At 62.8% G+C, this 54,469-nt stretch carries 56 protein-coding genes (2 of these 56 running past the window's edge); 31 read left to right on the top strand and 25 right to left on the bottom strand.

Features of this window, described 5'->3' with window-relative positions:
- The 3 genes from zwf to ACMUVN_RS29380 form a co-directional block, all read right to left on the bottom strand.
- Positions 1-815: the 5' portion of a glucose-6-phosphate dehydrogenase gene (zwf, locus tag ACMUVN_RS29390; protein ID WP_097630651.1), read on the bottom strand. Its footprint begins 703 nt before the window's first position; the window shows 815 of its 1,518 coding nt (coding positions 1-815); the start codon lies at positions 813-815; its stop codon lies beyond the left edge, outside the window.
- Positions 816-927: 112 nt separating this feature from the next.
- Positions 928-1,698: a trans-aconitate 2-methyltransferase gene (gene tam, locus ACMUVN_RS29385; RefSeq protein WP_097630653.1), complete on the bottom strand. Its 771-nt coding sequence runs from the start codon at positions 1,696-1,698 to the stop codon at positions 928-930.
- Positions 1,699-1,741: 43 nt separating this feature from the next.
- Positions 1,742-3,016 carry a hemolysin family protein gene (locus ACMUVN_RS29380; protein ID WP_025554804.1) on the bottom strand — a complete coding sequence of 425 codons (1,275 nt, stop codon included), beginning with the start codon at positions 3,014-3,016 and terminating at the stop codon, positions 1,742-1,744.
- A 709-nt stretch (positions 3,017-3,725) separates the two neighbouring features.
- On the opposite strand from ACMUVN_RS29380, the gene ACMUVN_RS29375 reads away from it, so the two are divergent.
- Positions 3,726-4,550, top strand: coding sequence for an oxidoreductase (locus tag ACMUVN_RS29375; RefSeq protein ID WP_097542913.1), 825 nt, complete (start codon positions 3,726-3,728; stop codon positions 4,548-4,550).
- An 11-nt stretch (positions 4,551-4,561) separates the two neighbouring features.
- A complete protein-coding gene (locus ACMUVN_RS29370) occupies positions 4,562-5,608 on the top strand; it encodes an AraC family transcriptional regulator (RefSeq protein WP_414815829.1) in 1,047 nt (348 codons plus the stop codon).
- Positions 5,609-5,613: 5 nt separating this feature from the next.
- Here ACMUVN_RS29370 and ACMUVN_RS29365 read toward each other — a convergent pair whose 3' ends face one another.
- Positions 5,614-6,081 carry a cupin domain-containing protein gene (locus tag ACMUVN_RS29365; RefSeq protein ID WP_025554954.1) on the bottom strand — a complete coding sequence of 156 codons (468 nt, stop codon included), beginning with the start codon at positions 6,079-6,081 and terminating at the stop codon, positions 5,614-5,616.
- Between the two features lie 503 nt (positions 6,082-6,584).
- Here ACMUVN_RS29365 and ACMUVN_RS29360 point away from each other — a divergent pair.
- Positions 6,585-7,403, top strand: coding sequence for a sugar phosphate isomerase/epimerase family protein (locus ACMUVN_RS29360; RefSeq protein ID WP_097630656.1), 819 nt, complete (start codon positions 6,585-6,587; stop codon positions 7,401-7,403).
- A 68-nt stretch (positions 7,404-7,471) separates the two neighbouring features.
- Here the strand turns inward: ACMUVN_RS29360 and ACMUVN_RS29355 are convergent, their stop codons facing one another.
- A complete protein-coding gene (locus ACMUVN_RS29355; protein WP_025554528.1) occupies positions 7,472-8,515 on the bottom strand; it encodes a zinc-dependent alcohol dehydrogenase family protein in 1,044 nt (347 codons plus the stop codon).
- Positions 8,516-8,764: 249 nt separating this feature from the next.
- Between ACMUVN_RS29355 and ACMUVN_RS29350 the strand changes: the two genes are divergently transcribed.
- Positions 8,765-9,652 carry a branched-chain amino acid aminotransferase gene (locus tag ACMUVN_RS29350; protein WP_047614241.1) on the top strand — a complete coding sequence of 296 codons (888 nt, stop codon included), beginning with the start codon at positions 8,765-8,767 and terminating at the stop codon, positions 9,650-9,652.
- A 145-nt stretch (positions 9,653-9,797) separates the two neighbouring features.
- Here the strand turns inward: ACMUVN_RS29350 and ACMUVN_RS29345 are convergent, their stop codons facing one another.
- Positions 9,798-10,700, bottom strand: coding sequence for a LysR family transcriptional regulator (locus ACMUVN_RS29345; protein ID WP_097630658.1), 903 nt, complete (start codon positions 10,698-10,700; stop codon positions 9,798-9,800).
- 138 nt (positions 10,701-10,838) lie between these two features.
- Between ACMUVN_RS29345 and ACMUVN_RS29340 the strand changes: the two genes are divergently transcribed.
- The 4 genes from ACMUVN_RS29340 to nadE all read left to right on the top strand — a co-directional run bounded on the left by ACMUVN_RS29340 (position 10,839) and on the right by nadE (position 16,034).
- Positions 10,839-12,125 (top strand): HlyD family secretion protein, encoded by a 1,287-nt coding sequence (locus ACMUVN_RS29340; protein ID WP_097630660.1) that lies wholly within the window; start codon positions 10,839-10,841, stop codon positions 12,123-12,125.
- Positions 12,126-12,203: 78 nt separating this feature from the next.
- Positions 12,204-13,823 carry an MDR family MFS transporter gene (locus tag ACMUVN_RS29335; RefSeq protein WP_097630662.1) on the top strand — a complete coding sequence of 540 codons (1,620 nt, stop codon included), beginning with the start codon at positions 12,204-12,206 and terminating at the stop codon, positions 13,821-13,823.
- Positions 13,824-13,854: 31 nt separating this feature from the next.
- Positions 13,855-15,060: an adenylate/guanylate cyclase domain-containing protein gene (locus tag ACMUVN_RS29330; protein ID WP_097595742.1), complete on the top strand. Its 1,206-nt coding sequence runs from the start codon at positions 13,855-13,857 to the stop codon at positions 15,058-15,060.
- A gap of 140 nt (positions 15,061-15,200) precedes the next feature.
- A complete protein-coding gene (gene nadE, locus ACMUVN_RS29325) occupies positions 15,201-16,034 on the top strand; it encodes an ammonia-dependent NAD(+) synthetase (RefSeq protein ID WP_047614250.1) in 834 nt (277 codons plus the stop codon).
- Between the two features lie 35 nt (positions 16,035-16,069).
- Here the strand turns inward: nadE and gstA are convergent, their stop codons facing one another.
- A complete protein-coding gene (gene gstA / locus ACMUVN_RS29320) occupies positions 16,070-16,753 on the bottom strand; it encodes a glutathione transferase GstA (RefSeq protein ID WP_097542722.1) in 684 nt (227 codons plus the stop codon).
- Between the two features lie 116 nt (positions 16,754-16,869).
- Here gstA and ACMUVN_RS29315 point away from each other — a divergent pair, with 116 nt between their 5' ends.
- A complete protein-coding gene (locus ACMUVN_RS29315; protein WP_047614252.1) occupies positions 16,870-17,484 on the top strand; it encodes a TetR/AcrR family transcriptional regulator in 615 nt (204 codons plus the stop codon).
- Here the strand turns inward: ACMUVN_RS29315 and ACMUVN_RS29310 are convergent.
- Positions 17,481-18,716, bottom strand: a complete 1,236-nt coding sequence (locus tag ACMUVN_RS29310; protein WP_047614506.1) for a multidrug efflux MFS transporter — start codon at positions 18,714-18,716, stop codon at positions 17,481-17,483. The two genes, ACMUVN_RS29315 and ACMUVN_RS29310, sit on opposite strands and share 4 nt — an antisense overlap.
- Before the next feature lie 331 nt (positions 18,717-19,047).
- Here ACMUVN_RS29310 and ACMUVN_RS29305 point away from each other — a divergent pair, with 331 nt between their 5' ends.
- A complete protein-coding gene (locus ACMUVN_RS29305) occupies positions 19,048-19,392 on the top strand; it encodes a nuclear transport factor 2 family protein (RefSeq protein ID WP_025570125.1) in 345 nt (114 codons plus the stop codon).
- Positions 19,393-19,398: 6 nt separating this feature from the next.
- Here the strand turns inward: ACMUVN_RS29305 and ACMUVN_RS29300 are convergent, their stop codons facing one another.
- The 3 genes from ACMUVN_RS29300 to ACMUVN_RS29290 form a co-directional block, all read right to left on the bottom strand.
- Entirely contained in the window at positions 19,399-20,130 is a 732-nt protein-coding gene (locus ACMUVN_RS29300; protein ID WP_025570126.1) for a sulfite exporter TauE/SafE family protein, read from the bottom strand.
- Between the two features lie 78 nt (positions 20,131-20,208).
- Positions 20,209-20,862: a class I SAM-dependent methyltransferase gene (locus ACMUVN_RS29295; RefSeq protein WP_183909301.1), complete on the bottom strand. Its 654-nt coding sequence runs from the start codon at positions 20,860-20,862 to the stop codon at positions 20,209-20,211.
- 208 nt (positions 20,863-21,070) lie between these two features.
- Entirely contained in the window at positions 21,071-21,397 is a 327-nt protein-coding gene (locus tag ACMUVN_RS29290) for a hypothetical protein (protein ID WP_414815828.1), read from the bottom strand.
- Between the two features lie 212 nt (positions 21,398-21,609).
- Here ACMUVN_RS29290 and ACMUVN_RS29285 point away from each other — a divergent pair, with 212 nt between their 5' ends.
- Positions 21,610-22,212 (top strand): superoxide dismutase, encoded by a 603-nt coding sequence (locus tag ACMUVN_RS29285; RefSeq protein ID WP_008528928.1) that lies wholly within the window; start codon positions 21,610-21,612, stop codon positions 22,210-22,212.
- A 138-nt stretch (positions 22,213-22,350) separates the two neighbouring features.
- The gene (locus ACMUVN_RS29280; RefSeq protein ID WP_097630666.1) at positions 22,351-23,196 is read left to right on the top strand and encodes a metallophosphoesterase; all 846 of its coding nucleotides are present in this window, start codon (positions 22,351-22,353) and stop codon (positions 23,194-23,196) included.
- 321 nt (positions 23,197-23,517) lie between these two features.
- On the opposite strand, the gene ACMUVN_RS29275 is transcribed toward ACMUVN_RS29280, so the two are convergent.
- A complete protein-coding gene (locus ACMUVN_RS29275; protein ID WP_097630668.1) occupies positions 23,518-24,210 on the bottom strand; it encodes a helix-turn-helix transcriptional regulator in 693 nt (230 codons plus the stop codon).
- Positions 24,211-24,340: 130 nt separating this feature from the next.
- On the opposite strand from ACMUVN_RS29275, the gene ACMUVN_RS29270 reads away from it, so the two are divergent.
- The 4 genes from ACMUVN_RS29270 to ACMUVN_RS29255 all read left to right on the top strand — a co-directional run bounded on the left by ACMUVN_RS29270 (position 24,341) and on the right by ACMUVN_RS29255 (position 26,972).
- Positions 24,341-24,976, top strand: coding sequence for a LysE family translocator (locus ACMUVN_RS29270; protein ID WP_047614260.1), 636 nt, complete (start codon positions 24,341-24,343; stop codon positions 24,974-24,976).
- A 131-nt stretch (positions 24,977-25,107) separates the two neighbouring features.
- Complete coding sequence (locus ACMUVN_RS29265) at positions 25,108-25,548, top strand: c-type cytochrome (RefSeq protein ID WP_025570139.1); 441 nt, start codon at positions 25,108-25,110, stop codon at positions 25,546-25,548.
- Positions 25,549-25,683: 135 nt separating this feature from the next.
- On the top strand, positions 25,684-26,598 hold the full coding sequence (locus tag ACMUVN_RS29260; protein ID WP_097630670.1) for a cytochrome c: 915 nt from the start codon (positions 25,684-25,686) through the stop codon (positions 26,596-26,598).
- A 134-nt stretch (positions 26,599-26,732) separates the two neighbouring features.
- Positions 26,733-26,972, top strand: coding sequence for a hypothetical protein (locus ACMUVN_RS29255; RefSeq protein WP_047614263.1), 240 nt, complete (start codon positions 26,733-26,735; stop codon positions 26,970-26,972).
- Positions 26,973-27,045: 73 nt separating this feature from the next.
- Here the strand turns inward: ACMUVN_RS29255 and ACMUVN_RS29250 are convergent, their stop codons facing one another.
- Together ACMUVN_RS29250 and ACMUVN_RS29245 are read right to left on the bottom strand one after the other, a co-directional pair.
- Positions 27,046-27,675 carry a glutathione S-transferase family protein gene (locus ACMUVN_RS29250; RefSeq protein WP_414815827.1) on the bottom strand — a complete coding sequence of 210 codons (630 nt, stop codon included), beginning with the start codon at positions 27,673-27,675 and terminating at the stop codon, positions 27,046-27,048.
- Positions 27,676-27,863: 188 nt separating this feature from the next.
- Positions 27,864-28,358, bottom strand: coding sequence for a GNAT family N-acetyltransferase (locus tag ACMUVN_RS29245; RefSeq protein ID WP_025570147.1), 495 nt, complete (start codon positions 28,356-28,358; stop codon positions 27,864-27,866).
- Between the two features lie 356 nt (positions 28,359-28,714).
- Between ACMUVN_RS29245 and dmeR the strand changes: the two genes are divergently transcribed.
- From dmeR to bla, 3 genes are all read left to right on the top strand, one after another.
- Positions 28,715-28,987 carry a Ni(II)/Co(II)-sensing transcriptional repressor DmeR gene (gene dmeR / locus ACMUVN_RS29240; RefSeq protein ID WP_025570150.1) on the top strand — a complete coding sequence of 91 codons (273 nt, stop codon included), beginning with the start codon at positions 28,715-28,717 and terminating at the stop codon, positions 28,985-28,987.
- Between the two features lie 23 nt (positions 28,988-29,010).
- Positions 29,011-30,042 (top strand): CDF family Co(II)/Ni(II) efflux transporter DmeF, encoded by a 1,032-nt coding sequence (gene dmeF, locus ACMUVN_RS29235; RefSeq protein WP_414815826.1) that lies wholly within the window; start codon positions 29,011-29,013, stop codon positions 30,040-30,042.
- A gap of 107 nt (positions 30,043-30,149) precedes the next feature.
- The gene (bla, locus tag ACMUVN_RS29230; protein WP_097623232.1) at positions 30,150-31,070 is read left to right on the top strand and encodes a class A beta-lactamase; all 921 of its coding nucleotides are present in this window, start codon (positions 30,150-30,152) and stop codon (positions 31,068-31,070) included.
- Positions 31,071-31,352: 282 nt separating this feature from the next.
- Here bla and ACMUVN_RS29225 read toward each other — a convergent pair whose 3' ends face one another.
- Positions 31,353-33,692, bottom strand: a complete 2,340-nt coding sequence (locus tag ACMUVN_RS29225) for a glucose/quinate/shikimate family membrane-bound PQQ-dependent dehydrogenase (RefSeq protein WP_414815825.1) — start codon at positions 33,690-33,692, stop codon at positions 31,353-31,355.
- A gap of 178 nt (positions 33,693-33,870) precedes the next feature.
- A complete protein-coding gene (locus tag ACMUVN_RS29220) occupies positions 33,871-35,373 on the bottom strand; it encodes a protein adenylyltransferase SelO (RefSeq protein ID WP_097623229.1) in 1,503 nt (500 codons plus the stop codon).
- Positions 35,374-35,621: 248 nt separating this feature from the next.
- Here ACMUVN_RS29220 and ACMUVN_RS29215 point away from each other — a divergent pair, with 248 nt between their 5' ends.
- The gene (locus ACMUVN_RS29215) at positions 35,622-37,073 is read left to right on the top strand and encodes an MFS transporter (RefSeq protein WP_025570158.1); all 1,452 of its coding nucleotides are present in this window, start codon (positions 35,622-35,624) and stop codon (positions 37,071-37,073) included.
- 17 nt (positions 37,074-37,090) lie between these two features.
- Here the strand turns inward: ACMUVN_RS29215 and ACMUVN_RS29210 are convergent, their stop codons facing one another.
- A complete protein-coding gene (locus tag ACMUVN_RS29210) occupies positions 37,091-37,333 on the bottom strand; it encodes a hypothetical protein (RefSeq protein ID WP_028756890.1) in 243 nt (80 codons plus the stop codon).
- 21 nt (positions 37,334-37,354) lie between these two features.
- Entirely contained in the window at positions 37,355-38,302 is a 948-nt protein-coding gene (locus ACMUVN_RS29205; RefSeq protein ID WP_168333971.1) for a homocysteine S-methyltransferase family protein, read from the bottom strand.
- 229 nt (positions 38,303-38,531) lie between these two features.
- Between ACMUVN_RS29205 and ACMUVN_RS29200 the strand changes: the two genes are divergently transcribed.
- Positions 38,532-39,200, top strand: a complete 669-nt coding sequence (locus ACMUVN_RS29200) for a TetR/AcrR family transcriptional regulator (RefSeq protein WP_047614276.1) — start codon at positions 38,532-38,534, stop codon at positions 39,198-39,200.
- On the opposite strand, the gene ACMUVN_RS29195 is transcribed toward ACMUVN_RS29200, so the two are convergent.
- Together ACMUVN_RS29195 and ACMUVN_RS29190 are read right to left on the bottom strand one after the other, a co-directional pair.
- Positions 39,168-39,740: a DUF1697 domain-containing protein gene (locus ACMUVN_RS29195; RefSeq protein WP_414815824.1), complete on the bottom strand. Its 573-nt coding sequence runs from the start codon at positions 39,738-39,740 to the stop codon at positions 39,168-39,170. The two genes, ACMUVN_RS29200 and ACMUVN_RS29195, sit on opposite strands and share 33 nt — an antisense overlap.
- A gap of 38 nt (positions 39,741-39,778) precedes the next feature.
- Entirely contained in the window at positions 39,779-41,887 is a 2,109-nt protein-coding gene (locus ACMUVN_RS29190) for a S9 family peptidase (protein ID WP_414815823.1), read from the bottom strand.
- A gap of 253 nt (positions 41,888-42,140) precedes the next feature.
- Here ACMUVN_RS29190 and ACMUVN_RS29185 point away from each other — a divergent pair, with 253 nt between their 5' ends.
- Both ACMUVN_RS29185 and ACMUVN_RS29180 read left to right on the top strand, forming a co-directional pair.
- Positions 42,141-42,530 carry a DUF930 domain-containing protein gene (locus ACMUVN_RS29185; RefSeq protein ID WP_025570167.1) on the top strand — a complete coding sequence of 130 codons (390 nt, stop codon included), beginning with the start codon at positions 42,141-42,143 and terminating at the stop codon, positions 42,528-42,530.
- A gap of 102 nt (positions 42,531-42,632) precedes the next feature.
- Positions 42,633-43,445 (top strand): polysaccharide deacetylase family protein, encoded by an 813-nt coding sequence (locus ACMUVN_RS29180; protein ID WP_063476645.1) that lies wholly within the window; start codon positions 42,633-42,635, stop codon positions 43,443-43,445.
- Between the two features lie 58 nt (positions 43,446-43,503).
- Here the strand turns inward: ACMUVN_RS29180 and ACMUVN_RS29175 are convergent, their stop codons facing one another.
- From ACMUVN_RS29175 to ACMUVN_RS29165, 3 genes are all read right to left on the bottom strand, one after another.
- A complete protein-coding gene (locus ACMUVN_RS29175) occupies positions 43,504-44,796 on the bottom strand; it encodes an NAD(P)/FAD-dependent oxidoreductase (protein ID WP_063476646.1) in 1,293 nt (430 codons plus the stop codon).
- Positions 44,797-44,814: 18 nt separating this feature from the next.
- The gene (locus ACMUVN_RS29170; RefSeq protein WP_025570172.1) at positions 44,815-45,984 is read right to left on the bottom strand and encodes an AI-2E family transporter; all 1,170 of its coding nucleotides are present in this window, start codon (positions 45,982-45,984) and stop codon (positions 44,815-44,817) included.
- A 176-nt stretch (positions 45,985-46,160) separates the two neighbouring features.
- Entirely contained in the window at positions 46,161-47,021 is an 861-nt protein-coding gene (locus tag ACMUVN_RS29165) for a VOC family protein (RefSeq protein ID WP_047614286.1), read from the bottom strand.
- Between the two features lie 290 nt (positions 47,022-47,311).
- On the opposite strand from ACMUVN_RS29165, the gene ACMUVN_RS29160 reads away from it, so the two are divergent.
- The 4 genes from ACMUVN_RS29160 (at position 47,312) to ACMUVN_RS29145 (ending at position 49,989) form a co-directional block, all read left to right on the top strand.
- Entirely contained in the window at positions 47,312-47,731 is a 420-nt protein-coding gene (locus ACMUVN_RS29160; protein ID WP_028756897.1) for a universal stress protein, read from the top strand.
- 186 nt (positions 47,732-47,917) lie between these two features.
- On the top strand, positions 47,918-48,586 hold the full coding sequence (gene trhA, locus ACMUVN_RS29155) for a PAQR family membrane homeostasis protein TrhA (RefSeq protein ID WP_028756898.1): 669 nt from the start codon (positions 47,918-47,920) through the stop codon (positions 48,584-48,586).
- 69 nt (positions 48,587-48,655) lie between these two features.
- Positions 48,656-49,183 carry a GNAT family N-acetyltransferase gene (locus tag ACMUVN_RS29150; protein WP_025570645.1) on the top strand — a complete coding sequence of 176 codons (528 nt, stop codon included), beginning with the start codon at positions 48,656-48,658 and terminating at the stop codon, positions 49,181-49,183.
- Positions 49,184-49,287: 104 nt separating this feature from the next.
- On the top strand, positions 49,288-49,989 hold the full coding sequence (locus ACMUVN_RS29145) for a pentapeptide repeat-containing protein (protein WP_025570647.1): 702 nt from the start codon (positions 49,288-49,290) through the stop codon (positions 49,987-49,989).
- A gap of 15 nt (positions 49,990-50,004) precedes the next feature.
- Here ACMUVN_RS29145 and ACMUVN_RS29140 read toward each other — a convergent pair whose 3' ends face one another.
- Both ACMUVN_RS29140 and msrB read right to left on the bottom strand, forming a co-directional pair.
- Positions 50,005-50,532, bottom strand: a complete 528-nt coding sequence (locus tag ACMUVN_RS29140) for a GNAT family N-acetyltransferase (protein WP_097623223.1) — start codon at positions 50,530-50,532, stop codon at positions 50,005-50,007.
- Positions 50,533-50,636: 104 nt separating this feature from the next.
- A complete protein-coding gene (msrB, locus tag ACMUVN_RS29135) occupies positions 50,637-51,050 on the bottom strand; it encodes a peptide-methionine (R)-S-oxide reductase MsrB (protein ID WP_025570650.1) in 414 nt (137 codons plus the stop codon).
- Positions 51,051-51,238: 188 nt separating this feature from the next.
- On the opposite strand from msrB, the gene ACMUVN_RS29130 reads away from it, so the two are divergent.
- The 4 genes from ACMUVN_RS29130 to ACMUVN_RS29115 all read left to right on the top strand — a co-directional run.
- Positions 51,239-51,454 carry a hypothetical protein gene (locus tag ACMUVN_RS29130; protein ID WP_168333872.1) on the top strand — a complete coding sequence of 72 codons (216 nt, stop codon included), beginning with the start codon at positions 51,239-51,241 and terminating at the stop codon, positions 51,452-51,454.
- Between the two features lie 154 nt (positions 51,455-51,608).
- Positions 51,609-53,966, top strand: coding sequence for a putative monovalent cation/H+ antiporter subunit A (locus tag ACMUVN_RS29125; protein ID WP_168333873.1), 2,358 nt, complete (start codon positions 51,609-51,611; stop codon positions 53,964-53,966).
- Between the two features lie 4 nt (positions 53,967-53,970).
- Positions 53,971-54,390: a Na(+)/H(+) antiporter subunit B gene (locus ACMUVN_RS29120; RefSeq protein ID WP_028757652.1), complete on the top strand. Its 420-nt coding sequence runs from the start codon at positions 53,971-53,973 to the stop codon at positions 54,388-54,390.
- Positions 54,390-54,469: the 5' end (the start) of a Na+/H+ antiporter subunit C gene (locus tag ACMUVN_RS29115; RefSeq protein WP_063476651.1), read on the top strand. The gene runs 298 nt beyond the window's last position; 80 of the gene's 378 nt are visible here — the first part of the coding sequence; the start codon lies at positions 54,390-54,392; the stop codon falls past the right edge of the window. The genes ACMUVN_RS29120 and ACMUVN_RS29115 overlap by 1 nt, the downstream gene beginning before the upstream one ends.

The raw sequence follows: 54,469 nt of genomic DNA, 5'->3' as shown, positions 1-54,469 counted from the left end.
AGCACCTTGCTCTTCTCGTTGCGGATCGCTTCGGCATCGAAACTGTTCGGCGGCTCCATGGCGATCATCGCCAGCAGCTGGAAGAGATGGTTCGGCACCATGTCGCGCAGCGCGCCGGTTGCGTCGTAGAATTTGCCGCGGCTGCCGACATCGACGATCTCGGCGGCGGTTATCTGCACATGATCGATATAGCGGCTGTTCCACAAAGACTCGATCATCATATTGGCGAAGCGCGCCGTCATCAGGTTCTGCACCGTCTCCTTGCCGAGGAAATGGTCGAGCCGGTAGACTTGGCTTTCTTCAATCTGGGCGAGGATCTGCGCATTCAGCGCCTGCGCCGAGGCGAGATCGGTCCCGAACGGCTTCTCGATGGCGACGCGGCGGAAAATGCCGTTGCTTTCATCGGTCAGCCCGTGAGCGGCGAGCTTCTCGACGATCGTGCCGAAAAAGGATGGCGGTACCGCGAGATAGAAGGCGGCATTGGCATTCGGCCCCAGCCGCTTGCCGATCTCGACGAAAATATCGTCCTTGGTGAAATCTCCGGACGTGTAGGAAATGCGCCGGCGCAGGCTTTCCCATGCTTCGTCCTTGACCGTCGGCTCTTCGCCGCTGAGATGGTTGAGGAACTGGTCGAGCCGCCCGCGCAGGAATTCGTCGTCACCCGGCTCGATGCCGATGCCGAGAATGTGGAGATCGTCGCCGACGAGGCGGCTGCGCGTCAGATTGATGATCGCCGGCACCAGCAGGCGGCGCGTCAGGTCGCCCGTGGCGCCGAAGATGACCAGGGTGACCGGCGGGGTGGGGGCAGCGTCCATGTGTCATCTCCTTGCAATTTGCGGCCGACTATAATGCGTGCCGGTTTCGCCGCAACATAGGCGGCGAGGGGTAACAGGCATTTGACATCCTCTGGCGTGCGCCCGAGGTCGGTTACGCTTTGACCGCCACCATGAAAATCCTCGGAAACCTGAGCAGCACCCGGCCATCCGAAAGCTTGGGATAGGCCTGTTCCACCCGCTTGAGGTAATCGGCCAGGAAGGCCTCGCGATGCTGCTCGCCGGCATGGGCGAGATAGGGCATCAACCCGGTTCCCTTCACCCATTCGACGATCGCGGCCGCATCGGCCATCGGGTGATTGTAGATGGTGTGCCAGATATCGACGCGCGAGGCTTTGCCGATCAGCCTGTCGTAATAGGCGGAGGGCGGCGGCAGCGCCTTTCGGCGGACGCTCTTCGCCTCGAAGGCGGCCTTCCATGGGCCGGCATGCGCCGTTTCCTCCATCGCCAGATGCGAGGGTTCGCCGAGATTGTCGGGCATCTGCACCGCGAGCACGCCGCCTGCGGAAAGCCCGTCCATCAGCCGGTCGAAAATGTCGATATGATCGGGCAGCCATTGGAAGACGGCATTGGCAAACAGCAGGTCGGCCGGTTCCGTCGGCTGCCAGCTGCCGAGATCGGCCTCGACGAAATCAGTGCCTGGAAGCCGCTTGCGGGCCGCCTCCAGCATGTTCATGTCGCTGTCGAGGCCGGAGACGCCGGACGCTCCGTAACGCTCGATGATCAGTTCGGTGGAATTGCCGGGTCCGCAGCCGAGATCGACGGCGTGGCGAAGGCTTTGCAGCGGCACCTGCGCCAGAAGGTCACGCGCCGGTCGCGTGCGCTCGTCCTCGAATTTCACATATTGATGGGCGGACCATGCCATGGCGTTCACTCCTGCTGTATCTGTGTAAGGCGCCTGCCGACCTTCATTCAGCCGACACAAGTATCTTGTCCACGCGCCTTCCGTCGAGATCGACGACTTCGAAGCGCCACCCATCTCTCGTGAAGCTCTCGCCCAGTTCCGGCAGATGTTTCAGCTCTTCCAGCACCAGGCCGGCCACAGTCTGATATTCCAGATCGTCATCGAGCTTGAGGTTTAGGAATTCAGCGAACTCGTCAATCGGCGTCCAGCCCGACACGAGATAGGAACCGTCGTCTCGACGAGCGATGGCCTGTTCATCGACAGGTCCCTCCTGGAGAGCCCCCATGATCGCTTCCAAAATGTCGCCTGACGAAACAACTCCCTCGAAATGGCCGTACTCGTCGAAAACCAGCACCATGTGAACGGGCGATTTCCGGATTGCCTCAATAACGTTGATGGCCGTTGAAAGGTCTGAAACCACCGGGACATCGTGTGTCAGAGCCTTGATATCGGCGCTGCCGTGTTCGGACATCGAGTCGTAGAAGTCCTTGACCGGAAGAATGCCAATCACCTCGTCCGAACTGCCTTTTCGAACGGGCAACCGCGACCGTTTCGTCCTGTGCAGCTGGGTCCGAATTTCCTCGAGGCTGTCGTCAATATCAATGATTTCGACGTCTCGCCGGGGCGTCATAAGCGCTCGGGCGGTGCGGTCCGCCAGCCGCATGACGCCTGATATCATCGCAGACTCTTCGCTTTCAATCACGCCAGCCGACTGCGCCTCGGCCAGTACGGTTTTGATCTCTGCGTCGGAGACATTGTCGCCGCCTTTTCCCGACTGGCCCAGGAGCTTCAGCACCAGATTTCCGGAGGCGTTCAGAAGCCACACGAGGGGCAACGCAATTTTTGAAAGCACCGCCATGGCGGGTGCGACCTTGGCCGCAACCGCCTCGGGTTCTCGCAATGCGATCTGCTTTGGAACAAGTTCGCCGATGATCAAGGAAAGATATGTGATTGCCACGACGACCGAACCGACGCCGATGGCATCAGCGGCCGTCGAGGACAACCCTTGTGCTTCCAGCCATCCGCTCAGCCGGCCCCCGAGCGTGGCGCCTGAGAAAGCGCCCGAGAGAACACCGACCAGCGTGATGCCGATCTGCACCGTGGAGAGAAAACGTCCGGGGTTTTCAGCGAGTTTGATCGCTTGAGCGGCACCCTTGCTCCCATTGTCGGAGAGAACCTTTAGGCGGGCCGTTCGCGAAGACACAACGGCCAGCTCCGACATGGCGAGCACACCATTCAGGATGGTGAGAAATGCCACAATTCCAATTTCCAGAAACACAGGGACCCTATTCGTTGAGGTTGTCATACCGCATTCATCAGGCGAAGCGGCGAGGTATTCGAAGGGACGCTACTATAGACGCATCACCTGTCGTCTTTCCATCATCGTGTTACATCGGTGTAGGTTCCATCCGTTTTCAGAATTCGGTGAGTGGCAACCCCGACCCATGGGGAAAGGGCCGAATCCAGTCGAAAGACATCAGCGACCATAAGCGGTCGTCGTCATGAGGGACCGCTCCTTGTGAAGTGGAAGTCATAGGTCGTCGGGAAAAGCGGGCCGGCATGCGGCCGCCCGTCATGCTCGATGATGTGGAAAGCGGCTGCTCGCTGCGGGAGCCTGAGGTGCCCAGGGCAAGGAGGAGGTCATCGCGCCATCTACAGTGGTCGCCAGCGTCCTCGGCCGGGAGATCCCGGTTGGAACGGGCGGAGCTTGTACTGGATGGGTCGCTGTCAGGCATGGCGCAATTTTGGCGGTGAAACGATTCCGGCGCAAGAGGCGCCGGACGAAAATCCTTATAGCGTCTTGATATGACAGTTTTGAAAATAGCGGCAGCGCCGCGTTCCGGTTGAGAATTTCAGGGGAATTTTCGTGTTTCTACAGCGATGGAGGAACAACCGCTTTGGCGTATTATGCAAGTGCCTTGGCATCTCTCGTCAGTGATCGGGGGCCAAACGAGCCCTAGATGATCTCATCACAAAGAGAGGTCGAGATGATTGACAAGAAAACCGCACTCGTTACAGGCGCATCCTCCGGAATGGGCAAGGCGATCGCCAAGCGTCTGCTCGTCGATGGCTACAGGGTCTACGTCGCCGCCCGCCAGGTCGAGAAGATGGAAGACCTTGTACGGCTCGGCGCTACGCCCTTGCGCATGGACATATCGAGGGAAGGTGAGATCAAAGCCGCTGTTGAAACGATTCTGGCGGAAGTCGGCACTATCGACGTGCTGGTCAACAATGCCGGCTTCGGGCTCTACGGTCCGGTTGAGGAGATCGGTATCGACGAGGCCCGCTACCAGTTCGAGGTGAATGTGTTCGGCCTGGCGCGGCTGACGCAGCTTCTGCTTCCAGCGATGCGTGGGAAGGGCGCCGGCACGATCGTCAACATCACCTCCATGGGCGGCAAGATTTACACTCTGCTCGGCGCTTGGTACCACGCCACCAAACATGCGCTGGAAGGTTGGTCGGACTGCCTGCGGCTGGAGCTTGCCCCGTTCGGGATCCGAGTCGTGATTGTCGAACCCGGCCTGATCGAAACGGGATTTGGCGACGTCGTTGCCGACGGACTCATCAAGCGTTCGGGGAAGGGGCCCTATGCCGAGGTGACGCAGGCGGTTGCCAAGTCGACGCGCGAAGCTTACGGCCATGGCCGCGGCACCGATCCCGATGTGATCGCCGACATCGTCTCCAAGGCGGTCAAAGCGAAAAAACCGCGCACGCGCTACGTCGCCGGCAAGTATGCGAAGCCGATGATCATGATTCGCAACTGGTTCGGCGATCGCATATTCGACCGCGTGATCATGAGCCAGATGCGATAGGGGAGGCAGCCATGAGTGGAGCGCCGGCAGATCGGTGCAAGATACCGCGGGCTTTCTGGCTCGCGGTCGAGCATATCGGTGTGCCGCCCGCGGCGCTGCTGCGGCAGGCGCGCCTGCCGGCGACTTTGCACCTGAATGGCCAGAGTCTGGTCAGCACGGCGCAGTTCTTCGCCCTCTGGCGGGCGCTGGAGGAACTGACGGCGGATCCGGGCCTCGGGATCAAACTGGTTGAATCGGCGGAAACCGCCGTGCACCCGCCCTCCAGCCTCGCGGCCTTCCATGCCCGCGACTATCGGGACGGGTTGTCGCGATTAGCCCGGTTCAAGCGGCTTTGCACCCCGGAGCAATTGCACTTTTCCGAGCAAAGCGGGGAATGCACGATCAAGGTCGAGTGGCTCTACGCCACCGAACCGGAGCCGGCAGTCGCCGTCGATGTAGACTTCGCCACGCTGGTCGAACTCGGCCGGCGCGGTACCGGGCAAAGGCTGACGCCGGTTCGCGTGGAATTCCAGCGCGCCGGTCCGCAGCGCGACGCGCATCGATCCTATTTTGGATGCCCCATCCGCTATGGACAATCCCGCAACGCCCTGATTCTCAAATCCGCCGATCTCGGCCGGCCTTTCCTCGGGCACAATCCGGAACTGCTCGAACTCCTCACGCCCGCCCTTGCCTCAGCACTTGGCGAAATCCAGGCGCGCAGTGCAATCCGCGAGCAGGTCAAGATCGTTCTGAAGAGAAGCCTGGCGAGCGGCCGGCCGGAACTGTCCGATGTGGCCTTCGACCTGGGCATGAGTGAGCGCACACTGCAGCGCCGGATCACCGATGAGGGCTCGACCTTCCGGGAGTTGCTCGTCGAAGCACGTCAGGAATTGGGGAGGCAATTGCTCTCCGATCCCTCAGCCGGGATTGACGAGGTCGCGTGCCTGCTCGGCTATCAGGATACAAGCTCCTTCTATCGCGCTTTTCGGGATTGGGAAGGCGTGACGCCCAACCAGTGGCGGGAACGCAACCTGGGACACCTCGGACGCCGGGTGATTGCCGGCGTCTCCGTGCATTAGATCCATCACGCCGCCAGGATCGTAATCCCGTAAGCATTGGCGGCGGCCGTCATGCGGGCGATGGTCTCAGTCGAAGGGCTGGCCTTCGGGGGTTCGGTCGCGCCCTCCGCTTCGATGAACTCGGCCATCTCACGATCAACGATCGCGGAAAACACCACCGGGACGGTTCCGCGGTTGGCATAGCCATGCACCATGAAGGGCGGGATGGTGACGATGTCGCCGGCACTGGCCTCGATCTCTTCCGGGCCGCTGTCGCTCAGGCGCCAGATCGTCAGACGTCCCTCGCGGATGCGGAACACTTCAGGGCTCGCATGCGCATGTTTCGGCGTCCGGCTGCCTGATGGCACAGTGACGTCGAAGATATTCAGCCAGGTTCCGCTGATTCTAAGCCGCCGCTCGACCCGGTCGCCGAGAACGAAAAACCGCTTCGCCTCGTCACTGCCATGCATTTTCACAAATGAGTTGGACATCATGTCTCTTTCTTTTTCTTACAGGGCTTTTTCTTGCGGGCGCAGCCGTTAAACCTCTACGCCGCTTTTGACAACCGCACTGTTGTCTGGGGCAACATTGCCAAGCGCCTTCAACGCGGCGCTTCGGTCGCCGAAGCGATGAACGTACGGCTCCGTTGCCGAGAGTTCAGTGCAGCTCGTGCGCCTGGAGCAATTCCAGGAAAAGTGCGAACCGGTTTTCCGTCCGGAATTGCGCAAAAACAAACGGATAGAGCGGTTCTGCGCTTCCGTTAAAAGCTGAACCGCTCTAGCCATCACGAGTAGTCGGCGCTGATATCGGTACGGCGGGTCGTTTCCGCAAGGCCCGAAAATGCCGCACCAGCTGTGCGGAAATGACTGAAGCCGGAGGGTTTCGAGTCTGCCTGTCTGTAATAGCGCCGACACAGAAGGGGCGCATAGAACGCGGCGGCCGTTCTTGACCGTTCTTCCATTTTCACATTGATCATTCCAATTGATGGAGCGCATCCATGTCTTCTCTTCCCGTCGTCGGCGCCGCCATGACGCTCGATGAAGTCGAGCTTCACCGCGACTGGCTTTTCGAAAAATCCCGCGATCTCGAATTGCAGAGCTTCATCGATGCCGAGGTTCTCAACGGCGACTGGGCGCCGCTTGCCGCCCGCACCAGGCGGCTTCTCGACGGCCACAGCGGCCGCCTCGGCATTCACGGCCCGTTCTGGGGCTTCACCATCGCCTCGGAAGATCCCGATATCCGCACCATCGTCACAAGGCGCCTGCTGCAGGGTCTCGATGTCTGCGCTGCCATCGGCGCCACCCATATGGTCATCCACAGCCCCTATACATCCTGGTCTTACAACAATCTCGACGACAATGCCGGCGCCCGCGAAGCCTTGGTCGAGCGCACGCACATGACCCTGCGCGACGCCGTCCGGCGCGCCGAGGATATCGGCTGCACCATGGTCATCGAGAACATCGAGGATAAGGATCCGCATATTCGCGTGGCGCTGGCCGAAAGCTTCCATTCGCCCGCGGTCGCCGTCTCGATCGATACCGGGCACGCCCATTATGCCCACGGCTACACCGGTGCTCCGCCGGTCGATTACTACGTCAAGGCCGCCGGCAATCGCCTGCAGCATGTCCATCTGCAGGATGCCGACGGATATGCCGATCGCCATTGGAGCCTCGGCGAAGGCTCGATCCACTGGCACGCCGTCTTTAGGGCACTTGCCAAGCTCGACAGCAATCCGCGCCTCATCATCGAGATCAAGGACAAGTCGAAGATCCCGGCTTCATCAGCTTTTCTCGCCTCGATCGGCGTAGCCCAATAGGGTCTTGTTGCTCGTCCCGCCCTCCCTGAGTCCGGTGCTCGTCACGGGCGGGGAGGGTGGGAATTCCCTCATGAAAACCGGGTAATCACGCTGATTCCGGTGGCCTCCGCCTTGTCGAGCGCCATCAGCGCCGGCACGGCCTCTTCGAGGCTGACCCGCCGTCCGATCAGCTTCTGCGGCGCGATCTTGCCGGCCGAAAGCATCGACAGCATGGCGTCGTAACGCCAGGCCTGCATGCCGTGGCTACCGTAGATTTCCAGCTCGTGGCCGATGACCTGCGCCATTGGAATCTGCGGTGTTGCCTGTTCACCGAGCATCAGCCCCACCTGCACATGCCGTCCGCGCCGGCGCAGGTTCTTGATCGAGTTGAAGCAGGTGACAGGATGGCCGAGCGCGTCGATCGAGACATGGGCGCCGCCCTTGGTGATTTCGCGCACCGCCTCCGCCACGTCGGCGACGCCTGCTGCATTGACCGTCGCCACCGCCCCGCAATCCCGCGCAAAGGCGAGCTTCTCCTCGGATATGTCGATGCCGATCGCATTCGCCCCGAGGGCGGTGGCGATCATGATCGCCGACAGGCCGACGCCGCCGCAGCCATGCACGGCGATCCATTCGCCGGGCCCGGTGCGGGCCTGGTCGGCGACGGCGCGAAACGAGGTGGCGAAGCGGCAGCCGAGGCTTGCGGCCGTCGCATCGTCGATCGTATCGGGCAGGTGCACCAGATTGGTGTCGGCATAATCGATCGCCACATATTCGGCGAAGGAGCCCCAATGGGTGAAGCCCGGCTGGAACTGGTTGGGGCAGACCTGCTGGTTGCCGGAATGGCATTCGCTGCAATGGCCGCAGCCGGAAACGAAAGGCACTGTCACCCGGTCGCCGACCTTGAAACGCATCACGCCGCGGCCGGTGGCGACGATGCGCCCGGCAAGCTCGTGTCCCGGCACATGCGGCAGGCGGATATCGGGATCGTGTCCCATCCAGCCGTGCCAGTCGCTGCGGCAGAGCCCGCTTGCGCCGACCGCAATGACAACGCCGTCCTCGGTCGGCGTCGGATCGGGCAGGGTGCGGATTTCGGGCGCCTGTTCGAAGGCTTCGTAGAACATGGCTTTCATCGGCGTCTTCCCTTGCTGCGTATCCGCTGTTGCACCCCATCATCGCATGCTGCAGCCAGCCATTCCAACATTCCATTCCATCATTTTTGCTGATGCACCCATCTGTGAAGCCGCTGTTGCTGCGCACGAATATTGCGGCATGATCGCATCCTTCGGCATTTTCTTGCTTCCGTGTTTCCGAGCGGGATTTGTCCTTGACCCGGCTTGCCGCGGAGGTTTTTGCTTTGCCGGCTTTATAGGGAGGGCAGCATGGCCGTCGATACATCACCCCGTTCAACCACCTGGACCCATGTCGATGGAGAATGGCTCCCGGGCAATCCGCCGCTGATCGGGCCGACCTCGCATGCCATGTGGCTGGGTTCCACGGTCTTCGACGGCGCCCGCTGGTTCGATGGTATCGCGCCAGATCTCGACCTGCACTGCCAGCGCATCAACCGCTCGGCGCTGGCCATGGGCCTGAAGCCGGTGAAGTCGGCCGAGGAGATCGCCGCACTCGCCTGGGAAGGCGTTGCGAAATTCGATGGCGCCACGGCGATTTACATCAAGCCGATGTATTGGGGAGAACATGGTTCGCCCGGCAGCGTCGTTTCCGTCGACGCGGAATCGACCCGCTTCGCGCTCTGCCTGTTCGAGGCGCCGATGGGCGGCCATGGCGGCACCAGCCTCACCGTCTCGCCCTATCGCCGCCCGTCGCCGGAAACGGCGATGACCGAGGCGAAGACCGGCTCGCTCTATCCGAACAGCGGCCGCATGATCGCCGAGGCGCGCAGCCGCGGTTTCGACAATGCGCTGGTGCGCGACCTGAACGGCAACGTCGTCGAAACCGCCTCATCGAACGTCTTCATGGTACGCGACGGCGTGGTGATGACGCCGGCCGCCAACCGCACCTTCCTCGCCGGCATCACCCGCGCGCGGGTCATCGGCCTGCTGCGCCAGGCCGGTTTCGACGTCGTGGAAGCAGCGCTCTCCGTCGAGGATTTCCTCGCAGCCGACGAGATCTTCACCACCGGCAACTACTCCAAAGTCGTCGGCGTCACCCGCCTCGACGACCGCAATTTTCAGGAAGGCCCGTTCACCCGCAAGGCGCTGGAGCTTTATATGGACTGGGCCTACGGCCGCAGCGAAAGCGAGGAGTGAGCAGCGGTTCGGCGCAGCCGAAGCAATCGATCCAGTGAATCGATTGCAGCAGCGAACGCCCGGAGCGCAAGCGCAGGGCAGGGGGTGCCACCCACACCAGAGCCCGCTCGCAAAAAAAGAGCAGGCCTACCCCCGGGCAGGCCCCTCACGTCATCCACTTCCGATGCTCGGCAAATCTCTCCACCAAGAGATCGATGAACAGCCGCACCTTCGTCGGCAGATGGCTGCGGTTGGGATAGACGGCGTTGATGTTAAATTCCACCGGCCGGTAGTCCGGCATGATCTTCACCAGCCGCCCTTCGGCGATGTCGTCGAACACCACGAAGCTCGGCGCCAGGAAGATGCCCCGCCCGCTCAGCGTCAGGAAGCGCAGCATCTCGGCGCTGTTGGAGACGACGTTGCCGGCGATCTTGACGCTCTCCGGGTTGCCCGCACCATCCTCGAAGCGCCATTCGTCGCCATAGGGATAATAGGCATATTGCAGGCAATTGTGCTCCGCGACCTCCGCCGGCTTCTTCGGCATCGGATGAGTCTCGAAATAGGCCGGCGAGCAAACGAGCATATGGCGCCAGGGCGTCAGCTTGCGGGCAACGAGCGTGGAATCCGGCGGCGGTACGGTGCGCATCACCAGGTCGTAGCCATCCTCGATCATGTCGACCATCCGCTCGCCGACGCTGAAATCGAGTGAGATCGACGGATAGAGCTCCATATATTCGCTGACGACGGGCAGCAGGAAACGCACGATGGCACTGCTGGTATAGACCCTCAGCGTGCCGCGCGGCGTCGAGCTCAGCGCGCCGGCCGTCCGGTCCGCCTCCTCAAGTTCGGCCAGGATCTGCGACGAGCGTTCGTAGTAATATTTGCCGGTTTCGGTCAGGCTGACCTTGCGTGTCGTGCGGTTGAGCAGTCGCACGCCGAGCCGATCCTCCAGCGATTGCACGTGATTGCCGACCATGGTGACCGACATGTTGAGCCGGCGCGCCGCGGCGGAAAAACCGCCGCATTCCACCACCCGGCCAAAGACTGTGAGGCTTGTCAGCCGATCCATATTGCCCTCGGATTATCCGCTGAGAGTTGATGATCCTTCCCGATTTAAACAGATTATCAAAATAAATGTCAGGGCGCATTTTTCTTCGCATCGAACATGGCCTCTCACAGAGGAGGCCAACGGTGAAGGAGAATGACGATGGTCGAGTTACCCCAGAGGCAAGTTTTCGAAACTTCCAGGCAGGCCGAGCAGATCCTGGCCGAGGAAGCTGCCAGGACGCCCACTGCCGAGGCGCCGCCCATGCCGGCCGCCGAAGCACCGGTTGCGGAAGCGCCGGTCGCGGGTGCTTCCGGAAAGGCCGGTCGGGGGATCGTCAAGCGCGCCGTCCTTGCCGCCGCGCTGCTTGCCGGCGTCGCTTTCGCCGGCGATTTCGGCTACCGGTACTGGACGGTCGGCCGCTTCATCGAATCCACCGATGATGCCTATGTGAAGGCCGATTACACCACTGTCGCCCCGAAGGTCGCCGGCTATATCAGGGAAGTGCTGGTCAGCGACAATGACCAGGTCAAAGCCGGTCAGGTTCTCGCCCGCATCGACGACCGCGACTTCCAGGCTGCCCTGTCGCAGGCGAGAGCCGATGTGAAGGCGGCCGAAGCCGCCATCACCAATATCGATGCCCAGATCGCCTTGCAGCAGTCGGTGATCGAGCAGGCGAGGGCGACGATCGACGCCTCGCAGGCCTCGCTGGATTTTGCCGTGTCGGACGCCGCCCGCTCGGCCCGCCTCATCACCAACGGCGCCGGCACTCAGTCCCGTGCCGAGCAGACCCAGTCGGCCAGGGAACAGGCCGCTGCCGCTGTCGAGCGCGACCGGGCAGCCCTCGTTGCAGCTCAAAACAAGGTGCCGGTGCTGCAAACCCAGCGCGAACAGTCGGTTGCCCAGCGCGACCGCGCCGCCGCCGCCGCCCAGCAGGCGGAGCTCAACCTCTCCTATACGGACATCGTCGCCGCCGTCGACGGCACGGTCGGCGCCCGCTCGATCCGCGTCGGCCAGTATGTCACCTCGGGCACGCAACTGATGGCCGTCGTGCCGCTGCATGCGGTCTATGTCGTCGCCAATTTCAAGGAAACGCAGCTGACCTATATCAGCCCCGGCCAGCCGGTCGAGATCAAGGTCGACAGCTTTCCCGACATCTCGATCAAGGGTCATGTCGACAGCGTTTCGCCGGCAAGCGGCCTGGAATTTTCGCTGCTGCCGCCGGATAATGCCACCGGCAACTTCACCAAGATCGTCCAGCGCATCCCGGTCAAGATCGTCATCGACGACGAGCCTCTGAGCGGCCTGTTGCGTTCGGGCATGTCGGTCGAGCCCGAAATCGATACCAAGGCTGCCCAGACCCAAGCTGCCGAAACCAAGCCTGCCCAAGCCAGGGCTGGCCAGGTCTCCGGGGCAGCGGAAGAAGGATTGTCCAGCCACGAAGGTTGATCCTTCTCTTCTCTGCCGAATGATCACCCGAACCCCGTCATGAGAAAGTTTCCCGCGAGAGCTGGAAGGAGATAAGCCATGGCCACTCTTCAGATCGCCGCAAACGGCAATGCGCTTGCGCGCCCCGCCGCCGCAGCGCCCGTGGCGCCTGCCGCCATGAGCCCGCTTCGCATGTGGGCAGCCGTTGTCGGCTCGACACTCGGCGCCTTCATGGCCGTCCTCAACATCCAGATCGTCAATGCCTCGCTCGCCGATATCCAGGGCGCGATCGGCGCCGGCACCGATGACGGCGGCTGGATCTCGACGTCCTATCTGATCGCCGAAATCGTCGTCATCCCCTTGAGCGCCTGGCTGGCGCGCGTCTTCTCGGTCCGCAACTATCTGCTCACCAACGCCATCCTCTTCCTCGTCTTCTCCGTCGCCTGCGCCTTCGCGGCCAATTTGCAGCAGATGATTATCCTGCGCGCCATACAGGGCTTTTCCGGCGGCGTGCTGATCCCGATGGCCTTCACCATCATCATCACGCTGCTGCCCAAGGCCAAGCAGCCGATCGGTCTTGCGCTCTTTGCCCTGTCGGCCACCTTTGCGCCGGCGATCGGCCCGACGATCGGCGGTTACCTCACCGAGAACTGGGGCTGGGAACATATCTTCTACGTCAACCTGGTGCCCGGCGCGCTGATGGTCGGCCTGCTCTGGGCCTCGCTCGACCGTGCGCCGATGAACCTGAAGCTGCTCGCCAAGGGTGACTGGCCTGGTATCATCACCATGGCGATCGGCCTCGCAGCCCTGCAGACCGTGCTGGAAGAGGGCAACAAGGAAGACTGGTTCGGCTCCGATTTCATAGTCCGCCTGTCGGTTATCGCCGCCGTCTCGCTGACGCTATTCCTGATCATCGAGCTGAAGACCGCCACTCCGCTGCTGAACCTCCGCCTGCTGGTCCGCCGCAATTTCGGTTTCGGCATCGTCGCCAATTTCCTGCTCGGCATTGCGCTTTACGGCTCGGTCTTCGTGCTGCCGATCTATCTGACCCGCATCCAGGGCTATAATTCCGAGCAGATCGGCATGGTTCTCGCCTGGACGGGCATCCCGCAGCTGCTGCTGATCCCGCTGGTGCCGCGCCTGATGAAGCGCTTCGATGTGCGCCTGCTGATCGTCGTCGGCTTTGCTCTCTTCGCCGCCTCGAACTTCATGAACGTGCACATGACCGGCGATTATGCGAGCGACCAGCTCTTCTGGCCGAACATCGTCCGCGCCATCGGCCAGGCGCTGGTCTTCACGCCGCTTTCGGCAATCGCCACATCAGGCATCGAGCAGGAGAATGCCGGTTCTGCTTCGGCACTCTTCAACATGATGCGCAATCTCGGCGGCGCCGTCGGCATCGCCTCGCTGCAGACCTTCCTGTCGAAGCGCGAACAGTTCCACTCGAACATCCTGACCAATTCGGTCTCGGTCTTCGAGGAGGCCACCCGCGATCGCATCGCGGGGCTGACCGGCTACTTCATGAGCCATGGGGTCAGCGATCAGGCGCTCGCCGGGCACAAGGCCGTCGTCGCCATCGCACTCAAGATACGCAAGCAGGCCAATATCATGGCCTTCAGCGACACCTTCTTCCTGCTCGGCGTCGCGCTCGTCGTCGCCCTGCTGGCGAGCCTGCTTCTCAGAAAACCCGGTCAACTCTCCGGCGGCGGCGCTCACTAGCGCTCCGCCTTCCCTTAAGGAGGAGAAAGCCATGACATCAGCGATCTACGCTCCCGATACCGACAGGCTGCAAACGAAGACCGCCGGCCATGCCGTCAGCGCCGCCGCACTTCTGTCGATCATCGAATGGCTTTCCGGCGATGAATGCCACGCGCTCGACGAAGCGGGCCTCGTCTCCGGCCTCGGCCGCAGGCTCCAGGCGCTCGGCCTGCCTATCGACCGGTTGACCCTGCATCTGATGACGCTGCATCCCGAGTTTATCGGCCGCACCATCGCCTGGGCGCCGGGCGAGCCGGTTGAGATCCACGACCGGGAACACGGCGCCCGCGTCGCCATCGCCAATACGCCGCTGCGCAAGGTCATGGAGACCCGGGAGCCGCTGGTCGTCGATACCGGCGAAAGCGTGCATGGCCGCTGGCAGCATATCGATGTCTTCGCCGATCGCGGCCTGATGCAGCTCGTCATCGCGCCGCTCTGCAACGTCGACGGCCCGGTCAGCGCCGCCGTCTTCGGCACCAGGCGGCCTGGCGGCTTCACCGCCCCCGAGCGTCAGGTGATCGAGCGCATCCTGCCGGCGCTGCGCAACACCAGCGAGCTGCGCATTCTGCGCCAGGTCGAGCTCAGCCTGCTCGATACCTATATCGGCCCGCTGACGGCAAGCCGCATCCTGGCCGGCCGCATCCGCCGCGACGAGATCGAATCGATGGAGGCGGCACTGCTGCTCTGCGATCTCAGAGGCTTTACCGAACTGTCGAACCGTCTGCCCGGCAGCACCGTGCTCGGCCTGCTCAATGCCTATTTCGACAGGATCGTGCCGGCCATCACCCGCGAAGGCGGCGAGGTGCTGAAGTTCATGGGCGATGGCGTGCTTGCCTTCTTCCCGGGTTACGATGCCGCCCATTCCTGCGGCGCCGCCCTGGCATCGGCCCGCGCCATCCTCGAGGAGATCGACCATTTCCAATATGAGGGCATCGGCGTGAAGGCCGGCATTGCCCTGCATTACGGCGAGGTCAGCTACGGCAATGTCGGCTCCGGCCGCCGCCTCGACTTCACCCTGATCGGCGGCGACGTCAATCTTGTCAGCCGCATCCAGACCGCCTGCAGCGAGTTGGGAGAGGCCTTGCTGATGTCGGCACCGTTCCGTCAGGAGGCCGGGGCAGGGGATGTAGTGTCCGCCGGAGCGCACAGGCTGAAGGGTTTTGCGGATCCGGTGGAGCTGTTCACGATCGTGCGGTAGGTGCGAACCCAGCCCGGAGATACTGCGCCCCAACGCCCCACTTGCATAAAATGCATGGCAGCTCTGCCCGAAACGGTTTCGTCTTCCCCCATCTTTTCGCCATAGTGGCGCCGAAATTCCGTAAGTGGGAGGAGAGGCTTATGACGGTGCTGTTCGACGAACAAGGCGAGATCATCCGCGAACTGGGTGTTGCCGCCGACATCGACCCTGAGCACGAGATCGAACGGCGGACCGCGTTCCTCAAGGATTATCTCGTCGCCTCGGGCATGCGCGGCTACGTCCTCGGCATCAGCGGCGGCGTCGATTCGCTGACGGCGGCGCTGCTGGCTCAGAAGGCGGTGCGCGAGCTGCGGGACAGCGGCCACACCGCCGAATTCATCGCCGTGCGCCTGCCCTACGGCGTCCAGGCAGATGAGGCCGATGCGGTGAGGGCGCTGGAAACGATCGGCGCCGACCGCTCGATGGTGGTCAACATCAAGGAGCCGGCCGATGCGATGCTTGCCGCCGCGCTAAATGGCGGCCTCGCCTTCGCCGATGCCGGCCGGCAGGATTTCATCCTCGGCAACATCAAGGCCCGTCAGCGGATGATCGCCCAGTTCGCCCTGGCCGGCGCCCTTGGTGGCCTCGTCATCGGCACCGATCACGCGGCCGAGGCGGTCATGGGCTTCTTCACCAAGTTCGGCGATGGCGCCGCCGATATCCTGCCGCTCGCCGGCCTCAACAAACGCCGCGTCCGTCTGCTGGCAAAGCGCCTCGGCGCCCCGGACGAGCTGGTGTTCAAGGTGCCGACGGCCGATCTCGAGAGCGAGCGCCCATTGCGCCCCGATGAAGAAGCCTATGGCGTCAGCTATGACGAGATCGACGATTTCCTCGAAGGCAGGCCGGTCGGCGAGATCGCCCGCCGCCGCATCCTCGCCGCCTATCGTGCCACCGGCCACAAGCGTGCCTTGCCGGTCGCCGTCAACGCCGTCTGATACCCCTCGGAGTCGCGGTGTGGCCGACCTCGTGTTTACGGCCTGACCGGCGAGCCGGTCCGTCCTGATGAGGCGAGATAGGCGTGTGGCGCAAAATAGACGCCGTCGGCATCGAAGGCCTCGAGATCTTCGGCCTGCAGCGCCTCGCGCACCTTCGGTCGAGCCGCCACGCGGGCCATGAAGCCGTGCAGTGCCGGCCATTGCTTGAGATCGATGTTGGTCCAAGGCGACCAGTTCAGGCAGACGAAGAGATAGGCATCCGCCACCGTAAACGCATCGCCGGTGAGATAGGGTCCGGCAAGACGGCCGTTCAGCCAGGCGAGTCGCTTCGATATCAGCGCGCGGATCTCCTCGTGAACGCTGGAATAAATCGGATTGAAGAGCAACACCATCGGCTTGTGCAGCTCGGCAGTGATGAAGTTGAGATAGGATTGCACCTCGTTGCGGCGGATGTTGCCGACCTCAGGCAACAGGGCTGCTCCTTCGGGCACGCTGTCGGCGAGGAACTGTACGATCGCCGGCCCCTCGGTCAACACCTTGCCATCGTCGAGCATCAGCGCCGGCACATAGCCGTTGCCGTTGATGGCTAGATAATCCTCGCCGTTGCTCGTCCGATGGGTCTGCCGGTCGACCTGGACGAGTTCGATATCGAGCCCCAGCTCCCGGCAGATGATGTGCGGCGAAAGCGAACAGGCCGCGGCGTGCATATAGAGTTTCATTGCGGTTTCCTCTCCTTGGGGAGGCAGGTGATGCCGCCCGCCGATAGTGTTGAACATTTGTACTGTTTCGCATAAAATAAACTTCGTCAAGAATTTAATGCGAAACGGTACAAAATATGAAGGACGAGAAGAAGCGCGGCCGCCCGAGGGGCTTCGACCCCAAGGCGGCGCTTGGCAAGGCGCGGGATGTGTTCTGGGACAGGGGTTTTGCCGCCGCCTCGCTCGACAATCTGAGCGCTGCGACCAACCTCAACCGCCCGAGCCTCTACGGCGCCTTCGGTGACAAGGAGGATCTCTATCTCGATACGCTGGAGGGGTATCGGCAGGACGGCATGGACGTGCTGATTGAGGCGCTCGACCCGTCACTGCCGCTTCGCGACAATATCGCCCGCGTCTATGCGGGTGCGCTGGCGATCTATCTGCACGGTGAAACCGCCGCCCGCGGCTGCCTGCTGATCGGCACGGCATCGGCCGAAGCGGTCCAGCATGAGCGGGTCCGCGAAGTGCTCGGCCGCAGCCTCAACGATTTCGACGACGAGATCGAAAAGCGCATGCGCCTTGCCGTGGAAAGGGGCGAGCTTCCCCGAAGCGCCGATCCGCAGATGCTTGCAAGGCTCGCCTCCGCCGTCATGCATTCGCTCGCCGTCCGCGCCCGCGCCGGCGACAGCCGCGAGACGCTGGAAGCGATCGCCCGGTCAGGCATCGAGATGATCTGCGGGAGCGCGCCTTAGCCGGATGTCTGCCGATCCCGCGGCCGCACTACCCAGGCATAGGCAGCGCCGGCGACAAGCAGCACGGAGGTGCCGAGGAAAACCGCCCGCATGCCGATATGGCCGCCGACGAAGCCGCCAAGGATGGGACCGGCGACCTGGCCGACATATTGCGAGGAGATGGAAAGCCCGAGAATGCTGCCGGCCGCACTGTCCGGCACGCTGTGGCGGATGACGGCGGCGATGCAGGGCAGAAGCCCGCCAAGTGCTGCGCCCATCAGAAAACGCAGGATGATCAACTGCCAGGAGCTGGTGACGAAGGCCTGTGGGATCAACAGCAGCCCGGCGACGGCGAGGGCGCCTGAAATCACCGGCCAATGGCCGATCCTGTCTGCAAGCTTGCCGAGCCACGAGGCCGAGAGAATGCTGCCGAGGGCGGCGGCCGACATGACGACGCCCGATACGATCGTCACCTGGGCTTCTACGGCCACCAGCTGCGCGACATAGACGGTGATGATCGGCTCGATCGACATATTGGCAAACATCAACAGCATGCCGGTTGCCAGCATGGCGACGACAGGCCGCTTGTCGGCAATGGATTTCCAGCCGCCGCTGGCCTTGGCGGCCTGCTTGCGGGCCGGCGATTTCTCCTCCTTGATCAGCAAGGCCGTGGCGAGAAAGGCGAGGAAGATCATGCCGCCGGCGGCGAGAAACGTGCCGCGGATGCCGATGATCGGCGGCAGCGCCCCGCCGAGCAGCGGCCCGACGAGATTGCCGGCCATGATGCCGGAGGAGAGCACGCCGAGCGCCCAGGCCGAACGGTCCTTCGGCGTCTGCGTCGCCACCAGCACCATAGAGCCGGAGGAGTACCCGCCGGCAAGCCCGACGAAGAGGCGCAGCGCCACCAACTGCCAGACATTGCCGGCCATGCCCATCAGCGCGATCGCCACCGTCATGCCGAGACTGGCGCGCACCAGCATCAGCTTGCGGCCATAGATATCGCCGAGCCGCCCCCAGAGCGGCGCGACGAGGGCGGCGGCAAAGAAGGTGGCGCCATAGGCGATGCCCGACCATTGCACGATCGCCGCATGGTCGCTGACACCGAGTTCCTCGACATAGAGCGGCAGAAAGGGAAGCAGCAGCGTCATCGCCACGATCGTGGTGAAGGAGCCGATCAGCGAGATCACCAGGTTGCGCTTCCAGTAGATCGAGCCCGGCCTGGCGCTGGCAGCTTCCAATTGTGTATCGGTCATTCTTTCGGCCTCGGCATTGATCGCACGGCGAAGTTCCGCCCGCCCGATGAAACGATGTACCCCTTGCCGCGGCGAGGAGATCGACGCGGGTGAAACTGTCCTGAGATCGAGCTTTTCGAGGTCGAGCGCACGGGCCTGGCGGAGCATGCGCTCGTCGTTCCAGGGCGGGCACGCGCTGATATAACCGCCTTGTCGCCCGTCCTTCAAGACGGCGTTTGCGCATCGGTGGCCTGTCTTTGGGAAATTATCGCCGTAAGCTGGACCCGTTCCGGCAAAAGTGTTAGAACGTGACTGATTGCATAATGCAATCAGTCACGCCGAGGAGATTGCCATGAGCGACATGCGCACATCCCGAGAACAGACCGTCCGCCATCTCTACGCCGCCTATCTCGACGACCGCAAGGATATGGTCGGCGCCATCTTGACGGAGGATTTCACCTTCTCCAGTCCGCGCGACGACCACATCGACCGAGCGACGTATTTCGAGCGCTGCTGGCCGAAGGAGCCGGTCTTCCGCGACTTTCACATCGAATTCCTGGCGATTGATGGCGACGAGGCGGTCGTCCGCTACCGCGCCGAAAAATTGGACGGTGGCAGCTTCCGTAACATCGAGAGCTTTCGCTTCCGCGGCGACAAGATCGCCTCCGTGGATGTCTATTTCGGCCGGAATCTGTAACCCCTTTTACAGGATCCGCATCGCCGACGTGCCGATGATGATCATCGAGACAGCCACCATCAACGGCCGCACCGGCAGCCTCTTGACCAGGATCGCGCCGAAGGGGGCAGCGATGACACCGCCGATGATCAGGCCGATTGCCGAATCGAGCTCCGACCAGCCGAGCGTCAGGACGAAGGTCAGGGAAATCGTCAGCGTCACTGCGAATTCGGTGAAGTTGGTCGAGCCGATCACCCGCTTCAGGTCATGGCCGCGGCTGACGAGCGAACTGGTGACGATCGGCCCCCATCCGCCGCCGCCGATCGCATCGAGCAGGCCACCGAAAAGCCCGACCGGCGGCACGATCCAGTCGCGAACATCCCGCTTCGGCGGCGGCCGGAAGGCTTTGTAGAGAATCACCAGCCCGATCACGATCAGATAGGCCGACACGAAAGGCTCGATCGCCTTGCCGTCGACATTGGCAAGCAGATAGGCCCCCATCGCACCGCCGAGCATGCCGGCCGGGGCGAGCCGCGCCACCAGGCGCCAGTCGACATTGCGATGATAGGCATGTGAGAGGCCCGAGGCGGCGGTCGTGAACATTTCCGCCACATGCGTCATCGCGCTGGCATTGGCCACCGGTACCCCGAAGGCGAGAAGGCTCGTCGTCGACAGCACGCCGAAGGCCATGCCGAGCGCGCCATCGACGACCTGCGCGCAGAAGCCCACGACGATGAAGAAGAAAAAATCCGATGTCATGCGGTCCCCTCAGGCGAACGGTAGTATCAGAACAAACGACGCGGGGAAAAAAGTTCCGGTCTCAGGCGGCCAATACTCTCAGGCGTTAGGTTCGCGCGGTTTCAGCCGGATGATCTTGAAGAAGCCGTTCGGAAAGACCGGCAGGATTTCGGCAGCGTCAAAATCGCCGCGGCGCTCGGCCCAGGCGATGATGCGGTGGATACGGAAGGCGGAGGACCAGCCGATATGACGCACCAGCGGCGCCACCGCCGTCTCGATCGCGCCCTGCAGGCCGGCGCCGTCGCCAAGCTTGCTGGCAAGGATGATCTCGCCGCCCGGCCGCAGCACCCTTGCGCATTCGTCAAGCGCACGTTCGGGCTCGGGGATGAGCGTGATGACGAAGGGCAGGCAGACCGCATCGAAAGACCGGTCGGCATAGCTCAGCGCATGCGCATCCATCACATCGAGCGCCTGCACATGCTGCAGGTTTTCGCGTTTCGCCTTTTCGCGCGCCCGCGCGATCATATGTTCGGAAATGTCGATGCCGGTCACCCGGCAGCGGCGCGGGTAGTGCCCGAGCGTCAGGCCGGTGCCGACGCCGATCTCCAGAATATCGGTGCCGGCCGCGGCGGCCAGCGCCGCCAGCTTGCGGTGGCCATCGCGCAGGATGCCGCGATAGACCCGGTCATAGACCGGCGCCCAGCGCTGATAGATTTTCTGCTGATCGTCCGCCCGGTTGCGAAGCTCTGACATGCCGACACCTCCCCAGCAAGTCCAGCAAAAGTGCACAGCGGTTTTGCGTTCGGAATTGCTTAAAACAAAAGATTTGGAGCGGTTGCGCGCTTCCATGAAAAAGCTGATCCGCTCGAAAGCCCAGCCTTTCAACTCCCAAGGGTAGGCTTCGGTTCCCGAGGAATGTGACGCAGGTCACAAATAGCCATGGTGGATCACCCGCAGCAGACTATTTTGCCGGCATCAGCCCGAGCTGTTTGGCATCTAGCTCGCTGCCGATCTCGACGGTTTTCTTTTGCTTGTCGTAGACGCAGATCTGGGCAATCAGCCCCTTGGCACCCTTCGGTTTGCCCGTCACCGGGGCGAGTCCGTAATGCGAGCTGCCGAAGGGATCGACAGTGGCGCTGGGCTTTTCGATCGTGACCGCTGCCTTCTTGCATTTGGCTTCGACGTCGGCAGCAAGCTGCTTCCAGGCATCGTCGGAGGAGGCATGCGCCGCAGCTGGGAGCGAAAGTAGCACGGCGGCAGCGAGAAGCTGGATTATATTCCTGTTCATATCGGTCTCCGTTGATCTCCGTCACAGGCGAAGCGGTTTTCGCGGCGCGCAACCCGGGCGATTTGCCCGCGCGACTAAAGCCCCGTAACTGAGGCAAATTTTCCTCCGGCCGGTCGTTTTTTGATATTTCGCCGGTTGCCTCTCCCCCTTTCCCCTCCTATGTTCCGCCACACCTGCCGATGACGCAATCTATTGCCAAGAGGAGATCTGACATGGCTTTCGAATTGCCTGAACTTCCCTATGATTACGAAGCGCTTGCTCCCTTCATGTCGAAGGAAACGCTGGAGTTCCACCACGACAAGCACCACAAGGCCTATGTCGACAACGGCAACAAGCTCGCCGCCGAAGCCGGTCTTTCGGATCTCTCGCTCGAAGACGTCGTCAAGAAGTCTTTCGGCACCAATGCCGGCCTCTTCAACAACGCGGCCCAGCACTACAACCACATCCATTTCTGGAAGTGGATGAAGAAGGGCGGCGGCGGCAACAAGCTGCCGGGCAAGCTCGAAGCGGCCTTCACCTCCGATCTCGGCGGCTACGACAAGTTCAAGGCCGATTTCGCCAATGCCGGCGCCACCCAGTTCGGCTCCGGCTGGGCCTGGGTTTCCGTCAAGAACGGCAAGCTCGAGATCTCCAAGACCCCGAACGGCGAAAATCCGCTGGTTCACGGCGCCACCCCGATCCTCGGCGTCGACGTTTGGGAGCATTCCTACTACATCGACTATCGCAACGCCCGCCCGAAATATCTCGAAGCCTTCGTCGATAGCCTGATCAACTGGGACTACGTCCTGGAACGCTACGAAGAAGCCACGAAGTAAGCGGCACCGGACTCGCCGCCATGGTGGCGATGTCGCCCGCCTCTTAGAATTCAGCACCCGGCGTCTCAGGCGCCGGGTGTTTTGTTTTCACACAAAGCCGTCACATCCCTGTCACCGACCGCTCCTAATCACGCCCCCATGTCGTCTTCCGCTTCTCCCCTGTTCCGCTTCGGCATCATCGCCGATCCGCAATATGCGGCGATCGCGCCGCATGTGCCCATGGATCGCCACTATACCAACAGCCTCGCAAAGGTCGCCGAGGCGATCGAGGTCTTCAACGGCTGGGAGCTAAGCTTCGTCATGACGCTCGGCGATGTCATCGACCGCAGCTTTTCAAGCTTCGACGACATCCTGCCGGTCTATCGGAAGCTCCGGCACGAGGCGCTCTTCCTGCTCGGCAATCATGATTTCTCGGTTTCGGCGGGGCATCTCTCCGAAGTTGCCGCGCGTCTCGGCATGCCGTCGCCCTATTACAGCTTCTTGCGCCACGGCTGGCGCTTCATCGTGCTCGACGGCAACGAGGTCAGCATCTTCGCGCCGCCAGAAGGCCATCCTCATCGCGCGCTGGCCGCCGAGATGCTGGCGGAGCTGCAGGCCAAGGGCGCGGTGAATGCGCATCGCTGGAATGCCGCGCTGAGCGACGAGCAGTTTGCCTGGCTCGGCGATGAAATCGCAAAAGCGGCCGCGGCCGGCGAGAAGGTGATCGTCATGAATCACTATCCGGTGCATCCGCCCAGTGAGCATGGCATGTGGGACAGCGAACGCATCGTCGCGCTGCTCGCCTCACGCAGCAATGTCGTTGCCTATCTCAACGGCCACGACCATGTCGGCAATTACGGCATGGCCGGCGCCTGCCACTTCGTCAATTTCAAGGGCGTGGTCGACACCGAGACCAAAAACGCTTTCGCGATCGTCGAGGTCCATCCCGACCGCATCGAAATCCGCGGCTTCGGCCGGGAAGAGAGCCGCACGCTGGCTTATTAGGTTGCTCGCTACTGTTTGATTCACGCGAGCAGCTGCCCCTCACCCTATAACCTTACCGGGGTCGAGCCACTCGTCTCGCCCCGTCCTTCGGACCCCCGTAAAAACGGGGCGAGGGGAGGTGCCATGCGAGAGGCTGGCGGGGAACGGAGAGGTCGCGGCATATCCCCTTCGCCCCGACTGCGGGGGGCCGGAGGATGGGTCGAGACACGTGGCTCGATCCAGGCAGAGGTGCCGGCAGGCGGATGAGGGGCTGGTCTCGCCAACCTCATGGCCGGAATGTTAGGTGACACTGACGCCTGCTCGTACCTCAAACGCCGCGCCTCAGGCAGGAACAGCCTTCTCCGTCCAGCCGCTCGTCCACAATTCCCGCAGCCCATCGCCGTCGCCCCTGAAGTAATCCTCGCTCGGCGCGCAGCGTTCCACCCGGTCGCTGCGGAAATTGCGGATCGCCTGGCGCAGTTCGCACCAGGCGACGATATTGGCGGTCTGCGAATAATAGATCAGTGCGATCGGCCGGATCGTCCTTTCGCTGGCGCGGCCGAGTTCGTCGCGGTAGCCGAGCATCAGCTTGCGTTCGTCGCGGATCGCCCGGCGCACGATCGCCAGGTCCAAGCCGGCCGGCTGCGCGATCGAGCCCCAGGCATAGAGCGCCTTGTTGTCCATCGCCTGGCGCAGCGGGGCGGGCACCGCGCCTGAAATCTTCCGGTTGACCCGGCGCGCCGCCTGTTTCAGTTCCTCGTCCGCCGTCCGGTCGAGCAGCGCCAGCGACAGCACGATCGCCTCCATCTCCTCGATCGAGAACATTAAGGGCGGCAGGTCGAAGCCCGGTCGCATGATGTAGCCGATGCCGCGCCCGCCTTCGATCGGCACCCGCATCGCCTGGAGTGCGGCGATGTCGCGATAGATCGAGCGCACGGTCACTTCGAGCGTCTCGGCCATGTCAGCCGCCGTTATAGGCTTTCTTGCCAGCCGGAGGATCTGAATGATCTCGAAAAGCCGCGAGGCCTTGCGCATTTAACCTCTCCCATACGCCACGCTCCTGACAATACACTGTCAGTTGGGTTCCCGTATAGAGCCGCCTATCAGATTGAAATCAATCAGGGTCTTTGAAAACGGCCCGCAGAAATTCAAGGCGGTAACTGACATGAACTACCATGAAAACCTCTGGCTTTTCTTCACCCTTCTGTTCGGCATCATCATCGTGCCGGGCATGGACATGCTCTTCGTGCTCGCCAATTCGCTGACCGGCGGCGTCAAGCGTGGGCTGGCGGCAACCGGCGGCATCATGGCCGGGGGGGCGGTACATTCGGCCTATGGCGCGGCCGGCGTCGGCGTGCTCGTCACCATGCTGCCCCAGCTTTTCAACGTGCTGCTCTTTGCCGGCGTGGCCTACATGATCTGGATCGGGATTTCGCTGATCCGCAGCTCGATCACCGTCGAGGCGGTCGGGCCGGGAACGGCGCGCTCCGGCTGGCGCGCCTTCCGCCAGGGGGCCGTCACCTGTCTGGTCAACCCGAAGGCCTATATCTTCATGTTTGCCGTCTACCCGCAGTTCCTGAGACCGGAATATGGTCCGCTCTGGATACAGGGGCTGATCATGGGCGTCATGACTGTCGTCACCCAGTTCGCCATCTACGGCACACTGGCGATGACGGCCGGCCGCAGCCGCGACCTGCTCGTCGCCAACCCTGACGTCACGGCCTTTGTCGGCCGCTTCGCCGGACTGCTGCTGGTTGCGGTCTCCGCCTTCAGCCTCTGGCAGGGGTGGAAAAGCGCTTGAGCCGCTGCGGCCTATCACATTGTTTTTATGATGATCCGGCAAAACGTGACTGCCCGGACGCATGGATTTTGGCATGCTCCCGGTGCAGATTGGCCTTCGGCCACCCTGGCCGAGGAGAAATGGAGAGGAATATGAATTGGAAAGCAGTAGCTGCGGCCCTGGCGATGGCCGGCATGGCCGCCGGTTCGGTGACCGCCGCCGACGGCACCCATGATTCGCGCGTTGCGTTGATGAAGCAGATCGGCGGTTCGGCCGGGGCCTTGGCAGCCATCGCCAAGGGCACCAAGCCCTATGACGCCGAGGCAGTGAAGGCGGCGCTGACGACGATCGCCGCAACTGCCAAGGTCTTCCCCGACCAGTTCAAGCCGGGCACGGACACGAATGACGAAGGCGCGAGCCCGAAAATCTGGGAAAACATGGACGACTTCAAGGCGCGCGCCGCCAAGCTCTCCAGCGACGCTGAAACCGCGCTGGCTCAGCTTCCGGCCGATCCTGCGGCCGTCGGCGCCACGATGAACACGCTCGGCGCCAATTGCGGCGGCTGTCACAAGGCCTATCGCCTCAGCAAGTGAGCGATAGGCCATTTTCATCTGGATACAGGATCCGCGCCGGCCTTGTCGCCGGCGCGGATCGCCTTATTCTCCGCCTGCGCAGATCGATCGGGGGATCGATCGACGCGGAAATCTCGGCAAAAGGGGAGGCGGCGCATGGTCCGCAGGTTCATCCGGTTATTGCTCTGTCTGATCGGCGTCGCCGTCCTCGGCGGAGGCGCCTTCTATCTCGTCACCGCACCCGATCCGCTGCCGGAAAGCCATTGGGCCAATCTCGGCGCGCCTGATACGGCAAACGGTGAGATGGTCTTCTGGGCGGGCGGCTGCGTCAGCTGTCATGCCGCACCCGGTTCCGAAGGTGATGCCAAGCTGACACTGTCAGGCGGCCTGGCGCTGAAGAGCCCTTTCGGAACCTTCCACGTGCCGAACATCTCACCCGATGAAAAGGCCGGTATCGGCGGCTGGACGCTTGCCGAGTTCGGCAATGCCATGAAGCGCGGCGTCGGCCCGGGCGGTCAGCATCTCTACCCATCCTTTCCCTATGCCTCCTATTCCCGGATGAGCGACAAGGACGTCAACGATATCTACGCCTTCCTGAAAACCCTGCCGAAGAGCGCAAACGTCGCGCCGCCGCATGAGCTGCCGTTCCCCTTCAATATCCGGCTTGCGCTCGGCGGCTGGAAGTTCCTCTATTTCAACGACCAGCCGCGCGTGGCGCTGGCAGAGAGCGACGACAAGATCAAGCGCGGGCAATATCTCGTCGAAGGTCCCGGTCATTGCGGCGAATGCCATACGCCGCGCGATGCGCTCGGCGGCTTTACGGCGGATCAATGGCTTGCCGGCGCTCCCAATCCGGAAGGCAAGGGCCGCATACCCGATATCACGCCGGCCTCCAAGAGCATCGGCGGCTGGAGCGAGGCCGATATCGCCAGCTATCTCGAAACCGGCTTCACGCCCGATTTCGATTCCGTCGGCGGCTCGATGGTCGATGTGCAGCAGAACATCGCCCATCTCCCGGCCGCCGACCGTGAGGCAATCGCCGCCTATCTGAAGGCCGTGCCGGGGCGTTAGTGGTGGGGCGAAGTCACTGCGGCCTGCAGTTGATAATATCTTTCTACGGGATTTCGCTTTGCCCGGCGGCGGCAGCGCTTTCCGCTTCGATATGTCGGTGCTAAACGGCGACGTTTGTATTTCAAGGACATATCATGAAAAGATTGCTTCGCCTGCTGCTGACGATCGCACTTGCGGTCGTGATTTTCACCGGTTTCCGCTGGTATCGCTATATCACCAACACCGACAGCCCCTATGATGAAATCGGCATCACGCTGAACAATGCCATGCCCGGCCCGATCAACAGCTGGGGCTGCGCCAAGCTGAAAATCACCTTTGCCGGTTCCCTGCCGCCATACGGCTGCGCCGCCGCTGACGGGACCCAGTGGAAATAACGGTGCCAACCGGGCGAGGGCTTTCGCGCGTTCACTTGGTTGCTTGGCGCCTTCGGAAGATCCCATGCTCTGTCTACAGGGAGGTGGGACCCGGCATGAGATCATAGGGATGGCGCCAGCCAGCCATGTTTCTGATCCGATCTTTCCAGGCTGCAATAGCCGGAAAGGCGCTGTGATCGATCCCGGTTTGCTCCGGCATGAAGACGTAGCCCGCCAAAGAGAGGTCTGCGATCGTCAGCCGGTCGCCGACCACGAAGGCCCGACGCGCCAGATGTTCGTCGACGATTGCGTAGGCAGCTTTAGCCCGCAGTCTTAAAAACTCGACGACTGGCGTCTCGCCGCACTTCTGCAGGCCATACATGAACCTCAGCGTCGCGTAATAGCTCGTGAATTTGTGGTTATCGAAAAGAATCCAACGCATGATGTCTCGTCGTTCTTCGGCTGTCTGCGCCCCGAAATGCCCTGTCACCTCCGACAAATAGTCAAGGATGATCCCCGATTGGCTGATCTTCGTTTGCCCATGTTCGAGCACAGGGGCTTCGCCCTGCTCGTTTATGGTCTTTCGCCATTCTTCGGTGCGCGTTTCGCCGCCCAGATAGTCAACGAAAGTGCTCTCCCACTCGATGCCGGCAAGTGCGAAGAAGAGCGCGACCTTGTAACAGTTCCCCGAGAGAGCAAAGCAATGTAGCTTGAAATCTGGCATGAAAGCTCCTCATGCAATTCGATAATTGTCGGTAGGCTGAAACCGGTTCCTGCATAAACCCGGCGGGCGCCTCGTGCCTGCCAGCCTTGAAGCGCGTCGCAATCTTTCAGATTCGTTCGTCGCGCTTTAGGGCTTTTTGTTAATGCATCCCGTTATCGCAACACCGCTCGCACCATGCCCGACGCGCTTCAGGCGATCGACTGCATGTAGCGCATGCCGGTTACCGGACGCGGGGTGAAATCCAGCTGTTCGTAGAAGCGGTGCGCCAGCACGTTTCCGGTCGCAGCACTGACGGAGAGGTAGCCGCAGCCGGCTTTGCGGGCGGTTTCGCGCGCCCGGTCGACGAGCAACTGGCCGGTGCCGTGACCGCGATGGCCGTCGCGCACGAACAGATGGTGCAGGTCCATGCCGCGCTTGCCTTCCTGCGCCCTGTAGAGCGGCACCAGAATGGCGTATCCGATCAGCCCTTCGGCGGTCTCGGCCACGAGCGCATGGATCCAGGGCAGCGGACCGAAGAGGTCGCGCTCCAGCTGCTCCGGCGTTGTCGCAGCCGCATCGCCATGATGGGCGGCGAGCAGGGCGATCATCTCGTTGAGCTCGGGCAGGTCGCGCGGCTTGGCGGCGCGGATCGTTACCACCGATGGGCGCATCAGTGAAATTTCGCTGTCTTCGATTTCGGTCATGGTCTTCGCGTCCTTTGATATTCTGCCGTCAGGACGCTGCCGATACAACAAAGCCGCCTGACGGCGGCTTGTTGACAATATGATCTTGTCCGGCCGCCCTTTACAGGTACAGCCAAAAATACGAGCGGCTCTGGTGCGCGTTTTTGATCATGGGCCATAGATCGTCGGAAACGCGGCCTTTGTCAATGGCGGATTAAGCCGCGTATTCGCTTTCATTAGAAAATGCTGTGAGGGGCTCGCGCGGCCATGATCGCATCGAATGTCGCGAGAAGGAGCGGTGCTGAACGACATCATCGGCATTGAGCCCTGGCTTTCCGCTTGATACTATACCCCCCTATGCTATATGAGAACCCACCATGTCCCACACCACCCTGCAGAAAAAGAAGCTCGTCGCCCGCATCAGCCGCCTGAAAGGGCAGATGGAGGCGGTCGAGCGTGCGCTCGAGGCTGAGCGCCCTTGCGGCGAAATTCTGCAACTGCTTGCCTCGATCCGTGGCGCGCTGACCGGGTTGACCGGCGAGGTGCTCGACGACCACTTGCGCGAACATGTGCTGAATGCCGCCAATGATGCGGCGAGGGCCGAGGCGGTCGAGGAAATATCGGAAGTCTTGAGAATCTATATTCGCTGAATGCCGTGAAGAAGGAGCCTGTAATGCGTGCCGGAATCGACAAGGCTGGAATGGACGCCCTGGAACACGACCATGTCTTCCTCGGCGCCGATCACACGCGCAATGAGCGGCGCATCTGGCTGGTGATCGCGCTGACGGCGGTGATGATGGTGGCGGAAATCGCCGCCGGCACCGTCTACGGCTCCATGGCCCTTGTTGCCGACGGCTGGCACATGTCGACCCATGCCAGTGCGCTGCTGATTTCGGCGCTCGCCTATCTCTTCGCCCGTCGGCAGGCGCGCAATCCGCGCTTCACCTTCGGCACCGGCAAGCTCGGCGATCTCGCCGGCTTTGCCAGCGCCATCGTCCTTGCCCTGATTGCCCTGCTGATGGCCTGCGAAAGCCTGCTGCGCCTTTCTAACCCCGTGCCGATCGGTTTTGCCCAGGCGATTGCCGTTGCGGTCATCGGCCTTGCTGTCAACCTCGCCAGCGCCTGGCTGCTCGCCGGCGGCGGCCATGCCGCGCATGGCCATCATATGCACGGGCATGGCCAGCATGCGCACCATGGCCACCATCATCACGCTCACGGCCACCACGGACATGGCGATCACGGGCGCCATGGACATGGCGACCACGCCCACACCGCAAAGACCGGCGACAACAATATCCGCGCCGCCTATCTGCATGTGATCGCCGATGCCCTGACCTCGGTGCTCGCCATCGCGGCGCTGACGCTCGGCAGCCTTTACGGCTGGCTCTGGCTCGATCCCATCATGGGCATCGTCGGCGGGTTCGTCATCGCCAACTGGTCCTGGAGCCTGATGAAATCCTCGGGCGGCGTCCTTCTCGACGTCGTCCCCGAAGGCGAGACGCTGCCGACCGAAATCCGCGGCGCCATCGAGACCGAGGACGACCGGATCACCGATCTGCATGTCTGGCAGGTCGGCCCCGGCCATCATGCGGCAATCGTCGCCGTCCTCACCTCGCAGCCGCGCGATCCGGCCTTCTACAAGGGCAGGCTTTCGGCGCTGACGGAATTGTCGCATGTGACGGTCGAGGTCACCCGCGCCGCGTGACCAGTGCGGACGATAGAGGTCGCTCGGCGGGCGAAGAAGTCGCCGCGTTGACGACAAGTCGCCGCAATCGCTCCTTAGCTCTGTCCTCCCACCCGCCGGAGGATTTCATGGATCTCAGTTTGACCCGCCGCATGCTGCTCGGCTCGGCCCTTTGCCTGCCTGCGATGGGCCTGCCCGCGCTGGTGCTTCCCGCCAATGCCGAGGAGGGGACCAAGGAGGAGAATACCGAGAAGGGCGACGACGACATCCAGCACCGCCTTGCTGCGCTCGAAAAACGCACCGGCGGCCGTCTCGGCGTTTCGGTGCTCGACACTGAAACGAGCATCTCCTTCGGCTATCGCGGCAGCGAAGCCTTTCCGATGTGCAGCACCTTCAAGGCGCTGGCAGCAGGTTTCGTGCTGGCCCGTGTCGACAAGGGCGAGGAGAAGCTCGACCGGCGGGTGACTTATGGCAAGGACAAACTCGTCGACTATTCGCCGCTCAGCGAAAAACATGCGGGCACCGACGGCATGACCGTTGCTGAACTCTGCGAGGCGGCGGTGACCGTCAGCGACAATACCGCCGGCAACCTGCTGCTCGAAAGTTTTGGCGGGCCGGCAGGACTGACCGATTGGCTGCGCTCGATCGGCGATGGCGCCACGCGTCTCGACCGCACCGAACCGACGCTGAACGAGGGCAAAAAGGGCGATCCGCGCGACACGACGACCCCGGAGGCGATGCTCGACACGCTCGGCAATCTGACGCTCGGCTCGGTGCTTGCCGAGGCTTCCTGCGACCGGCTGATCGCCTGGCTGGTGGCCAGCACCACAGGCAAGGAACGGCTGCGGGCCGGCCTGCCCCAGGATTGGAAGGTCGGTGACAAGACCGGCACCGGCCCGAACGGCACTCTCGGCGATATCGCCGTCATCTGGCCCCCGGATCGCGGCCCGATCGTCGCCGCCGTCTATATCGCCGAGGCGACCGCACCGGTGACGGAACTCAACCCGGTCTTCGCCGAAGTCGGCCGCATGATCGTCGAGATGGTGTGAATCGGGAGAAAGCTGACGCGGGTTTCCCGCGAGTTGTATGAAATCCTGAAACCAGCCCCTCATCCGCTTGCCGGCATCCTCTCCCCGTAAACGGGGCGAAGAGACCATGCCGCGCCGCCTTCCTCAACCTCGAGGCCGCGTTTGGCACGTCCCTTCTCCCCGCGAGCGGGGGTCCGAAGGACGGGTCGAGACGAGGGGCTCGACCCCGGTAAGGTTAGGGTGAGGGGCAAGCCACAGGCAGTGAGGGGCTGCCATGGGCGCGAACCGAAGAGCCTTGGGCCATCAAGGCAGCGTGTAGGCGATCACGTAATCGCCGGGCTTCGTGCCGACCGAGCCGTGGCCGCCGGCGACCATGACGACATATTGTTTGTTGTCATCAGCCATATAGGTCATCGGCGTCGCCTGGCCGCCGGCGGGAAGCCGTCCCTGCCAGAGCTGCCGCCCACTCGTCACGTCGTAAGCGCGCAGATAGTTGTCGACCGCAGCCCCGAGGAAGGCGACGCCGCCCTTGGTCAGCATCGGCCCGCCGATGCCCGGCACGCCCACCTTGAAGGGCAGGGGCAGCGGCGTCATGTCATGCACGGTGCCGTTCTTGTGCATATAGGCGATCTTGCCTGTGCGCAGGTCGACGCCGGCGACATAGCCCCAGGGCGGCGCCTGGCAGGGGATTTTGAGCAGTCCGAGGAAGGGACCCATGAAGACGCCGTAGGGCGCGCCGTCATTGCGGTTGAGTCCCTGTTCGCTGCCCTTCTCGTCCTGGCCCCTCGGCGGAATGTCGGCCGCCGGCACCAGGCGCGAGGTGAAGGCGAGATAGGTCGGCATGCCGAACATGATCTGCCGCTCCGGATCCACCGCCACCGAGCCCCAGTTGAAGGTGCCGAAATTGCCGGGATAGACGATCGTGCCTTTGAGCGAAGGCGGGGTGTAGCGGCCCTCGTAGCGATAACGGTGGAAGTCGATGCGGCAGGCGAGCTGGTCGAACAGCGACACGCCCCACATGTCCTTTTCCTGAAGCGGCTCGGGCGAGAAGGTGAGATCGGAGATCGGCTGGGTCGGCGAGGTATGATCGCCGGCCACGGCGCCGCCCGGCGCCGGGATTTCCTTGACCGGAATGATCGGTTCGCCGGTCCGCCGGTCGAGCACATAGATATCGCCCTGCTTGGTCGGGCCGACGAGGGCGGGAACGGTCGTGCCGTCCTGCTTCCTCAGATCGATCAGAACGGGCTGTGCCGGCACGTCCATGTCCCAGAGGTCGTGATGCACGGTCTGGCGCACCCAGCGCAGCTGGCCGGTGGCGATATCGAGCGCGACGATCGATGAGGAGAATTTCTCGACATTGTCGCTGCGGTTGATACCGAGCTGATCAGGCACCTGGTTGCCGAGCGGGAGGTAGACCATGCCGAGCGCCTCGTCGACGCTGAAGACCGACCAGCTGTTCGGCGAATTGGTGGTATAGGTCTGCCCGTTGGCGAGCGGCGTCGTCACGTCGGGATTGCCGGAATCCCAGTTCCAGATGAGCGCGCCGGTATTGATGTCGAAGGCGCGGATGACGCCGGACTGCTCCTGGGTGGAGTAGTTGTCGTTGACCGCCCCGCCGATGATGATCTTGCCCGCCACCGCGACCGGCGGCGAGGTGGAATAATAATAGCCGGCCGGGTTGTAGCGCATACCGGCTTCCAGATGCAGCACGCCCTGATCGGCAAAGCTGGTGCAGATCTTCCCGTCCGCCGCATCGAGCGCGATCAGCCGGGCGTCCGAGGTCGGCAGATAGACGCGCTCGGCGCAGGGCTGGCCGGCAGCAACGGTTGGATCGGCATAATAGGTGACGCCGCGGCAGGTCTGATGCTGCCGGTCGGGGTTCATGCCGGAGTTGGCGTCGTACTTCCATTTCTCCTTGCCGGTCTTGGCGTCGAGCGTGATCGCCCAATTATGCGGCGTGCAGAGATAGAGCGTGTCCTTCACCTTGAGCGGCGTCACCTGATAGGTGGTCTCGCCGACATCCTCCGGCCGCTTGACGTCGCCGGTCTGGTATCGCCACACCTCCTTAAGGGTGGAGACGTTTTCGGCGGTGATCTGGTCGAGCGGCGAATAGCGCTGGCCGAAGGGCGTGCGGCCGTATTGATGCCATTCGCCGTCCGGCACGCCGCCGCCGAAGGCGGGGCTGGCGGCGACCTTATCGGTCGGCAGATCGCCGGCAAGATCATGCGGATCTGTGGTCATCGAATAGAGGGCGACGAGGATGGCGAGGATGACAGGTATGGCGAGCGGCCAGGGATTGGCGCCGTAAGTGAAGCCGGTCGGGCTGCGAAGGCCGAGCGGCCGGCGGATCCCGGGCGTCAGCAGCCAGAGCCCGAGCAGGATGATCATGCCGCCGCGCGGGCCCAACTGCCACCAGTCGAAGCCGACCTCCCACACCGCCCAGCCGAGTGCGGCGATGACCAGCACCGCATAGACCCAGAGCGCCACCGCCTTGCGCATCAGCAGCAGCCCGGCGGTGATCAGGAACATCAGCCCGGCGAACAGATAAAAGACGCTGCCGCCGAGCGTGACGAGCCACAGCCCGCCGCCGCCGAGGGCCAGCCCGATGATGATGAAGAAGATGGAGGTGATGACGATCGCCATAAGGCTGTATCTCCCGCTGAGGTTCGCCGGGGTGAGGGATCGGCGGAAAAGTCCCGCCGATCAGCCAGATAGCGCGAAGGAGATGCCTTTCAACGGCCACAATTGCCGCAGGCTGTCGTCACATTTTGGATACCCTGAACTGGGCTTGATGCTGGTTGTGAGGAGATGACGACGCCTGTTACGTCCCGCAGAAGGTCGCGAGCACCCGTTCATCCGGCTTCGGCGGTTGCCGATAGGCGGCAAAGCCCGGCTGATCCTCATAGGGTTTTGAAAGCACGGTCAGCAGCGCCTCGAACAGCGAGAAATCGCCGTTCTCGACCGCGGCCTCAATCGCCTGCTCGACCCGGTGATTGCGTGGAATGAAGGCCGGATTGACGCTACGCATGGCAATGGCGCGCTCGGTGGCCGACTGCGGATCGCGCGACAGCCGCTCGCGCCACTGCGCAAGCCAGGCGCCGCAGGCCTCCGGTTCGCGGAAACTCGCCGCAAAACCCGGCTCTGCCGCGTCATCGCCGGCAAGATCCGACAGCCGCCGGAAGGTCAGGGTGAAATCGGCGGCCTGCGTCTGCATCAGCGACAGCAGTGCCTGCACCAGTTCGAGATCGCCATCCTCTTGCCCGGCAAGGCCGATCTTCTCTCGCATGCCGGCCAGCCAATGCGCCTGGAACCGTTCGCCATAATTCTTGATCACCACATTCGCCTTGTCGACGGCGCTGTCGGGATTGGCGTCGATCAGCGACAGCAGTGTCTCGCCGAGCCTTGCGAGGTTCCATTGGCCGATGCCCGGCTGGTTGGCATAGGCATAACGCCCGTGCTGGTCGATCGACGAGAAGACGGTCGCCGGGTCATAGGTATCCATGAAGGCGCAGGGGCCGAAATCGATGGTCTCGCCGGAGACGGTCATATTGTCGGTATTCATCACGCCATGGATAAATCCGACATGCAGCCAGCGGGCGATCAACGCCGCCTGACGCTCGGAGACCGCATCGAAAAGCGCGAGATAGGGGTTCTCGGCCTCTTTCAGCGCCGGATAATGCCGGTCGATCACATAGTCGGCCAGCGCCCGCACGCCGTCGGTGTCGCCCCTGGCCGCGAAATACTGGAAGGTGCCGACACGGATATGGCTGGCTGCGACGCGGGTGAAGACCGCCCCCGGCAGCACCTCTTCGCGATAGACCGGCTCGCCTGTCGTCACCGCCGCCAGCGCCCGCGTGGCGGGTATGTCGAGCGCAAACATCGCCTCGCTGATGATATATTCCCTGAGCACCGGCCCGATTGCCGCCCGGCCGTCGCCGCGACGCGAAAAAGGCGTCGGGCCCGCACCCTTCAGCTGGATGTCATAGCGCTTGCCGTTGCGGTCGATCACCTCGCCGAGAAGGATCGCCCGCCCGTCGCCGAGCTGCGGCGAGAAGCCGCCGAACTGATGCCCGGCATAGGCCATGGCCAGCGGTTCGGCCCCTTCGGGCAGGAGATTTCCGGAAAAGATCGCCGCACCGTCGCGGCGCAGGGCCTCGACGTCAAGCCCGAGCTCGGCGGCGAGCGGCTCGTTCAGCTTGATCAGCCAGGGCTCCGCCACCGGCGTCGGCGCCTGCGGCGCAAAGAAGTGCTGAGGCAAGCCGACATAGCTGTTGTCGAACGGAAAGGCCGCACTGGGCCGGTTTGTCTGCAGGGCGGAGGTCATCACTCATAGGTAGGGCTGGGATGCATGCCGCGCAAGCCGGGAGATGAAGACCTTCACGAAGAGCGGACGAGTGCAAGGAATCGTGATCTGCCTTTACCTCTCGTCAAAGCAGCTTTGCCATAAAGGACATAGCGCCGCCATGATCGCCGGCGTATAGCAAATCGTCTCCCCTTGGCCTTGCGCCATGTCATCTCCGCGGCCCAGCTGCTTCGTGTGCTCCGCCGCGCCACCGCGAGTGATTCCGGACGATGTCGGATCAGATTTACCAGGCGCCGATGGTTCGGCGCGCCGCGCCCAATTTCCGGGTGATCGCGATGATTGTCGCGAGTGCGATGCTGATGGAAAATATCGATGCGACCGTACTGGCGACGGCGCTGCCCACAATGGCGCGCGATTTCGCCGTCAGCGCGCCGGCCATGTCGATCGCGCTCACCTCCTATCTCCTGAGCCTTGCGATCTTCATTCCGGCAAGCGGCCGGATGGCCGACAGTTTCGGCTCGCGCACCGTCTTCCGCGCCGCCATCGCCGTCTTCGTCGCCGGCTCCATCCTTTGTGCGCTCGCGCCGACGCTGTCCTTCCTGGTGCTGGCGCGGCTGCTGCAGGGCATGGGTGGCGCGATGATGATGCCGGTCGGGCGCCTGGTGCTGATGCGCAGCGTCGACCGCAAGGATATGGTCAGCGCCATGTCATGGCTGCTCGTGCCGGCGCTGATCGGCCCGATCATCGGTCCGCCGCTCGGCGGCTTCATCGTCACCTATCTCGACTGGCGCTGGATCTTCTATATCAACGTGCCGGTCGGCATCATCGGCATGATCTTCGTCTCGATCTACATTGACGAGGTGAAGGGCAAGGCCAGCGGTCCCTTCGATACAATCGGCTTCATCCTCTCCGGAATCTCGCTCGGCTCGCTGCTCTTCGGCTTCGAAATGTCGAGCCATGAAGGCGAGGGCGCCTTCTCGATCTTCCTGATCGCCCTTGGCCTCATCTTCGGCATCGCCTATCTCAAGCATGCCCGCAAGCACCCGTCGCCGATCATGGATTTCTCGCTGATGAAGGTCCCGAGTTTCGGCACGTCAGTCATCGCCGGTTCGTTGACGCGCATCACGCAAGGGGCGCAGCCCTTCCTGCTGCCGCTGCTTTTCCAGATCGGCTTCGGCCTGTCTGCCGCCGCGGCCGGCCAGATCGTCATCGCCACCGCGATCGGCGCGCTCGCCATGAAGCCGATGGCGAAGTTCGTCTTCAGCCGGCTGGGCTTCCGCCGCAGCCTCGTCCTCAACGGCATCTTCGGCACGATTGGCTATGGCCTCTGCGCCGCCTTCCGGCCGGATTGGCCGATGCCGCTGATCTTCGTCGTCCTGGTGCTCAGCGCCTTCTTCCTGTCGTTCCAGTTCACCGCCTATAACACCATTGCCTATGACGAGATCGACAAGGAGCGGATGAGCTCGGCCACCAGCTTCTACACCACCTTCCAGCAGCTGATGCTGTCGCTCGGCATCTGCATCGGCGCCTTGGCGCTGCACGGCTCCATGGCCCTGTCAGGCGCCGAAACGCCTGCTCTCGGCGATTTTTCGGCCGCCTTCGTCGTCGTCACGATCATCTCGATCACCGCGACCTTCTGGAACCTGCGCTTCTCCCCGACCGCCGGCGAGGAGATCAGCGGCTACAAGGCCAAACCGTCGAAAGGCGCCGCCAAAGGCTGACGCCGGCTTTCCCTTCGTCAGAAGCCGACCGGCGCCCGCAGCCGCCTGCGTCGCGAGGACCGGCCCTCGCGCCAGTCCGCCTCAAGCCCATAGGTCACCTGGCCGTCGAAGCCGCCGAAGGCGAGATCGCTATCGCGCAGCGCCACCTCCACGGCCGCCTCAGGCTCGGGGCGCCTGTGCCGTCCCGTGATCGCAAGCCACAGATCGTGCCAGCCGTGCTCCCGTGTCACCACTCCCATCATCGTCCATCCAATCGTCATTCTCTCCTCCCTCTCAGGTCGTCACGCCGCCTGCGGCAGGCATGCCTCGCAGATCGCTGCAACATGGCGGTGGTCGGTGCCGCAGCAGCCGCCGAGCACGCGCACCGCGGGCATGCGGCCGAGCAGTTTGCGGTAGCGGCGGCCGAGATCTGCGGGATCGCCGGCATCCAGCGTCTCGCTATTGTCCAGCTGCTCGTGGCTCATGGTCGAGGCATTGGCGCGGATGCCGGAAATGCGCTTCACCCAGGCGCTTTCGGGATCGAGCGCGGCTTCGAAATGCGTCGGATGCGCGCAGTTGATCATGTAATAGGCCGGCGCCCCGCCGGTGGCCGCATCCGTCGTCTCGATGGCGTCCTGAATGCTGCGGCCCGTCACCAGCCGGCCATCCGTCTCCAGCGTGAAGGAGATGGCCGAGGGCATGCCGAGCGCCTGTGCCGCCCGCGCCACGCCGATCGCCTCGTCGATATTGGTCAGCGTAAAAGCGCTGACCATATCGGCCTCCGTGCCGACGAAAGCCGCGATCTGGAAGGCGTGGTAGTCCTCCGCCTCGGCCGCATCCATGATGCCCGCCTTATAACCGTCACCGCGCGGGCCGATCGCGCCGCTGATGACGATCTGCTGCTCCGGCCGCTCATAGGCGCTGCGCAAGCCGACGAGCAGGTCGACGGCCTCCTCGTTGACCGCCTTCAAGGCTTCGCTGGTATAGCCGAGCTTCTGCCCCCAGTCCGGATTGGCCCGCCATGTGGCAGTGTCGAGCACGAAGCCTGTGCCGTGGCGCCGTGCGATATCGAGGTAGCGGCGATAGTAATTCCGCATGCGCTGCCGCCCCTCTTCGGAAGCCAGCAATATGAAGGCGGCAAAATGCGGAAGTTCGATCCCTTCGTGAAAGATCAACGTCGTTTCCATGCCGCCATCGGTAATGAAGGTGCCGCCTTTGAGTTGCGGCAAACCGTTTCTGTACTTTGCCATTGTGAAGTCTCTCCCTCGCAGCGCCAGAAACGGCTGCTGTCGATGAATGATGTTCTGACGCTTATTCGGCTGCCAAACTAGACGACTTGAGGTATACTCCAGGCGGTTTTGGTTTTTGCCGATGGATATCAATTGCTTGCTTCACTCGATGCTGCCGGGGCGATGGCAGATCTGAATATGCGGCGCTGAAAACCGTACCGCCGGTACAGGAGCCAGGGCAGGAGGGGACATGCGAAAGGGCGAGGAAACGCGGACCCGCATCCTCGATGTGGCCGAAGCGGCGGTCTTGCAGAAGGGTTTCGGCGGCACCTCCATCGAGGAGCTGATCGCCGAGACCGGCATCACCAAGAGCGGCTTCTTCTATCATTTCCGGGACAAGAACGAGCTCGCCAAGGCGCTGCTCAACCGCTACATCGAAAATGACGAGCGCATCTACGATGAGATCTTCAGCCGCGCGCGCGATCTGGTCGACGATCCGCTGCAATCCTTCCTGCTCGGTCTGAAGCTGCTGTCCGAACTGCTCTCCGACCTGCCGAACGGCCATCCCGGCTGCCTCGTGGCGACCGTCTGCTACTACGAGCGGTTGTTCGACCGCGAGATACAGGAGACCAATCGGAATGCGGTGCTTGCATGGCGGCGCCGTTTCGGCCGCATGCTGCGGGAGATCATGGCCATCTATCCGCCGCGCGAACCCGTCAATGTCGACCAGCTCGCCGACATGGTGTCCTCCGTCCTGGAAGGCGGCATCGTCCTGTCGAAGACGCTGAAGGAGCCGAACACGCTGGCCGAACAGGTGCTGATGCTGCGCACCTTCGTGAAGATGCTCTTTCTGCCGGTGGTGGAAATGCCGAGGGCGTCGGGCGATTCAACTTTTCTTGGAAGCGCAGAACCGCACTGACTTTTTGAGGCCCCTCAGTCCTTGCGCTTCCAGCGCCGCTGCCAATTCGGCGAGCTTGCGCACGGTATTGAGATTGCGCGAGGTTGCGGGCTTCAGCGCCGACAGTTTCAGCTTCGAGCGGCCGGATCCATTGGGATAATGCACATAGATTTCCCGGCCGGCGAGCTTGGCCTCCTCGCCATCGGGCGCCACCATCTTTTCCAGCGCATCACCGGGTGCCTTTTCGGGCAGGAAGTGGACGAGCAGGAAGTTCGGCTTGGCCTCGGGAAAGGGGGCGTCGGCAGCGATCTTGTCGAGTTCTTTGCGGCTGCGCACCATCACCCCTGGCCGCTTGCCCATCTTTTTGCCGAGCGCTTCGTCGAGCCGCTCCTCCACCGTCTTTTCCGCCTCGTCCGAGCGGAAAAGCACGTTGCCGCTCTGGATGTAGGTCTTCACCTCGGTAAAGCCGAGGCCTTCGCAGACTGCCTTCAGCTCGGCCATCGGCAGAGAGCTGGTGCCGCCGACATTGACGGCGCGGAGTAGGGCGACATAGACGGGCATTTCTCTCTCCCTGGCCTCTGTGACGCCCCACCCAACCCTTACATCTTCCCCGCAACCTTGATCGCAAACGCATACTCGAAGGCGATCTCTTCCAGCCGCTGGAAGCGGCCCGAAGCGCCGCCATGGCCGGCGTCCATATTCGTCTTGAGCAGGATCGGCGCGTCGCCGGTCGTCTTATCGCGCAGCTTCGCCACCCATTTGGCCGGCTCCCAATAGGTGACGCGCGGGTCCGTCAGGCCGCCGAGCGCCAGAACCGGCGGGTAGGCTTTCGCACCGACATTGTCATAGGGCGAGTAGGAGGCGATCTGCTCGTATTCTTCCTTGCTGTCGATCGGGTTGCCCCATTCCGGCCACTCGGGCGGGGTGAGCGGCAGCGTATCGTCCAGCATGGTGTTGAGCACGTCGACGAAGGGAACGGCGGCAATGATGCCGGCGAACTTCTCCGGCGCCATATTGGCAACCGCGCCCACCAGCATGCCGCCGGCCGATCCGCCCTCGGCGATGATCTTCGCGTAAGAGGTGAACTTCTGTTGATTCAGATAATCGGCCGCGGCGACGAAGTCCTTGAAGGTATTCGTCTTCTTGTCCATCTTGCCGTCTTCGTACCAGGCAAACCCCTTGTCCTTGCCGCCGCGGATATGGGCGATGGCATAGACGAAGCCGCGGTCGGCGAGCGACAAGCAATTGGTGTTGAAGCCGGCCGGAATGGTGATGCCGTAGGCGCCGTAGCCGTAGAGAAGGCAGGGTGCCGTGCCGTCGAGGGGGGTATCCCGGCGATAGAGCAGGGTGACCGGCACCTTCTCGCCATCCCAGGCCGGGGCGAAGACGCGGCGGGTGATGTAGTCGTCGGGATTGTGGCCGGACGGCACCTCCTGCGTCTTCAACAGCGTGCGTTCGCGCGTCACCATGTTGTAGTCGTAGAGCTGCGACGGTGTCGTCATCGAGGAATAGGAGAAGCGGATGATATCCGTGTCGTATTCGGCTGCACCCTGCAGCCCCAGCGAATAGGCTTCCTCGGCAAAGGCGATCGCATGCTCCTCGCCGGTCGCCCGGTCGCGGATCATGATCTGCGGCAGCCCGTCCTTGCGCTCCAGCCAGAGGAGATGGCGGGCATAGGCCATGTGGCTGATAACAAGCGTGCCGGGCTTGTGCGGCACCACTTCGCGCCAGTTTTCCTTGCCCGGCTTATCAACCGGCGCTTCCATGATCTTGAAATCCTTGGCGCCGCCGTCATTGGTCAGGATGTAGAAGACGTCGCCGCCCTCGGTCAGCGAATATTCGATGCCTTCCTCGCGCGCCGCCACAAGCTTCGGCTCGGCGGTCAGGTCCTTGGTCGACAGCAGCCGGTATTCGCTGGTCTCGTGGTCGTGAATATCGACATAGATGAAATCGTCGAGCAGCGAGCCGCCGACGCCCATGAAGAAGCCGGCATCCGGCTCTTCATAGACCAGCCGGTCTTCCGACTGCGGCTGGCCGAGAATGTGGTGGAATACCTTCGACGGCCGGTGGTTCTCGTCCAGCGCCGAATAGAAGAAGCTCTTGCCGTCGGGCGCCCAGACGCCGCCGCCGCCGGTATTCTCGATCCGGTCGGCAAGGTCCTCGCCGGTTGAGAGATCGCGGACCTGCAGCGTGAAGAATTCCGAGCCCTTGTCGTCATAGCCCCAGATGCCGCGGCTGTGGTCGCTCGTATGGTCGAGACCGGCGAGGCGGAAATAGGCCTTGCCGGCGGCCTCCTTGTCGCCGTCGAGCAGCACGGTGCGGATCGTCTCGTCGGCGACATTGCCGTCGCGGGCGATGCGGAAATAGCGCGGCTGTTCGCCGCCGGTGACATAAAAGGTGCCGTAGGCATAGGCGCCGTCCTTCATCGGCACCGAGCTGTCGTCCTCCTTGATGCGGCCGCGCATTTCGGAAAACAACACCTTCTGCAGCGGCTTGGTGTCTTCCATCGCTGCGTTCATATAGGCGTTTTCGGCTTCCAGATGCCGGCGGATATCAGGGTCGAGGATCGACGGATCCTTGAACATCGCCTGCCAGTTGTCGGCGCGCAGCCAGGCATAATCGTCCGTGCGGGTAATGCCGTGGCGCATATCGGAGATCGGCTTCTTCGGTGCGGCAGGCGGTGTCGGCAGACTTTTGAAAACGGACAAGGAATGGCTCCGGTGGGAATGTCGGGTTGGCAAGAGATAGAGGCGCACCGGCCCCGGATCAAGCGGCAAGGATGCGCCAAGGGTCGAGGTGCCCTTCCACAGGCAAGGAGGGCGCTCTGCCCGCCTTGCCTTGATGTCACCACAATATTTAAGAAAGTCCGCTCTCGTTGCGCGAAATTTGCACGTGCCAAGCCTCCGGCAAGCCGTCGGTGGCAGGGTGAAGAATGGACAACAGTAAGGGATTTTCTCCACAATGCCGAAACGTCTGCTCCTGTTTGTATCCCTCGCAAGCCTTGCTGCCCCCGCCTTCGCCGTCGATCCCGCCATCAAGAAGCAGCTGGAAAAACTCGATCCCTCGACCCGGCTGGAACAGAGCTGCGACACCGAGGCGATGAGCCGCATCAACAAGGACAGCACCGGCTTCAAGCCCGACAAGGTCATCGCCTATACGTTCAAGGACCCGATCCCCGGCGACAATTCGCTGCAGGCGCCGGGCGCGGTCTTCCGCAGCAAGGGCGACTGGTATCATCTCTCCTACAATTGCATCACCGGTCCGCAGCATATCAACGTGCGCGAGCTCAACTACGAGATCGGCGAGAAGGTGCCGCGCGAGAAGTGGGACAAGTATTATCTTTACGATTGATGCGGCTCCGTCCGCCCAAACGGGTGCGGTGACATCCGGCCACATGGCGCCGGGCAAACCCAACCGTTAGAACTGCCGGATCGAATCGTAGAAATCCACAATATGAACCGCATCCTGCTCGCTTCGGCGTTCCTACTGGCCAACATGTCCGCGGCATTGGCGGATGAAGTGCCGCCAACGCTGCCTGCCGCCGTTGGACCGGCCTCGGCCGTAATCAGCCCGGCCCCGAAGGCGCCGGCGCCAAAGCTCGTCGAGCCGCATCTGCATATCGCCCGCTCCAATCTTGCCGGCCACGCCCGCATTGCGCTGACCTTTGATGCCTGCATGGGCCAGGCGGACGAGCGCATCCTGTCGACGCTGGTGCGGGAACGCATCCCGGCGACGATCTTCGTCACCGCCCGCTGGCTGAAGCGCAATCCCGCTGCCGTCGCCGTGTTCCTGCAGAATCCCGATCTCTTCGAACTCGAAAACCATGGCGAGAACCATATTCCGGCCGTCGACACGCCGACGCTGATCTATGGCATCGCTTCCGCCGGATCACCGCAGGCGGTGCGGCAGGAAGTTGAAGGCGGCGCTGCCGCCATGGTCGCGGCCGGCATTCCGGCGCCGCACTGGTTCCGCGGCTCGACCGCCAAATACGATCTTTCCGCCATCGGCGAGATCCGCGCCATGGGTTATCGCATTGCCGGTTATTCGGTGAACGGCGACGGCGGCTCGCTGCTGGGAGCCGCGATCACCGAAAGGCGCATCGCTTCGGCCAGGGATGGCGATGTCGTCATCTCCCACGTCAACCAGCCGACCCATGCGGCCGGCGAGGGGGTGGCCAAGGCGTTGGTCGATCTGAAGGCCAAGGGGACCGAGTTCGTCCGCCTCGAGGACGTCGAGGACACTGGCGACGACAAGACGACGGAGTGATTTTGCGGCTGAAGGTATGCCAGGGGGGCGCCCACGCCACGACAGTCAATATGAGACCTTACCTCAGCTCCTTGCCCACCCGCACCACATCCTCTCCAAAACGACGCAAACCCGGTCCGTCCCTGTCGAGCGCGAAATCCTCGAACCAGTCGCGCTGCATGCCGGCCAGCATGGCGCCGATCATCTGCGCGGCGAGATAGGAAAAGGTGATGCCGTTGCCGCCGTAGCCATAGGCGGCGAACACATGCGGCGTCTCCGGCACCGGGCCGATCAGCGGCAGGCCGTCGACCGTCTCACCGAAGGTGCCGCTCCAGGCGTGTTCCACCCGCGTATCCGCCTTCGGCCACAGCCGCTTCATCTTCTCCCGGATCGCCGTGATCTTGGCCGGCAGCTTGCGGTCGCGCGTCTGCGCGTCGATCGTCTCGTCATCCTCGCCGCCGGCGACGATGCGATTGTCCGCGGTCGTCCGCATGTAGAGATAGGGGTGGCTGTCCTCCCAGATCAGCGCCCTGTCGCGCCAGAAATGTGCCGGGTCCTGCGGCACGGTGGCGAGCGCCCAGCTCGAACTCGACCGATGCAGCTTCGGCATGTCGAGGCCCGGCATCGAATAGCCGGTCGCCAGCACGACATGCCGCGTCTCGATCAGATGGCCTCCATCCGTCTCCATCGTGACGTGATCGCCTTCGCTGTGAAGTGCCGTCACGGAAGCGTTGACCAGCCGCGCGCCGCGCCGTATCGCCATCTCCAGCAGCGCCCAGGTGAGAAGCAACGGATCGCATTCCGCCGAGCCCGGCGAATAGATCGCGCCATCCCGGTCGAGTTCGAATTGGGTGAAGAGATCGGGATGTTCGAGATAGACGCCGGGCAGGCCGGCCCGGCGGCGAAGCTGGCGCTCCTCCAGGAGATTGCGTGCGCCTTCCTGATTGGCGGCGAGATAGAGCGTGTTGCGCGGCCGGAAGCCGCAGGCAATCCCATTGGTGGCGATCAGCTTGGAAAGGCCGGCCACCGCGGCACCGCTGCGGCGGTAGATGCCGGCCGCGCGCTCGAAGCCATAATAATCCTCGAGCTCGGTGAGCGTGCTGTCGATTTCCCATTGCAGCATCGCCGTGCTCGCCGCGGTGCTGCCGAAACCGGGCTGCTCCCGGTCGATGACAACAACGGAAAAACCGCGCGCCGTCAGATGTTCGGCAACCAATGCGCCGGTGATGCCGCCGCCGATCACCGCGACGTCGGTGGAAAAGCTCTGCGCGATCGGCCGCCATTCCGGTCGTATGCCGCTTTTCCCCCAGAGAGAACGGCCGCTGACCATCTGGTCGTGATCGGATTCGGCAAGATCGAGATCAGCTGCCACGAACGTCCCCCCGGTTGATCATTTCGGCAATTGCGGCTGCGGTTTTTCCTCGATCAGCAGTTCGTCGATAACAGTCATGACGATCAGCGACAGCGGCAGCGCCAGCATGGCGCCGACGGCACCCCACATCCATGTCCAGAACAGGATGGCGAGAAAAACGACGAAGGGATTGATTTCCAACCGCCGCCCCATCACTGCGGGAAAGATCAGGTTCTCCATGAGGAGATGCACCGTGAAGAAGGCCGCGGCCGGCATCAGGCCGATGAGAAAGCCATCATGGGTGAGGATGCCGGCGACCGCGACGGCAAGCGTCATCAGCGTGATGCCAAGGTAAGGGATGAAGCTCGAGAGGAAGGCGAAGAAGCCCCAGAGCACCGGGGCAGACAGCCCGCCGGCATAGGCGATAACGGTCATGACGACGCCGAGCCCGACATAGATCAGCGAGGCCGTCGCGAAATAGAAGCCGAGCACCTGCTCGACAGCGTTGATGACGCGGATGGCTGCCAGCCGTTGCGTGCGGGTGCGGAAGGTCATGATGATCGTTTTGCGTAGGTTGACCCGACCAGCGAGGAAGAACAGCAGCGCCGCAAAGAATATCATCCCCTGCACCAGCGCCGGCGTCAGGCTGCTCGTCACCACATGCAGCACGTTGCCAGTGTTTTCGAGCAGTGCACCGATCGACATCGACCCGCTTTCGAATGTCGCTGGCGTAATATGCAGCCATCTGATGCGCTCGAGATAAGGCATGACGCGGTTGATGGTTCGCTCGGCGAAGGCCGGGCCTTCATTGGCAAACGTCATCAGCGGGTCGGCGAGCGAGTTGATAAGCAGGAAGATCACCAGCGCCACGCCGCTCGACAGCATGAAGGCGTTGGCAAGCCGCGGCACGCCCATCTTGCTGAGCTTTTCCGCCGCCATGCCGAGGATCATGCCGACGACGACGGCGAGCGTGATCGGAATGAGGATGAGCGACATCAGGTAGACGGCGGCAAGGAAGAGAATGCCGAAGATGCCGATGATCGCCCAGGCCATGGTGACATCGAGCCCGTCCTTTTCCAGACGGTGCAGCGGCGGCGGCGGCGGCAGTTCTTCCGCGGCTTCCTTCAGCGACTGTGCCCAGGCGCTGGTGTGGCGTTCGCCGATTGCGATCTTCTTTGCTTGTTTGCGGATGCCATTGGCGATGCCCATGCGGTGAGGTCCCCGAAGCCCCATTGCTTCCTCACGGAAACGCGCTGACAGGGTTCCGGTTCCGTGACGGGACTGACCATCCGATACGCTGCATGCCGCATGTCTTTGCGTCGACGGCATTGCTCCATGGCGCAAGCCTCTTCAACCGTTATGGCTGACCCGACGCGACCTGGAAATTATGCCGAAAGCGTCAGGCCGATGCCCCAGGGATCCTTGAGGAATACGCCGCCGTCGCGCTTCTCGCTCTTGATCTCCAGTGCATCGAGCTTGGAGACTGCCGCATCCAGCGTCGCCTTGTCATTGAAGCGGACCTTGTAGTCCGAAAGCCCGGTCATGTTGCCGGCGCGCGCAGTGGCGCCGCGGCTGTTCCAGATATTGGCGGCGAGATGGTGATGGTAGCCGCCGGTCGCAAAGAAGCTCGCGCCGGGATAACGCGCCATCAGCTTGAGGCCGAGAACGTCGTGGTAGAAGGCGTCGGCCTGCGGGATGTCGCCGACCTGCAGATGCAGGTGGCCGATCGCCGTCCCCGCAGCCATGCCGTCCCAGCGCTCATCAGGCGCACTGTTGTAGAGCGCCTGGAGGTCGAGGCGCAGCGTCGCCATCTCCACCATGCCATCCTGGTGGAACTTCCATTGTTCGTGCGGCCGGTCGGCATAGATCTCGATGCCATTGCCTTCGGGATCGGACAGATAGATCGCCTCGCTGACGAGATGATCCGAGGCGCCGTCGAGCACGACATTATTGTGTGCCGCATGGCGCAGCCAGCGTGCGAGTTCGACCCGGTTCGGCATCAGGAAGGCGGTGTGGAAAAGGCCGGCTGCATTGCGGGGCGCAATCGCAGCATCTTTTGCCGTGGTCAGCGTCAGCAACGGCAGATCGCCGACACCCAGCACTTCGCCGCTCGCCGTCTTCTCGATCACCTTCAGGCCGAGCATCGATTGATAGAAGCCGGACACCAGGCCGAGGTCGGTCACGACGAGATGCGACTGATCGATATAGGCAGGCCGCGTCAGCGCATAGGAAGTTTCGCTCGTCATGGATGACTCTCCTGGAGAATTGGCCCGTGAAAGGGAAGGCGTACCGGCTGTGGCGGCAAACACGCCGCCCGTGGCAAGCTCAAGGAAGTTTCGCCGGTTCATTCGTCTTTATCTCCCTGGCTGCCGTACTTGACCCCTATATGGCGCATTCCGATTGTTCACAGAAGACCCGTTTTTGACGATGAAGCGTTGAACAGATGTTGACGATGGCTTGCGCCCACTTGATTGCGATCAATGCGCTCATATCTTCTTTAGAGGAAGCTTATATATCTCAGTCATGGAGGGAAGCCATGTACAGGAAGATCATCGTAGCGATCGCGCTCGGCGGTATCGAAAAGGGAGAAAAGATCCTCCGCAAGGCCGCGTCCTTGCTCGATGACGGCGGCGAGATCATCGCGCTCAACGTCATCGAAGATGTGCCGAGCTATGTCGCGATCGAACTGCCGGCCAATATGGTCGAGGACGCCATGCAGGACAGCCGCGACAAGCTGCAAGCGCTGCTCGCGACCACCGGCGTCACGGCAACCGTCGAGATCCGCAACGGTCCACCTGCCAAAGCCATCATCTCGACCGCCGAAAGCCACGGCGCCGATCTCATCATCGTCGCCTCGCACGTTCCGGACTTTTCCAACTACTTCATCGGCGCCACTGCCGATCGGGTCGTGCGCCATGCCAAATGCTCGGTGCTGGTCGACCGGCAGAAGATTTGATCCTGGGCCACTGCCTGTTCGGCGTGTCGTGCGTCGGCCGCAGTCCTTGTCCGCGTACCATCAAAGGCAGCGCAGACTGCCTGCCTGGCTGTCACGAAGATTTACCGCCGGTGCGCTTTGCCGCAGTTGCGCCTCCACCCGTTCGATGCGACGATTGCAACCGGGGTATGAAACGGATTGGCGTGCATGGCCGAGTTCAACGGCATTCGCTGGGCTTACGACAGATATGAACTGATCGCCGACGGTATCGTCCACGGCGTCGGTCTCGTGCTGGCGCTGATCGGCGCCACCGTCCTGATTTTCTACGCCACGGTCTGGAGCTCCTACGGCGCGCTCGCCGCCGCCTGGATCTATGGCGTCGGGCTGGTGCTGACGCTGGCCATTTCCTTTTCCTACAACGCCTGGCCGGTCTCGCGTACGAAATGGTACCTGCGCCGCTTCGACCATTCGGCGATCTTCCTGCTGATCGCCGCCACCTACACGCCCTTCCTCGAACGCGGCGCCGACGATCCACTGCTCCTCTTCATGCTGGTCGCGATCTGGCTGTTCGCCGCTATCGGCATTATCCTGAAATGCGTCTTTCCCGGGCGCTACGACCGCCTCGCCATCCTGCTTTATCTCGCCATGGGCTGGAGCGGCGTGCTGGTGGCCGGACCTGTCGCCGCGCGCATTCCCTCGGCCTCGATGCTGCTGATCGTCATCGGCGGCGTCATCTATTCGCTCGGCGTCATCTTCCATGTCTGGGAGAAGCTGCGCTTCCAGAACGCCATCTGGCACGGTTTCGTCGTCACCGCTGCGGCGGTGCATTATTCGGCCGTCTTCACCTGTTTCAGCCTGCCGGCGCCGGGTGTCTGAACGACGGCCGTTTACATCTGTCGGGGTCGGGCGTATGCCGCCTTGGCAGACAATGTGAACCTGAGCATCATGACAGACGCTGTCCTCCTCCGCGACGCCACCGAAGCCGATCTTTCCGCCATCCGCGATATCTACAATCACGCCGTCGAGCACACGACGGCGATCTGGAACGACACGCTGGTCGATCTTGAAAATCGGCTGGAATGGTTCAAGGCGCGCAAGGCGCGCGGCTTTCCCGTCATCGTCGCCGAGATGGCGGGCAAGGTCGCGGGTTACGCCTCCTATGGTGACTGGCGGGCCTTCGACGGTTACCGCCACACGGTGGAGCATTCCGTCTATGTCGACAAGGATTGCCGCGGTGCCGGCATCGGCGAGCGCCTGATGCGGGAACTGATCGCACGTGCCGCGGCCGCCAATATCCATGTGATGATCGCCGGCATCGAGGCTGAGAACACCGCCTCGATCAGGCTGCACGAAAAGCTCGGTTTCCGCATCGCCGGCAGATTTTCCGAGGTCGGCACCAAGTTCGGCCGCTGGCTGGACCTCACCTGCATGGAGCTTCGCCTGCCTCTGGAGTCGTCCGGCAACCCATTGTGAAGGGCGCTTGCCATCTTTTTATTGTAGTCTGAGCTGTGTAAGAAAGTGGAAGAAGCCTGCTTCGCCGCAGGCGGCTTCAGAATGTCACGGAGGTGAACAGTTCAATGGCAATGCACAGATCGTCGCTCGGTCTCCTTGCCCTCATTCTACTGGCATTTCCGCCGGTTGCAGCACGCGCCGCCGATTGCGGCAGCCTGGCATCGCCAAAGCTCGACTGGCAGGAATGCACCAAGAAGAACCTGATGCTGCAGGGCAGTGATCTCGAAGGCGCCAATCTCTTCGGCACCGATTTCTCGCTGACCGATCTCGCCGGCGCCAACGTCAAATCCGCCAATCTCGAGAAGGCGACCTTGGTGCGCGCCTCGCTCGAGGGCGCCCATGCCGAAGGCGCCAACTTCGCCAAGATCGAGGCCTATCGCGCCAGCTTCGCCAATATCATCGCCGAAGGCGCTTCCTTTGCCGGCGCCGAGTTGCAGCGGGCCAATTTCGCCAGCGCCCGGCTTGCCGGCGCAAGCTTCGAAAAGGCCGAACTCGGCCGCGCCGATTTCGACAAGGCCGTGCTGACGGGGACGAAATTCTCTTTCGCCAATCTCTCCCGCGCCGATCTCTCCGGCGCGGCCCTCGAAGGCCCGGCGATGTTCGAACGCGCCTTCATGTTCTTGACCCGCATCGAAGGTCTCGACCTCTCGGCCGCAACCGGGCTCGAACAGGCGCAGATCGACCTTGCCTGCGGCGATGCCTCGACCAAGCTGCCGGCCGGCCTCTCCGCCCCGACAAGCTGGCCCTGTCCCGCCGACCACGAGTGATGGGTCCTTACCGCTCTACGCCGCGTCCGTGATGTAGAGGTAGAATTCCATCATGCCGCCATCGGGGCTGCCTGTTTTGGCGAATGTTTCCCGCCGCCGGTGCACCCGCTCCGCAACGCGCCGCGAGGGAATGTTGTCGGGCCTGACGATGGAGACGATGCGCGCAAGACTAAAGGTATCAAGCGCGTGGTCCCGGCATGCGGTGGCTGCCTCGACCGCATAGCCCTTGCCCCAATGGTCGCGCCACAGATGATAGCCGATCTCAGGTTCCAGCCCCGCAGACGTTTCCTGCATCGTTATGCCGCAATCTCCGAGCAACGCGCCGCTCTGCCGGTCCGTCACCGCCCAGAGGCCGAAACCGTGACTGGCATAACTGTCGAAGGCGAGCCTCTGAAACCAGAGCGCGGTTTCGTCGAAACTCTTGATGCCGGGGTAATAACGCATGGATTCGGCATCGCTGAAAATGCGGTGGAGAAACGGCAGGTCGGCAGGCGTGATCTCCCGCAGCACCAGCCGATCGGTCTTCAGGATATCTCCCGCCATTGGCTTCTCCTGGGACTACCGGTCCGTCGATAGCGTGAACGACACAGAAGATCAGCGGCTCATTGCATCCGGACGAGCCGCTTGCCGATGGCGCGGCTCAGCACTTACTTTCCGGGTTCGAACACCATGGAATGGCCGTTGATGCAGTAGCGCAGGCCGGTCGGCGGCGGGCCGTCGGGAAAGACGTGGCCGAGATGGGCCTCGCAGGCGCCGCAGCGGATTTCGGTGCGCACCATGCCAAAGGTCGTGTCGCGATGTTCGGTCACCGCATCGGGCGAGACTGCCTCGAAATAGCTTGGCCAGCCGCAGCCGGCATCGAATTTGGTGTCGGAGCGGAAAAGCGGGGCATTGCAGCCGACGCAGCGGTAAAGCCCTGTCTCGAAGGAATCCCAATAGGGGCCGGTGAAGGCGCGTTCGGTGCCGTGCTGGCGCGTGATGCGGTATTGCTCAGGCGTGAGCTGCTCTTTCCATTCGGCATCGGTCTTGTGGATCTTGGCGGTGGTTGCAGTTTCGGACATGCCATGCTCCTTTCGCCGAGGGGCGGTTCCGTTTCGCGCAAAATGTGGTGCGCCGTCACCGATTCATCAAGTCTTGGGCACCATCCTGCCCAATTCGCCGTGTACCGCTTTTGGGGGAGGACGCTTGCTCTTACATCCGTTAGGGGTTTTCTGTTAGGGTTAATGTTACGTGCATTGGGGAATCACTGGTGTTTGAAGCAGCAATCGTCCTGCTCTACGGCCTCGTCGCCGTGGCCGCCATGGCGGTCACGCTTTTGGAAGGCTGGACCAACCATGACGGCTTGACGCTCCATCGTCTCGCCGGCCTCTTCGCCTGCCTGCTCTGGCCGCTGACGCTTCTGGTCTTCGTCCTGCACGGCTGCGTCGCCCGGCTGCTGACGCGTCTTTCCCGGCCGACGGCCTGATCGACGGGCCGGTCTGCGGTCTGAACCGCTTCGAACACACCTGCAGCTTTGTCTGCGGCCGAAATCGCTTGAGGCGCCCTCCCGTTTCGCCTAAGTCATGAAGACAGGCCGGTTTTCGCTGGCGTTTCGTTTCTTTTGCGGTTGGGGAGGAGACATGGCCGATGTCACGGCTCTGACATTTCTGGCCCTGTGTCTCCCGCTCGCCGGCGCTCTTGCCGCCCCCTTCGTCATCCGCATGCTCGGTGCCAACGGGGCCTGGCTTCTGGCGATCGCGCCCTTGCTCGCCTTCCTGCATTTCCTGCGTTTCGTCCCGCAGATCGCGCGCGGCCAGGTCGTCACCGGCGGGTATGCCTGGGTACCGAGCTATCATCTCTCCTTCTCCTGGTTCCTCGACGGCCTGTCGCTGGCTTTCGCGCTGCTGATCACCGGCATCGGCACCCTGATCGTGCTTTACGCCGGCGGCTATCTCAAGGGACACAAGGATCAGGGCCGCTTCTTCTCCTTCATCTTTCTCTTCATGGGCGCGATGCTCGGCCTCGTCGTTTCCGACAGTTTCCTGATGCTCTTCATCTTCTGGGAACTGACATCGATCACCTCCTTCCTGCTGATCGGTTTCGATCACGAGCGGGAAGCGGCTCGCCGCGCCGCCCTGCAGGCGCTTGTTGTGACCGGCGGGGGAGGGCTCTGCCTGTTGGCCGGCCTGCTGCTGCTCTGGAACATCACAGGCGTCACGCAGATGTCTGAGCTCACAGGCTTCGGCGATGTCGTGCGCGAAAGTCCGCTCTATCTCGCCGCCCTCATCCTGGTCCTGGGCGGTGCCTTCACCAAGTCGGCGCAGTTTCCCTTTCATTTCTGGCTGCCGAACGCCATGGAGGCGCCGACGCCGGTTTCGGCCTACCTGCATTCGGCCACCATGGTGAAAGCCGGCGTCTATCTCTTGATGCGGCTCAATCCCGTCATGGGGGCGACGGCTGCCTGGGAAATCCTTCTGCCCTTCTTCGGCGGGCTGACGCTGGTGGTCGGCACCACGCTCGCCATCCGCCAGACAGACCTGAAGCTCAAGCTTGCCTATACCACCGTCTCATCGCTCGGCCTGCTGGTCATGCTGATCGGCTTCGGCTCGGAACATGCGGTGGAGGCGGCGGCCCTCTATCTGGTGGCGCATTCGCTGTTCAAGGGCGCGCTCTTCATGGTCGCCGGCATCATCGATCACGAGACCGGCACACGCGATATCACCAGGCTCCGCGGCCTGATGCGGGCGATGCCGCTGACTTGGATCATTGCGCTCGCGGCGGCTTTCTCCATGGCCGGCCTGCCGCCCTTCTTCGGCTTCCTCGCCAAGGAGGAGATCTATACCGCCCTTATCGGCGGCGACATCCGCGCGCTGACCTTCACCGCCATAACCGTCTTCGGCAATGCGCTGATGTTCGCGATCGCCTTCGCCGTGGCGCTGAAGCCCTTCCTCGGCCAGCCGGTGGAGACGCCGAAACATCCGCACGAAGCGCCCGTCCTGCTCTGGCTCGGCCCGGCCGTTCTCGCCATCCTCGGCCTGCTCGCGGCGGTCTTTTCGACTTTCACCCATGCCGTTCTGTCCTCGCCGATATCAGCCGCCATCCGCCAGACCCCTGTGGAAATCGACATTTCGCTGACGCCGCATCTCGGCCTGCCTTTGGCACTCTCCGCTCTGACCGTGCTCGTCGGCATCGGCGTCTACTGGCAGCTCGCGCCCGCCCGCTCTGCGATGGCCGTCCTCCTGCGTGCGGCCGGGCGCGGGCCGGATCACGGTTTCGACCTCGCCATATCCGGCCTTGTCCGCTTCGCCGCCCGCGCCATGCGTGTGCTCCAGCCGGGGCGGCTCGAGATCTATGTCACCTGCACTTTCCTCTGCGTTGCCGCCATCCTCATCGTCCCGCTTGTCGTCTATGGCGAACTGCCGCGTCTTCCCGCCTGGCCGGCCGATGTCAGGCTGCATGAATGGGCGGTCTTCCTGATCGCCGCCTTCGGCCTTGCCGCCGTGCTCGTCGCCCGCGACCGGCTGACGGCGATCGTCTCGCTCGGCATCCAGGGTTTCGCCGTCGCCATCATCTTCCTGCTGTTCGGTGCGCCGGATCTCGCCTTCACCCAGTTCATGGTCGAAACGCTGTCGGTGGTCATCCTCGCCCTCGTCATGACCAGGCTTCGCCTCTCTCCCGCCGACCGGCGCCCGCTCGGCCGCAGGCTCTTCGACGGAGCGCTTGCACTGGTCTGCGGCCTCGGCTTCGCGCTTCTGCTGATGCGGGCGACCGAGGCGCCGTTCAACGACGCGCTGACGGTCTTCTTCAACACCTATTCGAAATCGATTGCCCACGGCGCCAATGTCGTCAACGTCATCATCGTCGATTTCCGCGGCACCGACACGCTCGGCGAAATCGCCGTCGTCGCCGTCACCGGCCTCGCCATCCTGGCGCTGATCCGCATGCGCGCCGGCGCCGAGCGCAAGCTTGCCGCCAATGATCCCGGGCTGGAGGGCTGATCCGATGAACACCCTGATCTTCCGCACCGTCGCCCCGTTCCTCACCGCGCTGATGCTGCTGTTTTCCGTCTTCGTGCTGTTGCGCGGCCACAACGAGCCGGGCGGCGGCTTCATCGGCGGGCTGATCGCCGCCTCGGGACTGGCGATCTACGGCATTGCCAGCGGCGTTGCCGCCGTTCGCCGGGCGCTGTTCTTCCATCCGCTGTCGATTGCCGGTTTCGGCCTGCTGCTGTCGACCCTGGCCGGCCTTCTCTCCATCCTTTTTGCCGTTCCCTTCATGACCGGCCTCTGGATCTATCCGAACCTCTTCGGTCTCGAGGTGCCGCTGTCGAGCGTCATGCTCTTCGATGTCGGCGTCTATCTCGTCGTGCTCGGCGCCATCACCTCGATCGCGCTGGCATTGGAAGAAAAGGAGGTGGGATGATGGAGCCGCTTCTTTCGATCCTCGTCGGCCTGTTCTTCGCCGCCGCCATCTATCTCTTGCTGTCGAAATTCTCGATCCG

This window comes from Rhizobium sp. IY2, from assembly GCF_047532935.1.
Taxonomy (GTDB): domain Bacteria; phylum Pseudomonadota; class Alphaproteobacteria; order Rhizobiales; family Rhizobiaceae; genus Rhizobium; species Rhizobium anhuiense.
Note: the sequence above shows the minus strand (reverse complement) of the source record. Positions and strands in the feature narration are given on the sequence as shown.

Coding starts and splice junctions, on each gene's coding strand:
- tam (WP_097630653.1), bottom strand. CDS start 1,698: ATGGCATGGTCCGCCCATCAATATGTGAAATTCGAGGACGAGCGCACG.
- ACMUVN_RS29375 (WP_097542913.1), top strand. CDS start 3,726: ATGATTGACAAGAAAACCGCACTCGTTACAGGCGCATCCTCCGGAATG.
- ACMUVN_RS29370 (WP_414815829.1), top strand. CDS start 4,562: ATGAGTGGAGCGCCGGCAGATCGGTGCAAGATACCGCGGGCTTTCTGG.
- ACMUVN_RS29365 (WP_025554954.1), bottom strand. CDS start 6,081: ATGATGTCCAACTCATTTGTGAAAATGCATGGCAGTGACGAGGCGAAG.
- ACMUVN_RS29360 (WP_097630656.1), top strand. CDS start 6,585: ATGTCTTCTCTTCCCGTCGTCGGCGCCGCCATGACGCTCGATGAAGTC.
- ACMUVN_RS29355 (WP_025554528.1), bottom strand. CDS start 8,515: ATGAAAGCCATGTTCTACGAAGCCTTCGAACAGGCGCCCGAAATCCGC.
- ACMUVN_RS29350 (WP_047614241.1), top strand. CDS start 8,765: ATGGCCGTCGATACATCACCCCGTTCAACCACCTGGACCCATGTCGAT.
- ACMUVN_RS29345 (WP_097630658.1), bottom strand. CDS start 10,700: ATGGATCGGCTGACAAGCCTCACAGTCTTTGGCCGGGTGGTGGAATGC.
- ACMUVN_RS29340 (WP_097630660.1), top strand. CDS start 10,839: ATGGTCGAGTTACCCCAGAGGCAAGTTTTCGAAACTTCCAGGCAGGCC.
- ACMUVN_RS29335 (WP_097630662.1), top strand. CDS start 12,204: ATGGCCACTCTTCAGATCGCCGCAAACGGCAATGCGCTTGCGCGCCCC.
- ACMUVN_RS29330 (WP_097595742.1), top strand. CDS start 13,855: ATGACATCAGCGATCTACGCTCCCGATACCGACAGGCTGCAAACGAAG.
- nadE (WP_047614250.1), top strand. CDS start 15,201: ATGACGGTGCTGTTCGACGAACAAGGCGAGATCATCCGCGAACTGGGT.
- gstA (WP_097542722.1), bottom strand. CDS start 16,753: ATGAAACTCTATATGCACGCCGCGGCCTGTTCGCTTTCGCCGCACATC.
- ACMUVN_RS29315 (WP_047614252.1), top strand. CDS start 16,870: ATGAAGGACGAGAAGAAGCGCGGCCGCCCGAGGGGCTTCGACCCCAAG.
- ACMUVN_RS29310 (WP_047614506.1), bottom strand. CDS start 18,716: ATGACCGATACACAATTGGAAGCTGCCAGCGCCAGGCCGGGCTCGATC.
- ACMUVN_RS29305 (WP_025570125.1), top strand. CDS start 19,048: ATGAGCGACATGCGCACATCCCGAGAACAGACCGTCCGCCATCTCTAC.
- ACMUVN_RS29300 (WP_025570126.1), bottom strand. CDS start 20,130: ATGACATCGGATTTTTTCTTCTTCATCGTCGTGGGCTTCTGCGCGCAG.
- ACMUVN_RS29295 (WP_183909301.1), bottom strand. CDS start 20,862: ATGTCAGAGCTTCGCAACCGGGCGGACGATCAGCAGAAAATCTATCAG.
- ACMUVN_RS29290 (WP_414815828.1), bottom strand. CDS start 21,397: ATGAACAGGAATATAATCCAGCTTCTCGCTGCCGCCGTGCTACTTTCG.
- ACMUVN_RS29285 (WP_008528928.1), top strand. CDS start 21,610: ATGGCTTTCGAATTGCCTGAACTTCCCTATGATTACGAAGCGCTTGCT.
- ACMUVN_RS29280 (WP_097630666.1), top strand. CDS start 22,351: ATGTCGTCTTCCGCTTCTCCCCTGTTCCGCTTCGGCATCATCGCCGAT.
- ACMUVN_RS29275 (WP_097630668.1), bottom strand. CDS start 24,210: ATGCGCAAGGCCTCGCGGCTTTTCGAGATCATTCAGATCCTCCGGCTG.
- ACMUVN_RS29270 (WP_047614260.1), top strand. CDS start 24,341: ATGAACTACCATGAAAACCTCTGGCTTTTCTTCACCCTTCTGTTCGGC.
- ACMUVN_RS29265 (WP_025570139.1), top strand. CDS start 25,108: ATGAATTGGAAAGCAGTAGCTGCGGCCCTGGCGATGGCCGGCATGGCC.
- ACMUVN_RS29260 (WP_097630670.1), top strand. CDS start 25,684: ATGGTCCGCAGGTTCATCCGGTTATTGCTCTGTCTGATCGGCGTCGCC.
- ACMUVN_RS29255 (WP_047614263.1), top strand. CDS start 26,733: ATGAAAAGATTGCTTCGCCTGCTGCTGACGATCGCACTTGCGGTCGTG.
- ACMUVN_RS29250 (WP_414815827.1), bottom strand. CDS start 27,675: ATGCCAGATTTCAAGCTACATTGCTTTGCTCTCTCGGGGAACTGTTAC.
- ACMUVN_RS29245 (WP_025570147.1), bottom strand. CDS start 28,358: ATGACCGAAATCGAAGACAGCGAAATTTCACTGATGCGCCCATCGGTG.
- dmeR (WP_025570150.1), top strand. CDS start 28,715: ATGTCCCACACCACCCTGCAGAAAAAGAAGCTCGTCGCCCGCATCAGC.
- dmeF (WP_414815826.1), top strand. CDS start 29,011: ATGCGTGCCGGAATCGACAAGGCTGGAATGGACGCCCTGGAACACGAC.
- bla (WP_097623232.1), top strand. CDS start 30,150: ATGGATCTCAGTTTGACCCGCCGCATGCTGCTCGGCTCGGCCCTTTGC.
- ACMUVN_RS29225 (WP_414815825.1), bottom strand. CDS start 33,692: ATGGCGATCGTCATCACCTCCATCTTCTTCATCATCATCGGGCTGGCC.
- ACMUVN_RS29220 (WP_097623229.1), bottom strand. CDS start 35,373: ATGACCTCCGCCCTGCAGACAAACCGGCCCAGTGCGGCCTTTCCGTTC.
- ACMUVN_RS29215 (WP_025570158.1), top strand. CDS start 35,622: ATGTCGGATCAGATTTACCAGGCGCCGATGGTTCGGCGCGCCGCGCCC.
- ACMUVN_RS29210 (WP_028756890.1), bottom strand. CDS start 37,333: ATGACGATTGGATGGACGATGATGGGAGTGGTGACACGGGAGCACGGC.
- ACMUVN_RS29205 (WP_168333971.1), bottom strand. CDS start 38,302: ATGGCAAAGTACAGAAACGGTTTGCCGCAACTCAAAGGCGGCACCTTC.
- ACMUVN_RS29200 (WP_047614276.1), top strand. CDS start 38,532: ATGCGAAAGGGCGAGGAAACGCGGACCCGCATCCTCGATGTGGCCGAA.
- ACMUVN_RS29195 (WP_414815824.1), bottom strand. CDS start 39,740: ATGCCCGTCTATGTCGCCCTACTCCGCGCCGTCAATGTCGGCGGCACC.
- ACMUVN_RS29185 (WP_025570167.1), top strand. CDS start 42,141: ATGCCGAAACGTCTGCTCCTGTTTGTATCCCTCGCAAGCCTTGCTGCC.
- ACMUVN_RS29180 (WP_063476645.1), top strand. CDS start 42,633: ATGAACCGCATCCTGCTCGCTTCGGCGTTCCTACTGGCCAACATGTCC.
- ACMUVN_RS29170 (WP_025570172.1), bottom strand. CDS start 45,984: ATGGGCATCGCCAATGGCATCCGCAAACAAGCAAAGAAGATCGCAATC.
- ACMUVN_RS29165 (WP_047614286.1), bottom strand. CDS start 47,021: ATGACGAGCGAAACTTCCTATGCGCTGACGCGGCCTGCCTATATCGAT.
- ACMUVN_RS29160 (WP_028756897.1), top strand. CDS start 47,312: ATGTACAGGAAGATCATCGTAGCGATCGCGCTCGGCGGTATCGAAAAG.
- trhA (WP_028756898.1), top strand. CDS start 47,918: ATGGCCGAGTTCAACGGCATTCGCTGGGCTTACGACAGATATGAACTG.
- ACMUVN_RS29150 (WP_025570645.1), top strand. CDS start 48,656: ATGACAGACGCTGTCCTCCTCCGCGACGCCACCGAAGCCGATCTTTCC.
- ACMUVN_RS29145 (WP_025570647.1), top strand. CDS start 49,288: ATGGCAATGCACAGATCGTCGCTCGGTCTCCTTGCCCTCATTCTACTG.
- ACMUVN_RS29140 (WP_097623223.1), bottom strand. CDS start 50,532: ATGGCGGGAGATATCCTGAAGACCGATCGGCTGGTGCTGCGGGAGATC.
- msrB (WP_025570650.1), bottom strand. CDS start 51,050: ATGTCCGAAACTGCAACCACCGCCAAGATCCACAAGACCGATGCCGAA.
- ACMUVN_RS29125 (WP_168333873.1), top strand. CDS start 51,609: ATGGCCGATGTCACGGCTCTGACATTTCTGGCCCTGTGTCTCCCGCTC.
- ACMUVN_RS29120 (WP_028757652.1), top strand. CDS start 53,971: ATGAACACCCTGATCTTCCGCACCGTCGCCCCGTTCCTCACCGCGCTG.